The sequence below is a fragment of the Paenibacillus curdlanolyticus YK9 genome (genome assembly GCF_000179615.1).
GTDB classification, from domain to species: domain Bacteria; phylum Bacillota; class Bacilli; order Paenibacillales; family Paenibacillaceae; genus Paenibacillus_T; species Paenibacillus_T curdlanolyticus.
Genome location: NZ_AEDD01000006.1, coordinates 1 through 57,671, shown reverse-complemented (window position 1 = coordinate 57,671; position 57,671 = coordinate 1). Strand labels below are relative to the sequence as shown.

General features: G+C 53.5%; 48 protein-coding genes, 2 pseudogenes and 1 riboswitch (1 of these 51 running past the window's edge). Of the genes and pseudogenes, 35 read left to right on the top strand and 15 right to left on the bottom strand.

Annotated elements, in window-relative coordinates; genetic code table 11:
- Positions 1 to 6,077: the 3' portion of an S-layer homology domain-containing protein gene (locus tag PAECUDRAFT_RS24675; protein ID WP_006038463.1), read on the top strand. It extends 589 nt beyond the left edge of the window; only the last 6,077 of its 6,666 coding nucleotides appear in the window; its start codon lies off the left edge, out of view; the stop codon is at positions 6,075 to 6,077.
- Between the two features lie 729 nt (positions 6,078 to 6,806).
- Positions 6,807 to 7,598 (top strand): DUF4163 domain-containing protein, encoded by a 792-nt coding sequence (locus PAECUDRAFT_RS12460; protein WP_006038462.1) that lies wholly within the window; start codon positions 6,807 to 6,809, stop codon positions 7,596 to 7,598.
- 21 nt (positions 7,599 to 7,619) lie between these two features.
- On the opposite strand, the gene PAECUDRAFT_RS12455 is transcribed toward PAECUDRAFT_RS12460, so the two are convergent.
- Entirely contained in the window at positions 7,620 to 8,231 is a 612-nt protein-coding gene (locus tag PAECUDRAFT_RS12455; protein WP_006038461.1) for a YqaA family protein, read from the bottom strand.
- 279 nt (positions 8,232 to 8,510) lie between these two features.
- On the opposite strand from PAECUDRAFT_RS12455, the gene PAECUDRAFT_RS12450 reads away from it, so the two are divergent.
- The 7 genes and pseudogenes from PAECUDRAFT_RS12450 to trhA all read left to right on the top strand — a co-directional run bounded on the left by PAECUDRAFT_RS12450 (position 8,511) and on the right by trhA (position 13,005).
- Positions 8,511 to 8,765 (top strand): hypothetical protein, encoded by a 255-nt coding sequence (locus PAECUDRAFT_RS12450; RefSeq protein WP_040712408.1) that lies wholly within the window; start codon positions 8,511 to 8,513, stop codon positions 8,763 to 8,765.
- Positions 8,749 to 9,308 (top strand): annotated as a pseudogene (locus PAECUDRAFT_RS26720) (MEKHLA domain-containing protein). The gene PAECUDRAFT_RS12450 and the pseudogene PAECUDRAFT_RS26720 overlap by 17 nt, the downstream one beginning before the upstream one ends.
- A 5-nt stretch (positions 9,309 to 9,313) precedes the next feature.
- Complete coding sequence (locus PAECUDRAFT_RS12440) at positions 9,314 to 10,300, top strand: TRM11 family SAM-dependent methyltransferase (RefSeq protein ID WP_006038457.1); 987 nt, start codon at positions 9,314 to 9,316, stop codon at positions 10,298 to 10,300.
- 185 nt (positions 10,301 to 10,485) lie between these two features.
- Complete coding sequence (locus PAECUDRAFT_RS12435) at positions 10,486 to 11,190, top strand: hypothetical protein (protein ID WP_006038456.1); 705 nt, start codon at positions 10,486 to 10,488, stop codon at positions 11,188 to 11,190.
- A 45-nt stretch (positions 11,191 to 11,235) separates the two neighbouring features.
- Entirely contained in the window at positions 11,236 to 11,961 is a 726-nt protein-coding gene (locus PAECUDRAFT_RS12430; protein WP_006038455.1) for a pirin family protein, read from the top strand.
- A complete protein-coding gene (locus PAECUDRAFT_RS12425; protein ID WP_006038454.1) occupies positions 11,958 to 12,362 on the top strand; it encodes a hypothetical protein in 405 nt (134 codons plus the stop codon). The genes PAECUDRAFT_RS12430 and PAECUDRAFT_RS12425 overlap by 4 nt, the downstream gene beginning before the upstream one ends.
- A gap of 4 nt (positions 12,363 to 12,366) precedes the next feature.
- Positions 12,367 to 13,005: a PAQR family membrane homeostasis protein TrhA gene (trhA, locus tag PAECUDRAFT_RS12420; protein WP_006038453.1), complete on the top strand. Its 639-nt coding sequence runs from the start codon at positions 12,367 to 12,369 to the stop codon at positions 13,003 to 13,005.
- A 586-nt stretch (positions 13,006 to 13,591) separates the two neighbouring features.
- Here trhA and PAECUDRAFT_RS12415 read toward each other — a convergent pair.
- The 3 genes from PAECUDRAFT_RS12415 to PAECUDRAFT_RS12405 form a co-directional block, all read right to left on the bottom strand.
- A complete protein-coding gene (locus tag PAECUDRAFT_RS12415; RefSeq protein WP_006038452.1) occupies positions 13,592 to 15,295 on the bottom strand; it encodes a glycerol-3-phosphate dehydrogenase/oxidase in 1,704 nt (567 codons plus the stop codon).
- Positions 15,296 to 15,532: 237 nt separating this feature from the next.
- Positions 15,533 to 17,029, bottom strand: a complete 1,497-nt coding sequence (gene glpK, locus PAECUDRAFT_RS12410; protein WP_006038451.1) for a glycerol kinase GlpK — start codon at positions 17,027 to 17,029, stop codon at positions 15,533 to 15,535.
- A 2-nt stretch (positions 17,030 to 17,031) separates the two neighbouring features.
- Complete coding sequence (locus PAECUDRAFT_RS12405) at positions 17,032 to 17,604, bottom strand: glycerol-3-phosphate responsive antiterminator (protein ID WP_006038450.1); 573 nt, start codon at positions 17,602 to 17,604, stop codon at positions 17,032 to 17,034.
- A 349-nt stretch (positions 17,605 to 17,953) separates the two neighbouring features.
- Between PAECUDRAFT_RS12405 and PAECUDRAFT_RS12400 the strand changes: the two genes are divergently transcribed.
- A complete protein-coding gene (locus PAECUDRAFT_RS12400; RefSeq protein WP_006038449.1) occupies positions 17,954 to 18,718 on the top strand; it encodes a GTP cyclohydrolase II in 765 nt (254 codons plus the stop codon).
- Between the two features lie 64 nt (positions 18,719 to 18,782).
- Here the strand turns inward: PAECUDRAFT_RS12400 and PAECUDRAFT_RS12395 are convergent, their stop codons facing one another.
- Positions 18,783 to 19,616 carry a lipase family protein gene (locus PAECUDRAFT_RS12395; protein WP_006038448.1) on the bottom strand — a complete coding sequence of 278 codons (834 nt, stop codon included), beginning with the start codon at positions 19,614 to 19,616 and terminating at the stop codon, positions 18,783 to 18,785.
- A 158-nt stretch (positions 19,617 to 19,774) separates the two neighbouring features.
- On the bottom strand, positions 19,775 to 20,818 hold the full coding sequence (locus PAECUDRAFT_RS12390) for a hypothetical protein (RefSeq protein WP_006038447.1): 1,044 nt from the start codon (positions 20,816 to 20,818) through the stop codon (positions 19,775 to 19,777).
- A 336-nt stretch (positions 20,819 to 21,154) separates the two neighbouring features.
- Here PAECUDRAFT_RS12390 and PAECUDRAFT_RS12385 point away from each other — a divergent pair, with 336 nt between their 5' ends.
- The 11 genes from PAECUDRAFT_RS12385 (at position 21,155) to PAECUDRAFT_RS12335 (ending at position 34,867) form a co-directional block, all read left to right on the top strand.
- A complete protein-coding gene (locus tag PAECUDRAFT_RS12385) occupies positions 21,155 to 23,341 on the top strand; it encodes an NAD-dependent epimerase/dehydratase family protein (RefSeq protein WP_006038446.1) in 2,187 nt (728 codons plus the stop codon).
- Complete coding sequence (locus PAECUDRAFT_RS12380; RefSeq protein WP_006038445.1) at positions 23,331 to 24,233, top strand: hypothetical protein; 903 nt, start codon at positions 23,331 to 23,333, stop codon at positions 24,231 to 24,233. Before PAECUDRAFT_RS12385 ends, PAECUDRAFT_RS12380 begins: the two co-directional genes overlap by 11 nt.
- Complete coding sequence (locus PAECUDRAFT_RS12375; RefSeq protein ID WP_006038444.1) at positions 24,230 to 26,059, top strand: DUF2194 domain-containing protein; 1,830 nt, start codon at positions 24,230 to 24,232, stop codon at positions 26,057 to 26,059. Before PAECUDRAFT_RS12380 ends, PAECUDRAFT_RS12375 begins: the two co-directional genes overlap by 4 nt.
- 2 nt (positions 26,060 to 26,061) lie before the next feature.
- Complete coding sequence (gene pelF, locus PAECUDRAFT_RS12370) at positions 26,062 to 27,477, top strand: GT4 family glycosyltransferase PelF (protein WP_006038443.1); 1,416 nt, start codon at positions 26,062 to 26,064, stop codon at positions 27,475 to 27,477.
- Positions 27,478 to 27,480: 3 nt separating this feature from the next.
- The gene (gene pelG / locus PAECUDRAFT_RS12365; RefSeq protein WP_006038442.1) at positions 27,481 to 28,929 is read left to right on the top strand and encodes an exopolysaccharide Pel transporter PelG; all 1,449 of its coding nucleotides are present in this window, start codon (positions 27,481 to 27,483) and stop codon (positions 28,927 to 28,929) included.
- A gap of 25 nt (positions 28,930 to 28,954) precedes the next feature.
- Positions 28,955 to 30,688 carry a CotH kinase family protein gene (locus PAECUDRAFT_RS12360; protein WP_006038441.1) on the top strand — a complete coding sequence of 578 codons (1,734 nt, stop codon included), beginning with the start codon at positions 28,955 to 28,957 and terminating at the stop codon, positions 30,686 to 30,688.
- Positions 30,689 to 30,710: 22 nt separating this feature from the next.
- Positions 30,711 to 31,418, top strand: coding sequence for a polyphosphate polymerase domain-containing protein (locus tag PAECUDRAFT_RS12355; protein WP_006038440.1), 708 nt, complete (start codon positions 30,711 to 30,713; stop codon positions 31,416 to 31,418).
- Positions 31,419 to 31,447: 29 nt separating this feature from the next.
- Positions 31,448 to 32,131, top strand: a complete 684-nt coding sequence (locus PAECUDRAFT_RS12350) for a DUF4956 domain-containing protein (RefSeq protein ID WP_006038439.1) — start codon at positions 31,448 to 31,450, stop codon at positions 32,129 to 32,131.
- A 171-nt stretch (positions 32,132 to 32,302) separates the two neighbouring features.
- On the top strand, positions 32,303 to 33,037 hold the full coding sequence (locus tag PAECUDRAFT_RS12345) for a DsbA family protein (RefSeq protein WP_006038438.1): 735 nt from the start codon (positions 32,303 to 32,305) through the stop codon (positions 33,035 to 33,037).
- Positions 33,038 to 33,040: 3 nt separating this feature from the next.
- Positions 33,041 to 33,499 (top strand): disulfide oxidoreductase, encoded by a 459-nt coding sequence (locus PAECUDRAFT_RS12340; protein WP_006038437.1) that lies wholly within the window; start codon positions 33,041 to 33,043, stop codon positions 33,497 to 33,499.
- A gap of 198 nt (positions 33,500 to 33,697) precedes the next feature.
- Positions 33,698 to 34,867 (top strand): PP2C family protein-serine/threonine phosphatase, encoded by a 1,170-nt coding sequence (locus PAECUDRAFT_RS12335; protein WP_040712468.1) that lies wholly within the window; start codon positions 33,698 to 33,700, stop codon positions 34,865 to 34,867.
- Positions 34,868 to 34,923: 56 nt separating this feature from the next.
- Here the strand turns inward: PAECUDRAFT_RS12335 and PAECUDRAFT_RS24670 are convergent, their stop codons facing one another.
- The 4 genes from PAECUDRAFT_RS24670 to PAECUDRAFT_RS12315 form a co-directional block, all read right to left on the bottom strand.
- Positions 34,924 to 36,195, bottom strand: coding sequence for a magnesium transporter CorA family protein (locus tag PAECUDRAFT_RS24670; protein ID WP_006038435.1), 1,272 nt, complete (start codon positions 36,193 to 36,195; stop codon positions 34,924 to 34,926).
- Between the two features lie 157 nt (positions 36,196 to 36,352).
- The gene (locus PAECUDRAFT_RS12325; protein WP_006038434.1) at positions 36,353 to 37,126 is read right to left on the bottom strand and encodes a sigma-70 family RNA polymerase sigma factor; all 774 of its coding nucleotides are present in this window, start codon (positions 37,124 to 37,126) and stop codon (positions 36,353 to 36,355) included.
- Complete coding sequence (gene rsbW, locus PAECUDRAFT_RS12320; protein WP_006038433.1) at positions 37,123 to 37,602, bottom strand: anti-sigma B factor RsbW; 480 nt, start codon at positions 37,600 to 37,602, stop codon at positions 37,123 to 37,125. The genes PAECUDRAFT_RS12325 and rsbW overlap by 4 nt, the downstream gene beginning before the upstream one ends.
- 21 nt (positions 37,603 to 37,623) lie before the next feature.
- Positions 37,624 to 37,959, bottom strand: a complete 336-nt coding sequence (locus PAECUDRAFT_RS12315; RefSeq protein ID WP_006038432.1) for an STAS domain-containing protein — start codon at positions 37,957 to 37,959, stop codon at positions 37,624 to 37,626.
- Positions 37,960 to 38,177: 218 nt separating this feature from the next.
- Between PAECUDRAFT_RS12315 and PAECUDRAFT_RS12310 the strand changes: the two genes are divergently transcribed.
- Positions 38,178 to 38,744: a general stress protein gene (locus PAECUDRAFT_RS12310; RefSeq protein ID WP_006038431.1), complete on the top strand. Its 567-nt coding sequence runs from the start codon at positions 38,178 to 38,180 to the stop codon at positions 38,742 to 38,744.
- Between the two features lie 64 nt (positions 38,745 to 38,808).
- Here PAECUDRAFT_RS12310 and PAECUDRAFT_RS12305 read toward each other — a convergent pair whose 3' ends face one another.
- On the bottom strand, positions 38,809 to 40,044 hold the full coding sequence (locus PAECUDRAFT_RS12305) for an NAD(P)/FAD-dependent oxidoreductase (RefSeq protein ID WP_006038430.1): 1,236 nt from the start codon (positions 40,042 to 40,044) through the stop codon (positions 38,809 to 38,811).
- A gap of 156 nt (positions 40,045 to 40,200) precedes the next feature.
- On the opposite strand from PAECUDRAFT_RS12305, the gene PAECUDRAFT_RS12300 reads away from it, so the two are divergent.
- Complete coding sequence (locus PAECUDRAFT_RS12300) at positions 40,201 to 41,271, top strand: asparaginase (RefSeq protein WP_006038429.1); 1,071 nt, start codon at positions 40,201 to 40,203, stop codon at positions 41,269 to 41,271.
- Here the strand turns inward: PAECUDRAFT_RS12300 and PAECUDRAFT_RS12295 are convergent.
- Positions 41,262 to 42,131: an AraC family transcriptional regulator gene (locus tag PAECUDRAFT_RS12295; protein WP_006038428.1), complete on the bottom strand. Its 870-nt coding sequence runs from the start codon at positions 42,129 to 42,131 to the stop codon at positions 41,262 to 41,264. The two genes, PAECUDRAFT_RS12300 and PAECUDRAFT_RS12295, sit on opposite strands and share 10 nt — an antisense overlap.
- A 203-nt stretch (positions 42,132 to 42,334) precedes the next feature.
- Between PAECUDRAFT_RS12295 and PAECUDRAFT_RS12290 the strand changes: the two genes are divergently transcribed.
- The 4 genes from PAECUDRAFT_RS12290 to PAECUDRAFT_RS12275 all read left to right on the top strand — a co-directional run bounded on the left by PAECUDRAFT_RS12290 (position 42,335) and on the right by PAECUDRAFT_RS12275 (position 46,855).
- Entirely contained in the window at positions 42,335 to 43,507 is a 1,173-nt protein-coding gene (locus PAECUDRAFT_RS12290) for a galactokinase (protein WP_006038427.1), read from the top strand.
- 36 nt (positions 43,508 to 43,543) lie between these two features.
- Entirely contained in the window at positions 43,544 to 44,533 is a 990-nt protein-coding gene (galE, locus tag PAECUDRAFT_RS12285) for a UDP-glucose 4-epimerase GalE (RefSeq protein ID WP_006038426.1), read from the top strand.
- 30 nt (positions 44,534 to 44,563) lie between these two features.
- Positions 44,564 to 46,147, top strand: a complete 1,584-nt coding sequence (locus PAECUDRAFT_RS12280; protein ID WP_006038425.1) for a UDP-glucose--hexose-1-phosphate uridylyltransferase — start codon at positions 44,564 to 44,566, stop codon at positions 46,145 to 46,147.
- Positions 46,148 to 46,387: 240 nt separating this feature from the next.
- Complete coding sequence (locus tag PAECUDRAFT_RS12275; RefSeq protein ID WP_006038424.1) at positions 46,388 to 46,855, top strand: hypothetical protein; 468 nt, start codon at positions 46,388 to 46,390, stop codon at positions 46,853 to 46,855.
- A 94-nt stretch (positions 46,856 to 46,949) separates the two neighbouring features.
- On the opposite strand, the gene PAECUDRAFT_RS12270 is transcribed toward PAECUDRAFT_RS12275, so the two are convergent.
- A complete protein-coding gene (locus PAECUDRAFT_RS12270; protein WP_006038423.1) occupies positions 46,950 to 47,174 on the bottom strand; it encodes a DUF1128 domain-containing protein in 225 nt (74 codons plus the stop codon).
- Positions 47,175 to 47,337: 163 nt separating this feature from the next.
- Between PAECUDRAFT_RS12270 and yyaC the strand changes: the two genes are divergently transcribed.
- The 7 genes from yyaC to PAECUDRAFT_RS24660 all read left to right on the top strand — a co-directional run bounded on the left by yyaC (position 47,338) and on the right by PAECUDRAFT_RS24660 (position 54,670).
- Positions 47,338 to 47,928 (top strand): spore protease YyaC, encoded by a 591-nt coding sequence (gene yyaC, locus PAECUDRAFT_RS12265; protein WP_006038422.1) that lies wholly within the window; start codon positions 47,338 to 47,340, stop codon positions 47,926 to 47,928.
- Complete coding sequence (locus PAECUDRAFT_RS12260) at positions 47,925 to 48,755, top strand: alpha/beta fold hydrolase (protein ID WP_006038421.1); 831 nt, start codon at positions 47,925 to 47,927, stop codon at positions 48,753 to 48,755. The genes yyaC and PAECUDRAFT_RS12260 overlap by 4 nt, the downstream gene beginning before the upstream one ends.
- A 40-nt stretch (positions 48,756 to 48,795) precedes the next feature.
- The gene (locus tag PAECUDRAFT_RS24665) at positions 48,796 to 49,509 is read left to right on the top strand and encodes a DUF6483 family protein (protein ID WP_006038420.1); all 714 of its coding nucleotides are present in this window, start codon (positions 48,796 to 48,798) and stop codon (positions 49,507 to 49,509) included.
- Between the two features lie 37 nt (positions 49,510 to 49,546).
- Positions 49,547 to 50,716, top strand: a complete 1,170-nt coding sequence (locus PAECUDRAFT_RS12250) for a class I SAM-dependent methyltransferase (RefSeq protein WP_006038419.1) — start codon at positions 49,547 to 49,549, stop codon at positions 50,714 to 50,716.
- Complete coding sequence (locus PAECUDRAFT_RS12245) at positions 50,713 to 52,473, top strand: histidine kinase N-terminal 7TM domain-containing diguanylate cyclase (RefSeq protein ID WP_006038418.1); 1,761 nt, start codon at positions 50,713 to 50,715, stop codon at positions 52,471 to 52,473. The genes PAECUDRAFT_RS12250 and PAECUDRAFT_RS12245 overlap by 4 nt, the downstream gene beginning before the upstream one ends.
- A gap of 107 nt (positions 52,474 to 52,580) precedes the next feature.
- On the top strand, positions 52,581 to 53,663 hold the full coding sequence (locus tag PAECUDRAFT_RS12240) for an HD-GYP domain-containing protein (RefSeq protein WP_006038417.1): 1,083 nt from the start codon (positions 52,581 to 52,583) through the stop codon (positions 53,661 to 53,663).
- A 24-nt stretch (positions 53,664 to 53,687) separates the two neighbouring features.
- Positions 53,688 to 53,782: riboswitch (cyclic di-GMP riboswitch) on the top strand.
- 93 nt (positions 53,783 to 53,875) lie between these two features.
- Positions 53,876 to 54,670: a PilZ domain-containing protein gene (locus PAECUDRAFT_RS24660; protein ID WP_006038416.1), complete on the top strand. Its 795-nt coding sequence runs from the start codon at positions 53,876 to 53,878 to the stop codon at positions 54,668 to 54,670.
- Positions 54,671 to 54,685: 15 nt separating this feature from the next.
- Here the strand turns inward: PAECUDRAFT_RS24660 and PAECUDRAFT_RS12230 are convergent, their stop codons facing one another.
- Positions 54,686 to 55,930 (bottom strand): ABC transporter permease, encoded by a 1,245-nt coding sequence (locus PAECUDRAFT_RS12230; RefSeq protein ID WP_006038415.1) that lies wholly within the window; start codon positions 55,928 to 55,930, stop codon positions 54,686 to 54,688.
- Positions 55,930 to 56,664 carry an ABC transporter ATP-binding protein gene (locus PAECUDRAFT_RS12225; RefSeq protein ID WP_006038414.1) on the bottom strand — a complete coding sequence of 245 codons (735 nt, stop codon included), beginning with the start codon at positions 56,662 to 56,664 and terminating at the stop codon, positions 55,930 to 55,932. Before PAECUDRAFT_RS12225 ends, PAECUDRAFT_RS12230 begins: the two co-directional genes overlap by 1 nt.
- Before the next feature lie 170 nt (positions 56,665 to 56,834).
- Here PAECUDRAFT_RS12225 and PAECUDRAFT_RS25515 point away from each other — a divergent pair.
- Positions 56,835 to 57,671, top strand: a pseudogene (locus PAECUDRAFT_RS25515) (hypothetical protein); the annotation flags it as partial.

The window sequence follows — 57,671 nt, the reverse complement described above, 5'->3', positions numbered from 1 at the left end:
CAAATCCTGAGGCGCCTACTCGTCCAGACGATATCGTTGCATTCGGCAAGGTCGATGCTGCGGACGTGAGCTCGCAATGGTATCTGGAGCCGGGCAGCAACGGCAATTACCGGCTGCTGAACGTTGCGACGGGCCATTATGTGACGCAGTTCGATGGGGGCGATTACTGGCGCGCCATAGAGATGGGCACGACAAGCGACCCGCTCAAGCAAGAATGGAGCATGCAGCCTGCCCTTAATTTGCAGGATCAGCCCGTACCGGGATACGTGACGTTTGCGAGCGCGTTTAACGGAAGCTATGTGCTGAACTCGCAATTCCCTGGGGACACGTTCGCGCGTTCCAATGACTGGTCCAATGCCAAGCTGGCGAATGCTCACTGGAGAGTCGTTCCGGTATATGATGTCAGACCGGTACGTATCGTGAACTTCACGACGGGCAACGTCGGCACTGACTATTTGTATGAAGAAAACGGCGTTGTGAAGCATGGCGCGCTTGGCGCAGCGAATGCGGAGAACGCACGCTACCAATGGATCGTAGAGGATTATGATGGCGGGAAACGCATTCGCAATGCGGAAACCGGCAATTACATGCAAGCGGGCAATCCGCTGACCATTGCGCCTGATGCGGGGAATGGCGCAGCGGGCGACCAATGGATCATTCAAGCATCGACGCAGTATGATGATTATGTGACGATTAAGAGCAAGGCTAGCGCTGACGCGTATTTGAACGTGACAGCAGGCGTGGACACGGCGCAATCCGAAACGGTAGACCCGCTGTCCAATGGAGCGCAATGGCTGTTGGAGGATCCGTCGGTTCCAACGGATGGCTCGCCGCAGTATGTGCGCATCCAGAATGAATGGCAGCCGTTCGTGTTCTATGAGGACGACAATGGCGATTTGAAATACGGGAATGCGCGCACGGACCAACGGGACCAGTGGGCGATCGAGAAATTCAGCGGACGCAAGCGAATTAAAAACCGTGCGACGGGCCACTACATTAACCTGCAATCGATGCAGGACGGCCACATTCGCGTGACGGACGTACAGGATAGCTGGACAAGCGCGGTATGGATCATCGAGACTGTCAGCGGCGGCTCCAGACTCATTCACAGCGTGAACGATCCAAGCTCCGGCGGGGAAACAGACCGTCTGATCAACCTGCAAAATTTGACCAAATACGCGGAGTATTCGGTGATGAACCGCAACTGGGGCAGCCCAAAATGGCGCTTCATTAACGTCGTGGACGATCGCCCGACGAACGTAAAGCTGATCAACAAAAAAACAGGCGAAGCGTTGTATGAGGAAGTATCGTCCTCCGATCCAACGGAAGGCACGGTCAAGTATGGGGATGCAGCAATAGCTGAGCCAACCTCCGTATGGTTCGTTGAGGATGCGGGCGATGGCTCGATCCGCCTCAAAAACGTAACGACAGGTCATTACATCGCCATGCAAAACGTTGGCGACACGGATGTCCTGCTGGATAGCCCGCCGCAGCCGCTTCAAGCGCTCGGTACGATTTATCCATCGTGGGGCAGTGCAAAATGGCTGCTGGACACGACACAGGATGCAGGCTACGTTGCGCTTCGCAGCGGCTGGGCCGCGCACTATGTGAAAGCAGAGGATACCGATGGCGCAGTGAAGGTGAGCAAGACGGTCAATCAGAACGGCACCTTCGACAGCAGCGGCCAATTCAAGCTTGAGCCGGTTGCAGCTGCGGGACCTCAAGTGCCTGCGGGCTATGTACGGATTCGCAATGTGTACAATCAGCAATATTTGTATGAAAACAAAGGCGGCGTCGTGCTGTATGGCAACGCGGAAGCATCCAACGGGTACTCCCATTGGAAAGTGGTCACGAACAACGGCGTAAGCCAGCTGGAAAACCGCGTTACGGGCCATGTGATGGCAATTAGCGGCGACTATCGTTATATCCAAAGCGTGCCGTCCACGGGAGCGGGCAGCAATCCTGCAGCATCGCAATGGGCGATCGAAGCATCCCCGGATGGTGCGAGCGCAATGATTCGCAGCTTGGATGGCGGTTATAACGACGAGTACATCAATGTGCAAAATGGAGCTGGCTATGCAGAACGCGGCTTATACCCAGTAGCGTTCGGCTCGCTGCAATGGCAGTTCTCGGCAGCGCCAGATGCGTTCGAAACGCCGGAAGGCGAAGCGCCGCGCAACGAGATAACTGCGACGCCGGCACAGCCGGAGCGCAACGAGGTGCGGATTGCGGTGCAATCCGACAGCGCGCAAGCGCCGAAGTATTTGGCGGAAACGAACGGAGCCGTTTCCTTAACGGACAATGGCTCGTTGAACAATGCGATCTGGCTCGCTTACGACTTTAATGGACGCAAGCTGTTGAAGAACAAAGCAACGGGGCATCTGCTGGCGCAAGGCAGCGGCAATGCGCTCACAGGCGCAGCCGTCTCACAGGCGTCTGATGTTGCGGCGCAGTGGACAATTGACGACACGGTCGGCTATCGCACGATTCGCAGCGGAACAGCAGCGCAATCGCTGCTGGCGCATAGCAATGGCGGCGTTCAGCTGGCTGCATCGGATGCTTCGGACGACATTTTGTGGTCGTTCCAGCCGGTTGTTTCGGATGTTGCTTATGAAGCGGAAAATGCATTCGTTGGCAGCGAAGCGAAGGTGTCTCATACGCAAGAAGGCTTCACTGGCGAAGGGTATGTGGACGGCTTCACCGCGGCGGGAGCGAAGGTTGCGTTTGCAGTTAACGCGCAAGCGGCTGGCAGCTATGAAGGCGTTGTCCGTTACTACAACCAAGGTTCGGCAACACGCACGCTGCAAGTGTACGTGAATGGCGAACGTACGCAAGCGCTGCAGTTGGCTGCTTCCAGCGGCTGGGCGAATATTAGCATTAACGTAGCCCTTCGCGCAGGCATCAACTCGGTGACGCTGCAGCAAGACAACGGGGATAGTGCTAATGTGCTGCTGCTGGACACGTTGACGATTAAGGGCAGCATCGCGCCAGACTATCGAGGCGCAACGGTTCCGTACATCACGTATGAAGCGGAGCAAGGGACGACGAATGGGACCGTGCTGGAGCCTTCCCGCGCCTACCATCAGGTAGCATCGGAAGCTTCGGGCCGCCAAGCGGTTCGTCTGGACCAAACGGGTGAGTACGTATCGTTTAAGGCAGCGAAAGCTGCGAACTCCATCGTTGTCCGGTTTGCTATCCCGGATAGCGCGGACGGCTCCGGTCAGTCTGCAACGCTGGGGCTTTATGTGAACGGGCAGTTCCGCCAAAAGCTGGAGCTGAATTCCAAGCACGCTTGGGAGTATGGCAGCTACCCATGGTCGAATGATCCGAACCAAGGCAGCGCGCATCGCTTCTTCGATGAGATGCATGCGATTGTCGGCGACATTCCGGCAGGAGCGACGATTACGTTGAAAAAGGATGCGGACAGCGCGGCAGACTACTATGTCGTCGACCTTGCTGAGCTGGAGCAGGTGGCTGCGCCGCTTGCGAAGCCTTCCGCTTTCTTGAGCGTGACGGATTACGGCGCTGTTGCCAATGATGGCAATGACGATACGACGGCATTCCAAGCTGCGTTGGAAGCAGCGAAGCAGCAGCACCAAGGCGTTTGGGTACCGCAAGGGGAATTCGAGCTTCGCGGCGACCAAATCGTGCTGAACGATGTGACGATCCGCGGCGCTGGCATGTGGTATACGCAGCTGACGGGTGCGCGCTTCCTGGGCAAAGGCAGCAACATTCAGGTCTATGACCTGCTCGTTGACGGCGATATCAACATTCGTGACGACGAAGCGCATACACATGCGTTCGAAGGGGGCTTCGGTCCAGGCTCGGTTATTCAAAACGTATGGATCGAGCATTCCAAAACCGGCCTGTGGCTGACGAAGGTGAAAGTGGGCGACGAATACACGGACGGCCTCTACATGCTTGGCCTTCGCATCCGCAACCTGATGGCGGACGGCATCAACTTCTGCGTCGGCACAAGCAACAGCATGATGGAGCAAAGCGATATTCGTTATCCGGGCGATGACGGCATCGCGATGTGGTCGGCGGAAGGACGCGCGAGCATCAATAACACGGCGCGGTTCAATACGGTGGCATTGCCATGGCTCGCAGACAACATTGTTGTATTCGGCGGCCAAGACAATAAGATCCAGGACAACATTGCGAAGGATACGATTACGAACGGCGCGGGCATCGCCGTATCGACGCGCTTTAATCCGGTTCCATTCTCCGGTACGACGATCGTCGAGCGCAATACGCTTATTCGTACAGGCAGCTACGACACGGGTTACGTGACGGATCTGGGCGCAATTTGGGTATTCGCAGGCGAGAAGGATTTGGACGGCAATGTCATTATCCGCAATAACGTGGCGCTCGACAGCACGTATCAAGGCCTCAGCATTCAAGGCGCGTTCAACATGAACAACGTCTTGATTCAAGATCTCGTGATTGACGGTACGGGAACGAAAGGCGTGGACGTATCCAGCGCGGTAAAAGGCGGACTGACGGCGGACAACATTATCGTTCGCAACGCTCGAATCGCAGATGTAACGAACAATTCCGGCAGCTTCGTGCTGCGTGAGCAGAACGAAGGCTTTGCGAATGCGGCAAAATCATTCGCGGTCAAAGCAAGCGACGGCACGGTAGGCCGCTTCACGGTGCAAGCTGGCAGCGCGCTTACCTTGCATGTATCGAATGCAGGCGGAACGGATGTAACGTCAGACGCAACATTTAGTGTCGCGAATACGAGCGTGGCATCGATCCAGTCCAATGGCGTATTGTCCGGAACGGCTGCGGGCAATACGACAGTTGACGTAACGGTCCAAGGAAAGAAACGGACCTATACGCTTCAAGTGCTGCCATCGGCAGCACAGCCTGGCGGTGGCGGCAACGGCGGAGGAGGCGGCATTGGCGGGGGAACTGGCGGGACCGACAGCGGTACGGCGGTGAACGATAGCAAGCTGCTTGCTTCCACAGATTCGCAAATCGTCTTTACGATTGACGATGCGAATGCGGACGGCACGGTAGCCTTCTCTGTAGACGCCATTTTGAAGGCGGCAGCTGCGCATCCGAATACGACAATCGTCATTCAGAGCGGTACGGCAACGTATCAGCTTCCGCTGTCGATGACGAAGCCATTGTTGGCTGGTCAATCGCTCGCAAACAAAGACGGCGCAACTATCACGTTCTCGATCGACTCGCTGGCTAGCGAGTCGGCAAGCAAGTTGGAGAAGGATGCGAAGCGCCAAGGTTTGCATGTAGTAGGAGCGCCAATCGTGTTCGGCGTTACGCTGCAAGCAGGAAATCAGACACAATCGATTAACAGCTTCGGGCGCCAATTCGTGACGCGTACGATTGAAGTTGACGGCGAACTTGACGCCAAAACAGCTACTGTGCTTGTTTATGACGAAGCGAAGGGAACGTTCAAGTATGTGCCAGCGGTCTTCAAGACGGCAGGCGGCAAGACGACGATTACGATTCACGGCGCAAGCAACGGCGTTTATGTTGTTGCTACGAATACGGTATCGTTCGATGATTTGGCGAACCATTGGGCAAAAGCGCTAATTGAGAAGCTCGCGTCCAAATGGATTGTCAAAGGCTTATCCGATTCGTCGTTTGCGCCGAATCGTTCCGTTACGCGCGCAGAATTCGCTGCGCTGCTCGTTCGAGCGCTGGGCCTGCAAGCAACGGCTGGCGACAGCAGCTTTAGCGATGTCGCAGGCGGGGCATGGTATGCTGATGATGTCAGCGCCGCTTCCCAGCTTGGACTGGTTCAAGGGTTCGCGGATGGATCCTTCCATCCGGGAGACTCGATCACGCGTGAGCAAATGGCCGTCATGATCGCTCGCGCTTACGAGTTGGTAGCTGGCAAAGCAGCGGACGCTGCTAGCGGCGCGCCAACATTCGCGGATAGCGGAAGCATTCATGGCTGGGCATCCGGTGCGGTGGCGCTTGCCATCGAGGCAGGCATCATGCAAGGGAAGTCGACAGATCAATTCGCGCCAAGTCATTTGGCTACGCGCGCGGAAGCAGCCGTGGTCATTGGACGGATGCTGCAAGTGCTGCATTTGATGGACTAAGGAGTAGGATAGGGGATCCCAATGGCCGCTGAGGCTGTTGGGGTCCCATTTTACATTGCGCGGGCTGCTCGCCGACGAGCGAATAGGGAATAGAAATCTTCCCTATCCGCCCGCAGGCGAGCAACCCGAGCGAATAGGGAATAGAAATCTTCCCTATCCGCCCGCAGGCGAGCAACCCAAGCGAATAGGGAATAGAAGTCTTCCCTATCCGCCCATAGGCGAGCAACCCAAGCGGATAGGGAATAGAAATCTTCCCTATCCGCCCGCAGGCGAGCAACCCAAGCGGATAGGGAATAGAAATCTTCCCTATCCGCCCGCAGGCGAACAACCCAAGCGAATAGGGAATAGAAACCTTCCCTATCCGCCCGCAGGCGAGCAACCCGGGCGAATAGGGAATAGAAATCTTCCCTATCCGCCCGCAGGCGAGCAACCCGGGCGAATAGGGAATAGAAATCTTCCCTATCCGCCCGCAGGCGAGCAACCCGAGCGAATAGGGAATAGAAATCTTCCCTATCCGCCCGCAGGCGAGCAACCCGGGCGAATAGGGAATAGAAATCTTCCCTATCCGCCCGCAGGCGAGCAACCCGGGCGAATAGGGAAAAGAAGTCTTCCCTATCCGCCCGCAGGCGAGCAACCCGAGCGAATAGGGAATAAAATTTGCCCGATCTCCCCCTTTCATAAACAATGGTAAAATAGAGAAGGATATAGCATGAAAGAGAGGGAATCATCATGAGCACGAACGGAAGATTAGGTTTGAGCGTAAGCCTGCTGCTAGTCATCGCCACGCTGCTCGCGGCCTGTACATCGAGCAGCGAGCCAACTGCCCGGGGAGAGCAGAAGCAAGCCGCGGATCAGGCAACAACACAATCAAAAGAACCAGCTATGCCTCAGCTAACGTCGAAGACATACGCGGATGGCACGATTACAATCAAGTATCCGCAGCTAGCAGGCATGGAGAGTGACGCCAGGCAGCAAGCAATAAATAAGCTGTTGCAAGACCAAGCGCTAGCCATCCTTCAAGCTTATGACGTGGTGCAGGATAAGCCGACGATCGACGTGTCTTATACGATCGCCTGGCAAAGTCCGCAGCTGTTGAGCATCGAATATACGGGCTATGGCAATGTGGAAGGGGCGGCGCATCCGAGCAATTTGTTTTATACGACTAACGTCGATCTGGATGACGCCGCGCTCGTGCGTTTGAAAGAGGCTTATGAGATCAACGAGGCATTCGTTCAACATTTGAAAAGCGGCGCATTCGAAGTGCTTAGCCCAGCCCTGTTGACGAAGGCAGAGGTGGTAGAGCAGTTAGCGCAGTATACGAATGAGGAATGGATAGAGCAGTTGAAGCGAGCGGATTCGCTAGAATCGATAGGCACCGAGCAGCAGTCGGATATCTACAGCTTCTTCATGAAAGAAAAGCTCGGCCTTAGCCTGCCTGTGGCGCATGCAGCCGGTGACCATGTGGAGCTCGCCCTCCCCTATACAGACCTTTCACAATGGAAGAAGAGGGACTTTCAATAGTCACACAAAAACGGAGACGCCCTAGAGCGTCTCCGTTTTTTGTCCTTGTTCCTGTTCTTCTTGCTTCAACTGGCGCTTCCTACGGATTCTTCTGCGAACCCACAGAAACACGAGCACAAGCGGTACGGCGATGGCGAAAATATAAAGCGAAACGTTCTTCATCATGCCTTCAGCCGATCGGCCGTACAGGTAGAAGAGCAGGCCTACGACATAGAACTTGACCGCTCTGCCGATGGCCGCGTAAGCAATGAGGCGCCACAATGGAAACTTCAGCGTGCCGGACAATATTGTAAATACTTTGAATGGGATCGGGGTGAAGGAGCCAAGCAGTATGGCGGTTTCGCCGTTTCGTTCGAACAGCTTGGTCGCGGATTCGACCCAGCTTTTTTTTAATATTTTGTACAATACAGCGTTCCCAAGCGAGCGGCCGATCCAGTAACCGACCGGCGTTCCGAGCAGGCATCCGATAAAGCCAACCGTGGCAAGCCATAAAGCGTTGGAGGGATTCACGAGACTTAACGGGATTTGCAGGAATAATGCCGGGATTGGGAAAATGACTGCATCGATGAATGCGTGAATAAACAAACCGAGTGCGCCGAATTCCATCAGAAAATCCAAAAAGTGTTGTATCATTTGCGAGGCCCCTCTTCTGCGCTCTGTCTATGCTAAGCGAATGGCGAGCTGGTGTGAGTGTATGATTTCGAGCATTCTATTTTATACGGTCGGCGCGTCAGTCGGTTGCAAAAAAATTGCATGTCTTCATATTGCATACTATGCGACGAAGCGTTCTTCCTTGTGTGTCATTCCTGTAAAATAGGAAAGCTTAACGGATTACGACAGGGACGATTCGCAGCAATAGGTATGTTACAATACAGAATAATAGATAGGCTTGAAAGGATTGGGGTGTTTGAGATGGAGCAACAAAAACATGAGCTAGACCAGAAGCAAATCGATTGGCGTCAGGAAGCTGAACGATTGGCTGCTGGACAAACGAGGCTGGAGCAAGAACGCGACGCGCTGCAGCAGGAGCTGGCCAAATGCAAGGAAGAGCTGGCGCAAGCTCGGCGAGAACTGGCAAGGCTCCGCGGGCGCAGCGGCGCTGCGGGTCGAACGCCGGAGGCGATGTCCACGATGGCTTCGCGGCTGCGGGATGCGCTTCGCGAGTAGCAGCATGGATCATACGGAGGGAGCAGCTAGCATGAGCGAATATGGGAAAACGGGCGGTCGAACAGGGATTGGCGCAACGGAGGCGCATGCCCGGCTTATTATTGAAAGCTATCGTCGGCTGCTGGGGCAGGATTTGATCGACACGACGCTTGCCGATGCACAATCAGAGGCTGCGGGATACGAGGAAGCATTGTTCAACGCGCCGATCGTCGTATTGTCGCATGGCACGGAAGAGGACCCCATCCTGAATTATGGGAATGCAGCTGCATTGGCATTATGGAACGGGACTGGGCTGCGTTCACCTCGACGCCGTCCCGGCTGACGGCAGAGCCGATGATTCGCGAGGATCGCGATCGTTTTCTGCAACTGGTAGCACAGCAGGGCTACGTTGATCAATATACAGGCATAAGGGTTTCCGCGACCGGAAGACGGTTTTATATTCGCAACACCACGGTCTGGAATTTGATCGATGCGGAAGGTATCTATAGAGGACAAGCCGCGGCTTTCGCTGCATACGACGATGTCGTAGAGAAAGGATCCTAGCGGCCGTGGCGAACAAACAGCAATTTGAAAGTCAACAACAGTTAGGTTATGTGTATACGTTCGCATGCCATGAGGATGAGGAGGCGCTATGCGGACTGGAGCTGCGCACGCTGTTGGGCGCGGCCCCGCATGGTCGAGTCGTCGAGAGTCGGATGAGCGTGGAGCCGTCGCGGAGCCCTTTCATCAAGCTGCGAATAGCGATTGAAGCGGAGAGCGCCAAGCTGGAAGGGTTGATCGAACAGGCAGCCGATTATGTCCTCCAGGGGCGTACGTTCAAAATCATCTACGCGGACGCCGGGCAGCCGGATGCCCCGCAGCCGGCCTTCGAGGAGCGGCAAGCGATAGCGAGACGAATCGGAGCGTCCATACGGGGAACCGCCAATTTGAAAGCGCCTGACCAGCTCATCGGGGTGGCATACGCGAACGGCCGTTGGATATTGGGTCAGGCGGTTGAGGGCGAAGCCGTGTGGCTGAAGCACAATCGAAAGCCGCAGCCCTATTCAACAGCGTTAAGCACGCGAGTGGCGCGGGCTGTTGCTAACATTGCGGTGCCCGAGCCAGACGGCGTAACGGCTGTTGATCCTTGCTGCGGTATCGGGACCGTCGTGATTGAAGCGTTGTCGATGGGCATCGCTATGCGCGGCTTTGATCGCAACCCGCTCGCGTCACGCGGCGCGCGAGCCAACCTTGCGCATTTTGGCTACTCAGCGGAGCTTGCCTCCAAGGCGGATATGCTCACGCTCGAAGGACGGTACGATGCAGCCGTATTGGATTTGCCTTACAATTTATGCTCCAAGCTGCCTGAAGAAGAGGAGAGGGCGATGCTCACTCGCCTGAAGCAGCTCGCGCCGCGGGCCGTTATCATCGGGACGTCCCCGCTAGATAGCAAGCTGGAGCAGATAGGCTGGAGGATTATGGGCAGCTGCGAGGTTCGAAAAAGCGCATTCGTCCGGTACGTCTATCTGACCGTAGCAGATAAACCGAAGGGTTAGCATGAATAAAGGCCCGAAACGTTCCGCGGCGAAAGCGTGACGGTTTGGGCCTTTGCCGCCAGCACCGGCATCTCATCAGCGGATTAATTTCGTCGATGCCCGCATGAAAGCGGTCGCGTTCTTCACATAATGAAGATAAGCAATCATTTCGGCGACGAGCTGATTTCAGCATGGAGGAATGGAATATGGCAATAGCAGCAGATCGTCATCCATTGACGGTATATCTGATGGCAGGCGTAGCGACGGCAAACCAGATGTTCGGCGAATGCTGCCGCAAGCTGGAGGAGATGCTTAGCGTAGCGGAGCTGGACAAGCCGGAAATTCATGTGCTGTACCCGTATGGCGACAATAGCCGCAGCCGATTCGCGCAGGTGCTGGAGGTTGGCAGCGATCTGTCGAACCGCATTCACCTGAGCCGGGTCGGCGGCCGCAAAGCCGTGGAAGGGATTCAGCGTACGTATAAAGGCAAAGGTCCTGTGCTCATGATCGGGCATAGCGGCGGCGGAATCGCGGCTTATCAGGCGGCGGTACAACTGCATCGCGAAGGGGCTTTGCCCGATTTTCGTTTAGTCCAGATCGGTTCGCCTCGCATTCGCGTAATGCCGGAGCTGAAACAGCGCATTAGTTACTTTCATTCCGTGGATGCAGCAGGAAAGCTGACCGACCCCATTAGCCGAATTGGAACATGGGGCGGCTGGTCGGGCGGGAAGATGCGGATTCCGCATTGGAATGCATGGAAGTATGCGCCCGGCTATGTGGAGGGGATTGAGGTTGTCGGCGGGCATGCGGACTATTTTAAGCACCAAAATCCGTTTATCGACGGACAAGCCGTATGCAATCTGGACAAAACGATGGAACGTGTCCGGCAATGGTTGAAAGGATGGATTTGATCCGATACACTTGTGGGTAAATGGAACGTATCGGAGGGATGCGCAATGATCGATATTCGAAGAGCAGCATCGATTTATAGTCAAGACGCAGGGTGGCTGGAGAGTCGGCATCATTTCTCATTTGGCAGTTATTATGAGGAAGAGAACCGATTTTTCGGCCCTCTGTGCGTATTTAACCATGATATTATTGCAGGAAAAAGGGGCTTCGGCGCCCATCCGCATCGGGAGATGGAGATCGTCTCGGTCGTGCTGCGCGGCGAGCTTCAGCATGAGGACAGCTCCGGCCACAAGGCGGTAACGACGTTCGGCGGCATTCAGCGGATGAGCGCAGGAACGGGCATTATCCATTCCGAGGTCAATCCGAGCGAAGAGCCGGTCGAGCTGATGCAAATTTGGTTCGTTCCTGCTGACAGCCGTTTGGCGCCATCCTATGAGACTTCGCATTATGATCCAGAGGCGATGTATGGCGGCTGGCTGCCGGTTGTAACGCCAGCGGGAGGTGCTCATGAGGCGGCCATCCATCAGGACGTCACCCTTTACTTGACCAAGCTGCATGCGGGAACAGCATCCGTCTTCGAGGCGGAAGCAGGCAGATTGCAATATCTATATCTAATGGACGGGACAGCTAAGCTGAACGGTGAGCATGAGCTGCAGCAGGGCGATACGGTTCGTTTTACGTCGGAGACAGCGGTTCGACTGGAAGCGGGAGAGCCAGTGTTTGCACTCTTGATCGATATGACGCCTGAGGCAAAAGGAGGCGATCGCGCATGACGCAGCCGCAGCAGCCATCGCAGCACACGTCGCCAACAGCGGAGCATCGCCCCGGGCGCTTGTCTCCGCCGCCAGCAGGCTCCAAAGCGCTGATCAAGCTGGCCATCGGCCGACTGCTGATAGACACGTCGGTCGCCGGACTGCCCTTCGATGTACGGGAAGCAGGAGGGCGCTGGACGATTGCCGTCACAGGCGTTGAATCTGAGCTTGCTGCCTATATCGAAGCCAATGCTGCGCATTTGAATTTATTTTATTTTGAGGCTTTGTCCGAGCGTGAGGGCGATGTGCAAAAGTTTTGGATGTACGATGAGCATCAGCCAGCGGTTCATTATGAGCAAGAGGCGCGCGTACTATCGTTAACGGTCGGGTCTTACATGGCATATTCGAACGAGAAGGTGTAGGCCCATGGCAAATACCCATACGTATACCCGCCGTGAAGAGATCGCCAACGCCGTAACGCACGGCTTCGGCGCCGCCTTAAGCGTCGCTGCGCTCGTTCTTCTGATCGTATTCGCTTCCTTGAAGGGAACGACCGTTCACGTCGTAAGCTTCACCATTTACGGCTCGTCGATGCTGCTCTTGTACGCGGCATCGACGCTTGTGCACAGCTTTCCCGAAGGAAAAGCGAAAAACGTGTTCGAGGTGCTCGACCACTCTTTTATTTATGTCTTTATCGCGGGCACCTATACGCCGATTTTGTTCCACATTGTACAAGGCACGCTCGGCTGGGCGCTGTTCGGCATTGTATGGGGCGTTGCTGTTGCAGGCGTCGTGTTCAAATCATTCTTCGCCTCCCGATTCTTATTCACTTCGACGCTGCTCTATATTGCGATGGGCTGGATTATCGTCTTCGCATGGGGACCTCTCGTTGAAGGCCTCGCTCCGGGCGGCCTGAAGCTGCTCATAACGGGAGGTATTCTGTACACGGTCGGCACCGTCTTTTATATGTGGCGGAGCTTCCCGTACCATCATGCCGTCTGGCATCTGTTCGTGCTGGGCGGCTCGATCGTCCATTTCTTCGCGATTCTGCTGTACATTCTGTAGAATGTCCCAAAGGGCTGTCCGAACAGTCATGATCATGACTGTTCGGACAGCTTTTTAGCTGTGCCGAGTAGACGAATTCAGAGACAACCGATCTTCCTCCTGCGGCGTATATTGTGATACGTCGCAGGAGGAAGATCGGTTTGGCGCGGACTCCTCCTCTTCTTATTATCTCCACATCGTTGCACTTGGTGCAATGAGAAAGGGAAGGATGGGCTTGCTTCCAAGGCTCCCAATGCAGTTTGTGCAATCAGATACGCTCCAAAAGGTCATACGATGCGTTCAGAACGTAGAAGATGCCTTTCCCGTTGCACGATATGCAATGACGCCTCCTTACTTCTGTGCTTGAGTGGAGTTTATTGCACGAACTGCAATGAGCAGCAGGCTGCTGCTTGGGTCAGGCTGCATTAACACGCGCGATTAAAGCTGCGACCCGCGCTGAAGAGGCAGACGTGCTGAGGCGCCGAGTTACGCGCGATTGAAGCAGTAGTTCGTGCTGAGACGCTGAGTTACGTGCGACTGAAGCGGCCTCCGCACTGAGAGTCACCTGACTCGGGATTGAAGCCGCAGCCCTCAAATGCCGCACCAATCACTCGGCTTCTACAGGCGTGACCGCATAGTGCAGCTCGGAAGCAAGCTCTTCGGCATAGGCCTGCTTCGTTTGCTCGCTCCAGCCGAACTGCTCGCTCATGTAAGCGAGGACGGCATCCTTCCATTTCAACACAGTCGCACGGTCGAAGAGCAAGGCGCCTGTGCGGCGAATCCAGAAATCGGCGGGCTTCACCGCCATCTCGTAATGGATGGCGTAAACAAGCTCGATCATGAGCGCAAGCGGTATGCCTCTGGCTGCCGCTTCTTCGTTGTAATCGGGCGCGAGCAGGAACAGCTTCGGCGCATTGGAGCCGTATCGGCGGGCGATTCGCTCGGCTTCTGGCGCGGACAGACCTGCTTTAACGCCGGCTTCCCGCATCGCGGCAATAAAGCTCGGAAACTGGGCCGATCCGCCTACGTCGCCGCCGGATAACGGCATATGCTTCGTCAAGCTCGGTCCATAGACGCCGACGCCTGCGGCTTGCAGCTGGGAAGCGGCGCGGTCAACGACCGTTTCGGCCATTTTGCGATAGCCCGTCAGCTTGCCTCCTGCCATCGAGAGTAAGCCAGAAGCCGATTGGAAAATTTCGTCCCGGCGCGAAATTTCCGAAGGGTCTTTGCCCTCTTGGTGAATGAGCGGGCGCAAGCCTGCCCAACTGGACTCGACGTCCTGCTCGGTCAGCTTAAGCGTGGGGAACATGCTGTTGGCTGCATCCAGAATGTATGCTATGTCCTTGGTAGTCATGCGGGGATGCGCTTTGTCCGCTTTATAGTTCGTATCCGTCGTCCCGATGTATGTCTTGCCGTCGCGCGTGATCGCGAACACCATGCGCTTGTCGGGCGTATCGAAGTAAATCGCTTGGCGAAGCGGGAAGCGCGCTTGATCGAACACGAGATGAACGCCTTTGGTAAGATGGAGCGTCTTGCCGTGCTTGGAGCCGTCCGCTTCGCGCAGCGTGTCGACCCATGGTCCGGCAGCGTTAATGACCTTGGCCGCTCGAACTTCCGCCGTTGCGCCTGTCAGCAGATCGGTGACACGAACGCCGTTAATTTGGCCAGACGCATCGTATGCGAACGAGTCGGCTTTGACGTAAGGCAGAGGCAGCGCCCCGGCTTCAACCGCCTTCTTCATGACCTCGATCGTTAAGCGGGCGTCATCGGTCCGATATTCCACATAGTAGCCGCCGCCCTTCAGGCTTGTGCGATTGAGCAGCGGCTCACGCTGGGCAGCAGCGTCAGCGCTGAGCATCCGGCGTCGCTCCGCTTTCTTCACGCCAGCCAGAAAATCGTAGACGCGAAGGCCAAGCGACGTCGAGAAACGGCCGAATGTGCCCCCCTTGTAGAAGGGCAGCAGCATCCATTCAGGGGTTGTAATATGCGGGCCGTTCTCATAAACGATGGCGCGCTCTTTGCCAACCTCGGCCACGACGCCGATCTCCAGCTGCTTCAAGTAGCGAAGCCCGCCATGGACAAGCTTGGTGGAGCGGCTGGACGTGCCTGCGGCAAAGTCCTGCATGTCGATCAAGGCGGTCCGAATGCCCCGCGTTTGCGCATCGAGCGCAATGCCTGCCCCTGTAATGCCGCCTCCGATGACGAGCAGTTCGAACGATTGGCTGGCCAGCCGCTCGAATTGGCTGCTCCGTTGAAGCGCGCTCCATGTGCCTGGCTTTGGAAACGTATGTTGAAAGGTGGGTGATGTCATTGTTAATTCGCTCCTTTGCTTATAGCTTGCACCGGTTTGACCCTGCTCTCTCTGATCCTCTCCAGCAGACGAAAAAAACCGCGAACACCCGCGGCTCTGCTACGAAAGCAGAACAGCGGGCATACGCGGTTTCTCCAGATCTCCAACCGATTCATTAACTTGTAACGCCAGTATAGCACAGATCCTGCGTGCGGTGAACGGCATTTATATCCAAAGTAGCGAATTGGGCGAACCGTCTTATTTGAACGCTTGAGCCGCTTTCACCGCCTTGCGCCAGCCGGAATAGAGCGAAGCTCTGGTCGATTCATCCATTGCAGGCTCGAAGAGGCGCTCCGTGTTGCCCAGGGAAGCGATCTGCTCCTTGCTGGCCCAATAGCCGACGGCCAGTCCGGCGAGATATGCGGCGCCAAGCGCGGTCGTCTCGTTCACGGCAGGCCGCTCGACCTCTACGCCGAGCAGGTCGCTTTGGAACTGCATCAGCCAATCGTTGCGGATCGCTCCGCCATCGACGCGAAGCGTATGCAGCGCAATGCCGGATGAATGCGACATTGCGGAGAGCACATCCTTCGTCTGGTAGGCGATGGATTCCAGCGTCGCGCGGACAAAATGGGCGCGCGTCGTGCCGCGCGTCATGCCGAATGCCGCTCCGCGAACCTCGCTGTCCCAGTATGGCGTGCCGAGCCCTACGAAAGCAGGCACGACATAGACGCCGCCTGACGTATCGACGCTGCGCGCAAGCGCCTCGGACTCCTCGGCTGTCGTGAGGAGCTCCATTCCGTCGCGGAGCCACTGTACGGCTGAGCCGGCGACGAATACGCTGCCCTCCAGCGCATATTCCAGCTCGCCTCCAACGCCCCAAGCGATCGTCGTCAGCAGCCCTTCGTCCGAGAACATCGCCTCGCTGCCCGTGTTCATGAGCATGAAGCAGCCTGTTCCATAGGTGCTCTTGGCAGTGCCCTTGGCGAAGCAAGCGTGCCCGAACAAAGCAGCCTGCTGGTCGCCTGCGGCTCCGGCGATGGGAATGGCTTGCCCGAACAAAGCGGCATCCGTACGGCCATAAAGCTCCGATGAGGAGCGCACTTCTGGCAGCAGGGCGGCGGGAATCTGGAGCAGCCTAAGCAGGTCGTCATCCCAGCGCTTCTCCACGATGTTGTAAAGCAGCGTTCGCGATGCATTGGAATAGTCGGTGATGTGAACGGCTCCGCCGGTCAGGTTCCAGATGAGCCAGCTGTCGACCGTGCCGAACAGCAGCTCGCCGCGCTCCGCGCGTTGGCGCGCGCCTGGAACGTTGTCGAGCAGCCATTTGATTTTGGTGCCGGAGAAATAAGGATCGAGCAGCAAGCCGGTTTTGCTGCGGAAGAGCGGCTCATGGCCTTCGGCTTTCAGCTGCTCGCAGATCGCGGCAGACTGGCGGGACTGCCACACAATGGCAGGAGCTATGGGCTGCCCCGTCATGCGATCCCACAGGATCGTCGTTTCCCGCTGATTCGTCATGCCGATAGCGTCGATCTGATCATAGCCGATTGCGGCTTTCGCTGCGGCTTGCGAGATGACCGAGCGGGCTGTTTGCCACAGCTGAAGGGCATCCTGCTCTACCCATCCGGGGTGAGGAAAATGGCAGTCGACCGGCATCTGGGCAGATGCGATTGGCGTTCCTTGCTGGTCGAACAAGATAGCGCGCGTACTGGTCGTGCCTTGATCGAGTGCGAGTATATAAGTGCGGCTGCGTTCCATGGCTACTCCTCCTGCTTGCGATTGATGTAAGGCTTCCAAAGCTTCCGATCGGATGTCGTTACTGCGGCTGCACCGGCTTCGAGCGCAGCAGCTACGTCCTGCTCCGTCCGGATGAGCCCGCCGGCAAGGGCAGGAATGCCCGTACGTTCCGCAACCTCGCGGATAATGGACGGGATGACGCCGGGCAGCACCTCGATGTAATCGGGCCGGTTCTGCATAGCTAGCGCAATGCCGCGCTCAAGCGCTCCCGTATCGAGCAGAAACAGCCGCTGAATGGCGATCAGGCCGTTTTGCTTCGTTTTCTGAACAACGGTCGTGCGCGTCGAAATAATGCCAGCCGGCCGAATGGCCTGGCATAGAAACTCGGCTGCATGCTCATCATGATTGAGTCCATCGATCAGGTCCGCGTGAAGCAGCAGCTTCTTGCCGTGGCGTCCGGCTTCGCTCACGATGCTCTTGAGCTGTCCGAGCTTGCAATCCAGCATGACGATGTATGCGTATGGCGAAGCGAGAAGCGCATCGAATTCTTTCCAGCCGCGAACGGCCGGCAGGATCGATTGTCCTTGAAATGGCATAAGGAGACCTCCTGCAGCTGAGATGAGTGGTGGCGGCGAAGCAAATATCCGTTTGTATGCAGTGAATGGTACGTGTGATTTTTGTAAAAGTAAAGGGTTACATCGAAATCAGGACGAATGACCGTCTGGTACAGATAGCCATAGGTGGCGTACAATAAGGAGGAACGCTGCGGCCCAAATGCAGAACAGGCGCGGTGTTGGCGGGATGCCGCATTTGACAAACGGGCACCAAATTTATATACTTACAAAAAGTAACCACAGTATGCAAAGTAACGGATTCGATGCTTACCAAATGGCAACACTACAGACAAAAAGCAGGACGCCGGTGGTATGGGGAGGAGCAATACTCATGCATTCAATTCAGACGGATATCATTTCCATTCTTAAACGAAAAATCACAACGGTGCCAAGTGGCGACAAAAGCATCTACTTGGTCGGTCCCGTAAGGCTGCCTGTCAACCTTGACGGGGAAACCCATATTTTCCAATGGTACTGCTGGCTGCGCTGCGACAGTATTGCAGGGGATGGCTGCGGCGATGAAATCTCGACAACCGAGCAAATCATTGCAAGGCTTTCCGCATCCAATCTGGCAGAAATGCAGCAATCCAGCGTACTCGTATACGGCGATTTCGCCGATGTGCCGGATACATTGATTCGTATGCATAGCATTTGCCATACAGGCGATATTTTTGGAAGCAAACGCTGTGATTGCGGCTATCAGCTGAAGCAATCGATGAAGATGATCGTGGCGAATGGCTCGGGCGCATTGTTCTATCTGGCGAACCATGAAGGCCGCGGCATTGGCTTGTTCAGCAAAGCGATGGCGTACGTGCTGCAGGAAGAAGGCTATGATACGGTCGATGCGAACCTGCAGCTTGGCTTCCAAGACGATATTCGCAGCTATGACGATGCGATTCAGGTGCTTAAGCAGCTGCGATCGAAGCCGGTTACGCTTATTACGAATAACCCGCGGAAGATGGATGCGCTGGTCGCATCCGGAGCGGATGTATCGGGGCGGATTCCGCTCTGGGGCGATGTTTCCGAGTTTAATAAAAAGTATTTGGAGACCAAAGTCATGCGGTCTGGGCATTACGAAGGACGTGCAACCGATTAAGGACAGCACAAAGGACGAGCGGAGACGCTCGTCCTTTGTGCTGTTCGGAAAATTGAAAACGGACTTAGGACAATCCGTCCGGTTCGGTCGGTCGAGGCGGCGGGGACGGGCACCAGCCCAATGGGCCTTCACATAATGCGGCTGCGAATGCGGGGTCATCTTTGGACAGATTGGCAAAATAGCTGCTCAGCACGTGATTGCCGGAGACGGAGCCCATGCGGAACGATCGTTTTATTTCTGTTTTGACATGCATGTAGTAGAATAATTTTCGGGTTTTGGGTTGCCGATATACAAGGGGCGGCAGCAGCGGAACGATGTCGAATTCGTTTTGCACGCGCCAATGATGTTTGATCGTGCGATTATAGATACGGGAAAATTTCGGGTCGCCGACACGCGGCGCACCGAAAGTGTATACGGTCGGCTCACGCTTGTCATTGAATGCGGTATCAAGCGCAGCAAGTGTAGCTAGTGCGCCGCCAAGGCTATGCCCGGTAATATATAGCTTCTTGTCAGGCGAAACATTGCGCACCAAGGCCAGCACCGTATCCCGACAGCTCATATAAATGTCCGTAAATCCTTTATGGGTAAGGCTCGGCGGCTTTACCGGCTTACACTTGATTTGCTGCGAAATGAAGTCAGACACCCAGTCCATCGTAGAGCGAGTGCCGCGAAACGCCAGTATGGCGGAATGTTCCGATTCAATGAGAAATCCAAAGTATTCGGGCTTGCTTTCATAGGCCTGCGCTTTGATCGTTCCGACCGCCCTGTAGCCGGCGGGTATGAAGAACATGCCGTCCCGGCTATTGAACTGCACATAGGTTTGTTCGCATACTGCCGCCAAAAAAAGTGCCGTCCGGATATCGAATACGGCTTCTTCGTCCTTGCTCCTCACCTTCATTGCCGTCAGCGCCTCCGTCCTGTCCCAACGATTTTGTCTGGCCCGCATGCTTCATACAGTGTATGTGGGCCAATGGCGATTCGGAACCGCCGGTTCGGTCATTGGCAGCAAAACAAACAGCCTGATGCGATGGCATCAGGCTGCGTTCATTCAGCTGTTTATTCATAGACCACGGTGACCGGGTAATCGTAGAAGTGCTCGCCAGGCAGCGAATGCAGCCGGAAGTCTCTCGAAGCGAAGTCGCAGTCGTTATATTTGGCTACATAGGCGACGTTCGTCGTGTAATAGTCCATGTAATTTAAGATATAGGGCATCTCTCTTAATGCGTTGTGAGAGTTGGCGGCAGTACTATATTCCTTGGGCGCAATGCCGTATCCGTCCAAAGAGAAGATAGCGGCGGCGGCTTCGTTTGCCCGGAAAAACTTGCGGACGGCATCGCTCGAATACTTGCCATAGTCGATCGGGCTGATGCTCATCAGCTTAACGCCGAGCAGGTTGCGATACATGAGCGCTTTATCCATTTTGGAACGGAACCCGGTGCCGAACACGCTTTTTTGCTCCTGATTCGGAATATCAACGGGCTGCAGCATGCTTTCCAGCAGGTAGAGATCGCCGCCGCCGATGGCTGTTTTCTCGCCTTTCGGATTGTACTTGGCATTAACAGCGCTGCTCATAATATCATCGGGCTTCCAAGCGTTTATAAACGCTTTCAGCGATTGGGAATGGACGTATTGAACGGCCTGATTCAGTCGCTTGCGCGTAACGCCGTAATCAAAGCCAGCGTCATCGAAGAAGATGCCGTCAGCGCCGGTCGTTTTCCAACGGACGGTTTTCTTCTGAATCGTGCTGATCGATAGATTGTCCGTTGTGACGCCTAGATCGATATAGCCGTAAATATGCACGCTTGGCTTGAGCTTTCGAACTTGTGCGATAATGCTGGCAGTTGAGTTGTGCGCTTCGTGTGTCGTTTCTTCTAGGCCGGCGCCAAGTACGATGTAGTCATATTTGGCGAATTGAAGCGCAGCATCCTCGATCGTGCCAGTTTCATTAATTTCGATCGGAATGCCGTAATAGATCATGAGGCGATATCCATTGTTGTTGCTGGCGGATACGGGTGTTGTGCTTGTAAGGGCGACCAGCAGGACGCAGAGCAGAAGCACGCTCTTCCATACAGTCTGTAAAGGTTTGTGCAGGGCTTTCATGGCAGACCTCCTTATGTCGGGCGCCGGCGTTGATCTTAAGTGTAACAATAATCTGTGTTTTTAATGATAGGTCTGTCGCCCCATAAATTGCAAGCCCATCTTCCGCCTATCTGTGTATGCAATAGCTTTAATTGTAACAATCTAGCGGCTGTTCGACGCTAAGTTGTAACTTTCTTCGCCATAATTGTCTATTAGTCTTGTAGGAATAGGGACTATTGTATTAGAATCTAGGTATGAATTATTTGTAAATCCATCAAAAGAACGGGAAAATCTGGACTCGCTTCTCGATTTGATCAATTTGCGAATAAATTAGGATATCGGGAGGGATCGGTCGTTTTGAAAATCCTCATTACAGGCGGTTGCGGCTTTATCGGCTCAACAGCAGCGGAGCGTTTTCACAAGGAAGGGCATCAAATCTATATTATCGACAATCTATCAGGCGGAGATGTGAACAACGTAACGGTTCCTCATAAGCTATATCCGCTTAATGTGGAGGACCGTGCATGCGATGTCGTATTTGAGAGCGTACGGCCAGATGTAGTCGTACACTTGGCGGCGCAGGTCGATGTGACGACTTCGATGAAGATTCCGCAAGCTGACGCGCAGACGAATATTATGGGCCTCGTCAACATGTTGGAATGCTCGCGGCGTCACGGCGTGAAAAAGTTTCTCTTCGCTTCTTCAGCGGCTGTATACGGCAATGACGAAGCGGTGCCGCTGGCGGAGGCGGTACAAGGCGAGCCGGTGTCGCCTTACGGCATCAATAAGAAGCTTGGCGAATACTATTGCGCCAAATGGCAGGAATTGTACGGGCTTCAGACGCTAGCCTTCCGATTCGCCAACGTGTATGGGCCTAAGCAAGGCGGAACGGGCGAAGGCGGGGTCGTTTCTATTTACATGAAACGAATGGTAGAGCAGCAGGAGCTGGTCGTTTATGGCGACGGCAATCAAACGCGCGATTTTATTTATGTGGAAGATATCGTGGACGGCTTATACCGGGGGGCGGAGAGTGACCTGACCGGCGTGTATAACTTGTCCTGCAATCACGAGATTAGACTGAATGAGCTGATTGATGCGCTGCAAGAGCTTGGCGACAGCATTAACGTGCGTTATGAAGCATCGCGAGAAGGCGATATTTATCGTTCATCGCTTGATAATACGAGAGTGAAGCGCGATCTGGACTGGGTGCCGCTGTTCTCGCTTAAGGAAGGGCTGGCGAAGACATACAGCTGGTTCCTTGCGAATGCGCCGACGCGCGTGGAGAAGGCTGCCGTGAAGAAGAAGCAGGCCAATTCGGTAAGGCTTCTGAAGAAGCTGCGCCCATATGGGGAAAACCTGCTTGCGTGTATTGCTTTGTATTTGCTGATCAATCACGGCCCGAGCTGGCTAACCGATATGAACGTTGATTTTAAACTGGTATATATCTTTATTATCGGCGTGCTCTATGGCAGCAAGCAGTCGGTTATTTCCGCTGTGCTTGCTTCCGGCTTATATTTTGCAGACAATCTGCAGAACGGTCGCGAGTGGGTATCCCTGCTGTATGACCCGGAAGTATTATTTATTTTGGCCTTATACTTATTTTTCGGTCTTGTCGTTGGGTTCGTCTCGGACAAGCATAAGCGCGAAACGGTTGAAATCGGCCAGAAGCTGCAGGTCGAGCAGGAGCGCTACGACTTCCTGAACACGGTGTACAAGGATACGCGTTATGTGAAGGACGAGCTGCAGCGCCAGCTGATTGGCAGCAAAGACAGCATCGGCCGCATTTATAACATTGTCAAAGAGCTGGAGAGCCACGAGCCGGAGGATGTCGTATCCTCATCGATTCATGTGCTGGAAAACTTGTTGGAGACGAAACAGATCTCGATTTACGCGGTGAATCAGACGGATTACTTGCGATTGATGATCAAATCAGGCAATGAGGAGCTGCTGCTTCCGAAGACGATTCGGATGTCGGAGCACGGCTGGGTGAAGAAGGTTGTCGAGTCGCAGACGATTTTCGTCAATCGGACGATGTCGTCGGAAGCGCCAATGATGGCGGCCCCAGTTATCAACAACGGGGTTGTCGTTTCGATTATTTCGATTCATGACGTCAACTTTGCCCGATTGAACTTAAACTACCAGAACGTATTCAAAATGACGGTGGAGATGATTTCGAACTCGTTGGCGCGCGCTTTCCAATTCGTCGGGGCGACGAGCGCAAACCGTTACGTTGGCGAAACGCCAGTGCTTCAGGAAAATTGGTTCCGACAGGTTGTAGAGAGCAAGCTTGCAGCCAAAAAACAGCATAACGCCGAGTTCGTTCTGCTTACGATTCAGTCGGATGAAAAGCAGTCTGTGCGCCATGTGGTCGAGCGCGTTGCCGATACGCTTCGCGAATCGGATTATATCGGGATGATTCGCAACGAAATCGTGCTTTTGCTTAACAACTCGAATGAGGCCGAAGCTGCGATTGTTATTCGCAGACTGGAGAAGAACGGCATTACGGCACGTGTCCTAAATGGAGAAGAAGCTTATGCTGGATAACGCTTTACTCGTTTACTACATCGTTGCCGTCGTATACAGCGCCTATCGTCTTATACGGAGAAATGGCGAATTTGCGATCGGAATCTGTCTTACGCTGCTGCTTCCGTTCGGCGGGATTCTGCTGTCCTGGCTGACGGAGACGCTGCGCAGAAGGTTTGAGCCAGACACGAATCTGGAACGGTTCAAAGCGCTGACCGAGCTCGAAGAGGATATTCGGGAACGCATCTATCAGCAGGTCGACGTCCAGAAGGAAACGAACATCGTGCCGATGGAGGAAGCGCTTGTCGTCAATGATCATATGACGAGGCGCCGGCTGCTGCTCGATATGCTGAAGGGCGATATCGATGAGTATGGCTCGCTTCTTGAGCAAGCGGTCAATAACGAGGATACCGAAACGTCCCACTATGCGGTGTCTGCCGTGTTGGAGATGAAGCGCAAGCTGCAGGTCAAGCTGCAGCAGGCGGCCGTGGAATATGATCGCCAGCCGGACAACCTGGAAAGTGCAGCCAAGTATGCGGGCGCGCTGGGTCGGCTCATCGCTGGCGGGTTTATGGACATACGCACGAAGCGCGGATATTTGTCCTCGTATACAACAGTATTGGATAAAATCATGAGCGCTGGCATTTACGATGAAACGATGTTCGCTAACAAAATAGACTGTGAAATGGAGCTTGGCCAATATGAGCGGGCGATTGAGGATTGCGATAAATTCCGTGAGGTGTATCCGAACAGCGAGCAAGCTTACTTATCCTCCTTGCGGGTTTATTACGAGCTGAAGAGGCGCGAACGCTTCTTCGGTTTGCTGGAGGAGCTCAAGGCGCTGCCGATTCGCCTATCTCATGATACGCAGAGCGTACTACAATATTGGACGGGCAGTGGTGTAGCAGGATGAAGAAAGAAAATTTTAAACTGGGCAAACAAATTTATATCATTTTGCTGTTTATGCTTGTGCTGGGCTTAGTGCTGCAATTAACGCGTTCACAGGCGCTGCTCCGCGTAGGCGGCAAGAATGCTCCGCTTGTGGATGCAAGTCAGACATCCGAGCAGCAAGCGCTGGCAGCCAGCGACATAGAAGCTTTGCATGAGCCGACGTATGTCATCGTTACAGATGAGTCGAATACGTATAGCGTACGGATTAAGGACAATGTAGAGCAAACGCTCAAGTATATGAAAAAGCCGTTTCGAACGGTCGATTACAAGCAGTTTAACGGACCGGGCAGCAAGCAGGAGCATGTCATTATAACAGTGTCGGCATTGGATCATCTGACGAACAACGATTGGCTGGAGACGTTCGTTCATGATGGCGGGCATGTCATGTTTGCAACTGTGCTGGAGCCTGACAATACGTTTTACCGCATTTATCGCAAGCTGGGCATTCGCGAAGCGGGCTTCCAAGCGAATGTGAAAGGACTTAACATTAACAGCGAAGTGTTCGGCAGCAGTAAGGACACCTCGTTTAATAGCGGCCTGATCGAGAATACTGCGATGCAGGTCAGGCTGGACAAAGGGACCAAGCTGCTGGCTGACTCGACCGAGCATGTGCCGATTTTATGGCAGCAGCCGTATGGCGAAGGGGAATTCGTCATGCTGAACGGGACGATGCTTCAGGAGAAGTCGAGCCGCGGATTTACGGCAGCGAGCATTAGCTTGATGGATGAGGACTTTATTTATCCGATCTTGAACGCCAAGCTAATGTATATCGATGATTTCCCAGCGCCGTTCAATAGTGAGATGGTAGCGGATTACAATCGCCCGTATTACAGATTTATTAAAGAGATTTGGTGGCCTGACATGATCCGCGCGGCCGCGAAGTTTAATTATAAATTTACTGGCGTTGTGATCGAGACCTACAAGGATGATGTCCAAGCGCCGTTCGAACAGTCGGACGATTCCATGAAAGACCTGATCATGTATGGTCGTGATGTGCTTAAAGGCGGGGGCGAGATCGGCATCCACGGCTACAATCACGAGTCGCTGGTGACCGATTCGAAGGTTAGCAGCAAATTTGGTTATAATGCTTGGCCGTCCTTGCAAGATATGGCGGAGTCCGTGAAGGCCGTCTCTGCTTTCGTTAAAGATGTTTTCCCTAATTACGAGCTTCACACGTATGTCCCGCCATCTAACGTTTTGGGTGCGGATGGCCGAGAGGCGCTTAAGCTTGGCTGGCCCGGGCTGCGTACCATTTCGTCCATGTACAGCGAAGATTTGGATCAGCTTTCCTATGTACAAGAGTTTGAAATCGCGAAGGACGGGATAGCAGAGCTGCCTCGGGTGACGTCTGGCTTTATATACGACGAGTTTGAGAAGTGGGCATCGATGAATGCCGTAGGAACCTTCGGCGTCTTCTCGCATTTCGTTCACCCGGATGACGTAACGGATAAAGAACGGAACAAAGATAAAACCTGGGATCAGCTTTATAGCGATTACACCAAATATTTGCAGCAAACGAATGATCAATTCGGCTGGCTGCGCCCGATGACGGCGACGGAAGCAACCAATGAGCTGGTGCGGTATACCGACAGCGATCCTCATTTCCAGCGGACGGAAAAGGGGATTACAGGCTACATTAACGGGTACACCAAGGGCGATTTCTATTATCTGCTGCGCAGCGATAAGGAAGTAACGAAGCTGGAGCATGCCGAAGTGACGCGTCTGAACGCAGGTATGTATCTTGTCAAAGCGACGGCGAAACAATTTACGATCGGATTGGATGGATAACGATGAAAATTTGTATCGTGGCGGAAGGTTCTTATCCTTACGTTACCGGCGGTGTGTCCAGCTGGATACACGCGCTGCTGCGGAGCATGCCCGAGCACTCGTTCGTTATCTATGCGATTGCAGCAGAAGAAGAGCAGAAGGGGAAATTCAAATACGAGCTTCCTCCGAATGTAACGGAAGTACGCGAGTTTTTCATGGACTCCTATTTGAAGGAAGAAGGCCGCTGGGGAGCGCGCGCCAAGCTGACGTCCGAGGAAGCGCATGCGATTAAGTCGCTTATCGGCGGAGACGAGCAGGCGGATTGGCAGCCTATCTTCCAAGCGCTCCTCAGCAAGAAGCTAAGCGATGCCGCAACCTTCCTGATGAGCCGGGATTATTACGATATTTTGAGTGAGCTTTGTGAAGAAAAATATAGTCAGGTGCCGTTCACGGAAATGTTTTGGACGGTTCGTTCGATGATTATGCCGTTGTTCATGACCGTTCGGAATTCGTTGCCGGAGGCGGATCTCTATCATTCCGTGTCGACGGGCTATGCGGGCGTTATCGCTTCCTTGGGCAAGCACATCTACAACAAGCCGATGGTGCTTACCGAGCACGGCATTTATTCCCGGGAGCGCGAGGAAGAGATCATTAAGTCGGATTGGGTTAAGGGCACGTTCAAAGACTTGTGGATTCAATACTTCTACACGCTTTCGAAATGCGCTTATCAGTATGCGGATGAAGTCGTGACATTGTTTAATCGGAATAAGGAAATCGAGATCGAGCTTGGCTGTCCGGAAGACAAAATCAGCATCGTCCCTAACGGCGTGAATGCTGCGGACTTTGACAACCTGCCGGGCAAGGCGGAGGGGGCACCGATTCGCGTAGGCGCACTCGTTCGCGTCGTTCCGATTAAGGATATTAAGACGATGATCCAAAGCTTCCAGCTCGTCAAACGCGAGGTGCCAAGCGCGACCTTCCACATCATGGGCCCTTACGAAGAGGACCCTGAGTATTACGAGGAGTGCTTGGCGCTAATTGACGCGTTCGGTCTTCAAGACGTGGAGTTTACGGGTAACGTTGATATTAAACAGTACGTCGGCACGATGGACTTGCTCGTATTGACAAGCGTAAGCGAAGGCCAGCCGCTGGCTGTGTTGGAGGGACTGGCGGCAAGCAAGCCATTCGTAACGACGGATGTTGGCAGCTGTAAGGAGCTGCTGTTCGGGGTGGACGATCCTTATGGACAAGCGGGATTCGTCGTGCCTGTCATGAACGCAGAGCAAATTAGCCGTTCGATCGTCACGTTATGCAAAAACGAACGGATGCGCAATGAAATGGGCGGCAACGGCCGCCGCCGAGTCGAAGCGCTATATACGCGCGACCGGTTTATTGACAGCTATAAAGCATTGTATAACCAGCTTGAGAGGAGGAGTTAAGAGATGGCAGGTATTGGTTTTGAGCTAAAACGGATGTATGCCAAGGATGGCTTGGTTAATAAGATCAAGGCATTCACTTATTCCTCGCTCGTCACGATTGGTCCGATGCTTACGTGCATGCTTCTTGTTGTAGCCGTGCAATGGCTGCAGCTGAGATATGATGTATCCTTCAACGATCGGGAGCTGTTTCAAGCGTCCATCGTTTATGCTTTCATTTTCTCGTACATCATCAGCAACGTGCTGACGCTTTATTTGACCCGATCGGTCTCCGACTTTATTTATCAGAACAAATATGAAGCGATTCTCCCTTCGTTCTATGGCAGCTTGAAGATCGGGCTGCTGCTCGGCGCAGTGCCCGCCCTGTTGTTCCTGGGCTTGTCGCCGCTTAGCTTGAGCTACAAGGCATCGCTGCTGCTCTTGTTTATGACGCTGATCGTCATCTGGTTTGAGGTCGTGTACTTATCTGCGATGAAAAATTACCGTCGGATCGGGCTCTCTTTCCTGGGCGGCGCGTTGCTGTCGATCGGCTTGTCATGGGTGCTTCTGAAGTACTCGGATTACAAGGATGCGGGAACGGTGCTGTTGGCGGTAGATGCAGGCTTTATGCTCACGGCCTCTGCGCTGCTCGTTCAGATCGAACGGTTTTTCCGGCTGCCAGCTCGCCAATCCGACTATACGTTCTTGGCTTACTTGACCCGATACCCGTCGCTGATTCTTATCGGCGCGTTAACGGCATTGGGGTTGTATTCCCACCAATTTGTCCAGTGGCTGGGCGACGCAGGCGTTATTGTAGCGGATGCTTTTCTCATGTCGCCTTCGTATGATTTAGCTGTCTATTATGCATTTATGTCTGCGATCCCTTCGCTCATTATGTTCGTTGTCTCGCTCGAAACGAATTTGTATCCCAAATACCGCCATTATTACGATCTCGTGCTGCATGGCGGCTCGCTTGGCGATATTAACCGCGCACGGGGGCAAATGTTCCAAGTGCTGACGCAGCAAATCTCGCTCCTCATGGGCGTGCAATTGTTCTTCTCGATCATTTCGATCGCGCTTGGCATTCGGTTTTTGCCGCTTGTCGGATTCAGCGCTTCGCAGATCGAGCTTTACAACATTCTCGTGATCGGATTTTTTGCTTATATCATCTACACGGTCATCACATTGGTTTTGCTTTACTTTGATGACCGCAAGGGCGTACTGTGGCTGGCGGTGCTGTTTTTGGCTAGCAATACCGGATTTGCCGTGCTGTCTGTCTTGTATGACAGCCAAGGCTTCTCGTTCTTCGCAGCCGCATTTATCTCATTGCTTGTCGCGTTTGGCCGGTTAATGCATGTGCTGAATCATATTAACTATTACACCTTCAGCGCACAGCCAGTCATTCACCGGGAGAAAACGAATCGGTTCTCGAAGCTGCTGCATGCAGCGCCTAAGCAGATGAGTCGACTGGATTAAGAAGGAAGGCAAGGAGGCAATAGAGTTGATTAGACCTAAATATTGGATAACGTTCGCCATTCTGGGCTCCTTGTTGGCAGGCTGCAGCGCAAGCGAAGGAGACGACCAGAAGGACGGCAAGCCGTCTGAGGTCGTTTCGAAGGGTGACTTGACGTTATCTAGCGGTGCAACCAAGATAGCGGAAAATCGGCACATCTATGACAATGACAAGGTTGATGAGGTAACGACCTTCTACGTAACGATCACGGATGACAACCTGACGAGCGAGCAGCCACTAACCTGGAGCAAGCTTAACAGCATTCAATATCCTGCGGACAATACGGACGATAAGAAAGTGAATGTCCTTGTCCAAGAGGGCGATGAGTCTGGCATCATTAGCGGCGTCGGCAAGCTCGGATACGGTGAGGACCACGCCAATGCGGAGATGTCCCTTCGCGGTAAATCATCATTGAACTCGAACCAGAAGTCTTACAAAATCAAGCTGTTCGACGATGCTGGCGTGTGGCGCAATCAGACATCCATCAACTTGCTGAAGCATGAGTTCGACTTCACGCGGGTGAGAAACCGTTTAAGCTTCGATTATTTCAAAATGATTCCTAATATGACCAGCTATCATATGCAGTTCGTTCATCTGTACGTGAAAGACGAGACGAGCGGAGCAAGCAAACCGGCGTTCGCGGATTATGGGTTGTACGAGCAGGTGGAGCAGCCGAATAAGCGTTTCCTTCGCTCTCATGGATTGGACCCGAACGGTCAATTGTATAAAGCGGAGAATTTCGAGTTTTACCGTTATCCCGACAAGTTGAAGAAAGCCGATGACCCCGCTTATAACAAGAGCTTGTTCGAAACGGTTATTAGCGTTGAGGGGAACAACGATCATGAGAAGCTGCTTCAGATGCTCGATGAGATGAATAACTTGTCGCTCGATTTTGACGAAGTGTTCGATCGGTATTTCGACCGCGACAATTATTTGACGTGGATGGCTTCTAATATTCTCATGGATAACATCGATACGATTACGCAAAACTTCTTGCTGTATTCGCCTCAAAACGGCACAAAGTTTTATTTCATCCCGTGGGACTACGACGGCGGGTGGGGCTTTAATGAATTCGATCATAAAGGCAAGCCAGGCGAAGCGAGGGCGCCATGGATGAGAGGGATCTCTAACTACTGGGAGACGACGCTGGCGAGCCGCTTCTTCAAAAATCCGGATAATGTGAAACAGCTGGAAGAGAAGGTCGATGAGCTGCGCCAAATCATTACGCCTGCGCAGACGAAGGCGCTTCTGAGCAGTTATCGCGGCACGGTTCTTCCGTTTATTTCCAGATTGCCGGACTTGACGTATCTGCCCGGCAAGTTAAGCCAGTATGATCAGGAGCTGGACCGCATCGCGGGCTTATCGGAAGTAAACGCAGAGCTGTTCAAGAAGCAGCTGCAGCTGCCGATGCCGTTCTTCATGGGTGAAGTTGCCCATCAGGGAACCCAATCGATTTTCCACTGGGATGCATCTTACGATCTGCAAGGCGACGATATCACCTATCAATTCATGGTAGCCAAAAATCCGTCCTTCACGAATCCGATTATAGAGCGGAAGAACGAGAAGAGCTCTACCATTACGCTCGATAATCTGGCCAAAGGACGCTACTTCTGGAAGGTCGTCGCGCAAGATAGTAAAGGAAACGTCATGCCGTCCTTTGATATCTATCAAGATACCGACAATGTAAATTATTACGGCGTTCGAGAATTTTATATCGATTAACGGTTAAGGGAGGCGTTCGGCGATGGAGTTTGCAGGAAAGAGATTGCGGCACGAGCTCAAATTTTTTATTCATCATCATGAATACATCGGACTGCGGAACCGGATCGGCACGCTGCTGTCGCTGGATCGCAATTCGATAGACGCGGAGGGCTACCATATCCGCAGCTTGTATTTTGACAACATGCATGAGTCGTCGCTTCACGATAAGATGAACGGTATTTTTGCACGAAAAAAATACCGGGTGCGCATCTACAACAAAAGCGACGCTACCATCAAGCTGGAGCGCAAAAGCAAGTATAACGACATGGTGGCCAAAGAATCGGCTGCCCTGACGCGAGAGCAGTTCGACATGCTTCGAGAAGGCAATTATGCGTTTTTGAAAGCAAGCGACCATCCGCTCATGAACGATTTCTATAACGATCTCGTGACGGGCGCGATGAAGCCATCGGTCATCGTCGATTACGTGAGGGAAGCGTATATTTACCCGACCAGCGATGTTCGGATCACGTTCGACAAGCAGCTGGAGGCAAGCCTGCAGTCGTTCGATATATTCGATGAGGACCTTGTAACGGCGGGCACGATCGAAGGCCCTCGCACGATTTTGGAAGTGAAGTATGATGCGTTCTTGCCTGCGATGATTAGCGATCTGCTTCAGCTGTCCTCGCATAATCGGTCCAGCATTTCGAAATACGGGATCTGCAAAGAGAAACGCAAGACGTTCGCACAATGATTATTAGGCTTGGAAGGAGATTCGCTTGAATGGAAGATACGCTGAATTTTAAAGATATTTTCAAGAAAAGCATGCTGGAGCTCGATGCCTTCAAGAACGTATCGTGGGTCGAGATTTTCTGGGGGCTGCTGATTTCGTTCCTGCTCGGCATGTTTATCTATTTCGTTTATCAACGCTGCTTCCGCGGGGTTGTGTACAGCCATAACTACAATGTATCATTCGTTCTTATGACGCTTATTACGACGTTGATCATTATGACAATCAGCACGAATATCGTATTGTCGCTCGGGATGGTCGGCGCGCTCAGTATCGTCCGTTTCCGGACGGCTGTGAAGGATCCGCTCGATATCGTTTATATGTTCTGGGCAATCTCCGTCGGTATCGCAACGGGCGCGAAGCTGTACCCGATTGCAATTTTCGGCTCGCTCTTTATTGCATTGGTCGTGTTCCTGCTATCTCGCCGCAAGGTGAAAACTGCGCCATTCCTGCTTATTCTCCATTATGAGGAGGCGCTGGCGGACGAAGGAATCAAGACTGCGCTGCGCAAAATGAAGTACACGCTGAAGTCGAAGACGATTCGCAAGCAAATGACGGAGCTCACCGTAGAGCTTCGCATCAATGCGGATAACACGGCATTCGTGCAGTCCATCTCCGAAATTCCAGGCGTTGCGGATGTTGCGTTAGTGAGCTATAACGGCGATTATGCGCCTTAAGCTGAAAACAATTACGCTTATCTGAAGCAAGGCGTTACCCATCGGGTGGCGCTTTTTTTATTTCAAGGCGATTTAACGACTCGTTCATAAGGTTCTTAATGTTGTTTTAAGAAAAGAACGTTATAATTAAAAGTAACTGTACCAATTTAGAGACTTGGGGGGATTGTTCAGATGGGACAAGCAGCAAACCGCGTTGACCGCAAGGAAGTGCGTTCGCGCAGCAAGCAGCGCCAGAAAAATATGCAAAAGCTAATGTGGGTGACAGGCGGTGTGTTGATCATAGCGCTTATTGTGGCGGTTGCATTCCTAAAGCCAGCCGATAAACAAGCGGATCCGAATTCGTTTGATTTTAATGCGATGGCTACGCTTGGAAGCAAGGATGCGAAGGTTAAGATCGTCGAGTTCGGCGATTTCAAATGCCCTGCATGCCAAGTGTTCAGCCAAGACGTAGAGCCGCAGCTTAAAGCGGAATACATTGACAAAGGCCTTGTATCGTTATCATTCATGAACTATCCGTTTATTGGTCCGGATTCGCGGACAGCCGCGCTTGCAGGCCTTTCGGTTTACCATCAGAATAATGATGCTTTCTGGAAATATTATGACGCGCTTTACAAGAATCAGCCGAATGAGAGCGAGATTTGGGCGACGCCTGATTATCTCGTTCAATTGGCGCAAAGCGAGAAGCTAGACATCGACTTCGACAAGCTCCGCAGCGACATCGAGAACGAGACGTATGCTGACCAGCTGTCGGATCAGATGTCGCGCGTTAAACCGCTGGGCGTAACCGGCACGCCGACGCTCTTCGTGAACGGCACGAAGGTCGGGGGCGCGGATGCGATGAAGTATGATGCGGTAAAAGCCGCAGTCGATAAAGCACTCGCAGCGGTGGAGGAGGCTGGCAAGTAACCGATGGAAAATAATCAGCCGTCCTTCTTTTATACGTACGGGTTGTATATGGCTTGGATCGTAGCCGTAGTTGCAACTGGCAGCAGCCTGTACCTGAGTGATGTATTGGACTACACGCCATGCAAGCTATGCTGGTTCCAGCGTATCTTTATGTACCCGCAGGTCATTCTGTTAGGAATCGCAGCCTATCGGGGCGACCGGCGGATCACCGGCTATGTGCTTCCGCTCAGCATCATCGGCGGACTGATTTCGATTTATCATTACTTGGAGCAGAAGGTACCGGGGATGGCTGACATTATGCCGTGCACGGATGGCGTTCCTTGCAGCGAAGACTACTTGGATTACTTCGGCGTCATTACGATCCCATTGATGGCGCTCGTCGCCTTCATCCTGATCACAGGCAGCCTATGGCTGACCAGACGCGCATCGCGTCACGAGGATATGCAAGCAGATGCTGAATAAGAACGATCCCAGCTGTCATCTCGGATGACGCTGGGATTTTTTGTTGGAAGCAAGGGCTGATATGGCATATCCTAACGCTGATTCGATGCGCGGGGGGCGGGGTATAAGAAGTAGGACGCGGTGAATCGGGAACAATGGAATGAACGGATAGGAGACGAGGGTGCGATGAAGGGACAGGAACGCAACGGGAGACGGCATATGCGAATAACAATCGTTGACGATAATGCGATGAACGTGACAGTCGTACAGGAAATGCTGAAGCGGGCGGGCTACCAGAACATTACGACGGCAGCTTCGGCGATGGAGCTGTACGAGCAGCTTGGGCTGGATGAGGAAGGCAATGATCCGCAGCATCACGCGGAGGACCCCGGCGTGGATTTGATCCTGCTGGACATGATGATGCCGCGCATTGACGGCATTACGGCATGCCGAACGATTCATGGTCTAGAGCGGTTAAAAGATATTCCGATCATTATGGTGACGGCGATCGGCGATTCCAAGAAGCTGGCGGAGGCGCTTGATGCAGGGGCCACAGACTATGTGACGAAGCCGATTAATCGAGTCGAGCTGATGGCGAGAATCCGTTCTGCGCTTCGCTTGAAGCAAGAGAAGGATTGGCATAAGGAGCGGGACCGCCGCCTGCATGACGAGCTGCAGCTGGCACGCGAGGTCCAATATGCGGTGCTGCCGAGTCGTCTTGAAAATGAGCAGGTCGTCATCGATGCGATCTACCGCCCGTCGGAGGAACTGTCCGGTGATCTCTACGCGTGGCATCGCATCGATGAACATCGATATGCGGTCGTCGTCATCGACGCGATGGGGCACGGGATTTCATCCTCGCTCGTCTGCATGTTTATTGCTTCGATTCTGAAGGAAGCGATGAGCTCGTTGACCGATCCGGACAAGGTGGTTTATGAGCTGAACCGGCGTGCGATGCAGCTGAATTTCTCGGATCAGCTAATTCACTATTATTTTACGGGCATCTATATGGTCGTTGACCTGGCGAACGGCGTGGCGGAGTATGTGAACGCAGGACATCCACCGGGCTTGTTGCTGCGCAGCGGAAGCGCGGAGGCCGAATATTTGACTGGCGGAAGCCCGGCAATCGGGATATTCGACGGGATAACCGTAACCAAGCAGACGGTATCCATCGGTGCAGGAGATCGTATCGTATTGTTTACCGACGGCCTGCTTGATCCGGTCGATGATATTCAAGAAGAGCAGCCGGGCGAGAAGCTTGGCAGGCTGCTCGCCAGCTGCACAGGCGAAGCCTTCGCAGAGCAATGGGAGGCGAAGCTTTTCGGAGAAAGCGAGTCAGAACAGAAGTGTGCGGATGACCGGTGCCTGCTATGGGTTTCGGTCCAATAATGAATCAAGAGCCTCGAGAAGACTGCTGCCAGTCATCCCGAGGCTCTATTTATCAATCAGCTGCGTCCGCGCGGTTTATCGATCACGGAGTGCTCGGAAGCCGAGCCGGACAGCAGGACCTTCGTAGAAGGGGAGCGTTCATCTATCTTTTTTGCTTTCGATGACCGTCTCTGTTGTCGTTTGCTTCGTTTTTTCCGCGGTTGCTTGGCTGCATGCTCTTGGCTTGGAAGCTTCGTATTCAATAGGTCGCCCGTCCAGCCTTTGCGCCAAAACCATAAGTAGATGCCGGCCGTGCACAGAATGACGACAAGGCACATGCCGATAAAGCCCCAAGGCTCGTCCGACCAAGGCAATTTGCGAAAATTCATGCCCCAGAGCGTGCCTGCAATCGTCGCTGGCATGAACAGGACCGTGAATATGGTGAGCGTCTTCATAATATCGTTGCCGCGGAAGCTGGAGATGGCATCATCCATTGAGATTAACGTATCAATCTCAGCCGCGTACGCGGCCAGCAGAGAACCGATCCGTTCGAGCTTATGCTGAAGGCGAATATGCGCATCCGTCTCCGCTAACGCGCCTACGAACGTCTCCTGCATGGCATCAAAAAGCTCTTTGATCGGCATATAGAGATGGCTCCAATGAAGCAGATCATATCTCCGGTCAAAAATCGCTGTCATCAAGTTCATCCGATTGCGTTTTCGCATGGCATGCTCCAAGTGGCTCAGCCTCGCCTCAAAGCCGTCAAGCCCATGATGAAGCGGCTCAAGCAGCGCGCTGAGCGCTGTCAGGAAAGCCTCGCCGCCAGTGGCGCATTGATTAAGCTGCGTATCCCACGGCGCTTGCTGCGTACGAATCGATAGCCGCCAATCCTCATGAATGGTTACGAGCTTCTGCTGGGTGACCCAGAAGCGCAGAGGCTGAATGTCCGCCTTGTCAGATGTTTGCTGGATAAGAAGCGACCCATATAAGACAGACTGCCCATCGTCAAGGCGATGAACAACGATATGATTAGAGCTCCGCTCAAAACAGTCATCCAGCCAAGCTGCACATTCGGGCATCCGCTGCTTTAACGCCAGCAAGCGCGCATTAGCCTCCACACGATTAAGCTGCGATTGCGAAGCCTCAGCTTGAACTGTGCCGCCAGCTGCGGCTGCCTTGTTTGCTCCTTGCCGTTTAGAACGCGGCGGCAGCTGTGAGGAGGCGGGCAAGTTCTCCTCACGGTCAATCCATGCTATGTCAGGCGAAGGCAGCGCCTGCTCCGGCTCGAACGGCTGACGGAGCTGCAGCCATTCCCAGCCGGACGGAAACCGAAACATTCGTTCATTCATACTAAGCCTCCCGCCGATCCCTTTTCCCATAACCGTCAAATTTCTACTCCTACCATCATACCTTGAACCGAACATGGGGGCAACCTGAAGCAGAACGAATGCAACAGCACAACGCACCGATATCGCCAATAAGGCAATAATCGGTGCGCTTTAGGAACTATTCATCCTGCCCGCCGTTCTCGGACAAGCTTCGTTTGAGCTTCTCGATCGCTCGGCGTTGAATCCGCGAAATGCTCATCTGCGAGACGCCAAGCTGTTCTGCGATGACACGCTGCGGCTCGCCATCCTCGAATACCAGCTTCAATACTTGCCGTTCCTCAGGCTTGAGAGCAGCCATTGCCGCTTCGATATCGAGCTTCTTGTCAATAAGGCCGAAATCATCCAACGGGGAGCCGATCAGCTCGCCAAGCGTTGTCGTGCTTTCTTCCTCGGAGATAGGCGTATCGAGTGAGACGTAATGATACAGGTCGCGTCCTCCGAGAATTTCGACGGTTTCTTCGACGGTAAGCTCCATCCGCTCAGCAATCTCCTCGACTCGAGGGGAGCGCTCCAGCTTGACAGTAAGCTCGTCGATCGCTTGCTGGACGGCGATCCCTTTTTCCTTGATTCGCCGCGGAACTTGAATGTACCAGGATTTGTCGCGCAAATAGTTTTTCATATGGCCGATGATGCTCTTCATCGCATACGGTTCGAATTGCACGCCTACCGACGGGTCATATTGGTGAAACAGCTTGAGCAGAGACATCTGGCCGACCTGCACCAGATCCTCGAAGAGATCGGGGCGATTGCGGGCGATTTTGCCTGCAGCCATCCTGACCATGGGCGCGTGTCTTTCAATCAGAATGGTTGCTTTGTCGTTATCCGGGCTTTGTTGATAATCCGCAATCAGTGCCGTGCTATCTTGCAGCGACTTTGATGGCTGAAGGGTCATGCAAGCTCGCCGCTTTTAGTAAGTCGTTTGGTCATCATGACTTGCGTTCCCGCGCCGCTGAGCACCTCGACCTGATCCATAAGCGCTTGCATCAAATATAAGCCAAGTCCGCCGGCTTCAAGCTCGCCGATCGATTTTCCGTGCAAGGATTCCGCCTTGCGTGCAGCTGCGGCAGCATCGAAGCTGTTGCCGTCATCCTTCACGACGATGGACAATGCATCTGCTTGTTTAATAAAACGAATTTCAACCCGCGGCTCCGGCGTCTGCACATGCAGCAGCTCGCCGCTTGCCAAGTCGCCGTAAGCATGCAACACGGCGTTGTTGCATGCTTCTGACAATGCAACCTTCATATCTTCGATTTCCTCGAAGTTAAAGCCCATTTTGCTGGCAATGCCATATAGGGACAGGCGAACCAAATCCACATATTCGGCTGCTGCGGGCACGAACATCGTTACGACTTCTTCTTTCACATTCATCGTATTAGGTGCTCCTCTCAGCTAGGATGAAGTGCCAGCATTCAACAAGAATGGCGTAATGCCGGTCATATCGAATAGCTTGCGAATATTCGTTGGTATCGCTTCAACGACGAACGGCGCATTTTTGGCATGGCGGGCCTTGAGTACGGATACGAGTATGCCGATGCCTGTGCTGTCAATGTAGCGCAGCTCACGCAGATTAAGCGCTAATTCGCGGTCGGTCAGCTCGACCAGAGGAGCCATTGCAGCCCGCATTTGCGAAGCGGACTCCAGATCAAGCTCGCCATTCACATAAACGGTGCATTTGCCCTCCTGATTTTCCGTTCGCAGATAGAATTTCTCAGGTGCTGTCATCATCAAACCCCACTTCCCTATAGTTTCCCTCTACCTATTATCTATGAAATAACCATAACCGCAAATAAGGCATTATGAAACAGGCAGCGGTTAGGTGGCTATTGGCAATTCAGCGCTGCTGGCACCCATGGTCGGATAGAAGCATGAGTCAGGGGCATAATGTAATCAATTATTATTCGCTTCTTGGCTGGTTGTCCGGCCGAGGATGAGGAGGTCTTCATATGGCAAGCAAAATCGGGATATTCGAGACAGAAGCGCAGGCGACAGCAGCAATCCAGCAACTTCTGCAAGCCGGCTTTACGGAAGGCGATATCCGTGTGATCACGAAGGATAAGTTCCACTCCCGCATGCTGGAATCGGATAGCGGCGTCCATGTAGACGAGCTGCGCGATTTGATCGAAACGCTTCATCATGATGCAGACGGCGGTTTGGACAATGGCGCGATGCGGCAGAGCGCGCTTGCTGGCGCCTCTGTAATAGCCGTTGGGACGCCTTACGGCGGCCTCTCATCTGCGGGTGCGATTCCGTTCGCAACAGCAGCTTATCTGACCGCCTCCACGTTGTCCGTGGAGGATAGCAGCGCGAATCGGGCGCTGAGCGCGCTTGATGTCGAGCCGAATCATCTGGATCGCTGCAGAGAAGCGGTAAAAGCGGGCAGGGCCCTTGTTGTTGTTTCGACCTCCGATAACAAGTCGCTGCTTGAGAAGGACGGCGGGCCCGATTTATCAAGACTCGGCAATGCAGAGGCCGTATTCCGCTTTAATGGGGCTGCTGACATTTTATTATGAGTTGCAACAGGCCGTCCTGATCATTCGGGATGGCCTGTCATTTTGTCGCCTGGAGCTGATTGATTCATGTTAAAGCCTGCAAAGATGGCCGGTCCAATCGAACGATGTCTGCAAGCGGAGGCTGCTCTCCCTTGATCAGATCGCGAAGCAAATGAGCTGCGATAAGGCTATACACAATGCCATTGCCGCCGTAGCCGAGGCAGTAATAGACATTTTCTCTTGTCGGATCTTTGCCTATGAAGGGCAGGTTGTCGCGAGACTCGCCGAACGTTGCGCACCAAGCATAGTCAATTGGCGCATCCAGTGTAGGGAATAGCGCGAGCAGCTGTTTGTAGAGTCGGTCAGTCAGCTTTTGGCGCTCCGCATCGTTTTGTAGAAGGGAGAACCCTCTCTGATCTAATCCGCCCGCAATAACGCGATTATTACTTTCCGTGCGGAGGTAAAGGTAAGGCCGGGCTGTTTCCCAAATCATTAATCGTTCATGCCATACATCAAGTGAAGTCGGTTGAGGGGCGGTGACGATTGCAAAGCTGTGACTTAGTGTTGCTTTGACTAGCTGTCCTCGCAATTCCTCCGGTTCATACCCGACTGCAAAAATAACATGCTTGGCCCGAAGTTCGCCTCCCTCGGCCGTAGACAGATAGTGGATCCCATCTTTGACAAGATGCTGTTCGATATTGGTTTGTTCGTAAATCGTCAGCCCTTCCTGCGCAGCAGCGTCTGCCAGAGCGTGCACAAGCTGGTAGGGGTTGATTTCCGCATCGCCTCTGGTGACAATGGCCCCGTCTTTGGCAAATGGAAAATGGGACCGTATCATCGCGGACGTCCACCAGTCTACATCGAACCCATGCTTGCGCAGCAGCTCGAATTCCCGTCTGAGCTTAGGCAAATCCAGCTCGGTGCTTGCCAGGTACAAACTAGGTCGCCACTTGAACTCGAATTTGATGCGACTCGCCAGATGAGCTAATTGCTCTACGGCAAGCTTGCAGGCTGTATAAAAGGCAACGGCATGCTGCTCACCAATTTGCTCCGCTAGCTCGCACAGCATAATATCGTTCGAAAACTGGATGAGCCCCGTGCTCGCGCACGAGCTGCCTGACGCGATTTCCTCTCGCTCGACGACTGCTGTTCGAATGCCGCTGTTTGCAAGCTCATAGCCGCATATAGAGCCGGACATGCCCCCTCCAACAATGACGACATCAAATTCTGCGCTTTGTTGGCCTAGCGGCGGATAGGTTCGAGCGGAGCGAAGCGTTGTTGGCCAGTATAGAGAGCCTGCATATAACGTTTTTTTGGTCATCGGCTGATCACTCCTGCTTGGTAGGATATCCAATTTGAAGCATCCAATGCGATCTGGGATGCAGATTCGCATTGTCCTTTGAAGGCGCTGGCGGAATATAATAAAGATGATGATGGAAACGTACGTGTAGGCAGGTAATTGCAGAGGAGGCGGCATATGCAAGGGGAACGGTCAGCACAATTTACGGCGAATGAAATAGGGGGAATCCCGCTTGCCATAATGCTTCGAGGCGGACAGGTAGAAAATGTGCATAACGGGCATATTGCAGTTGTTGACTCAGATGGGCGGCTTGTCGCAGGCGTCGGCTCGCCTGATGTCCTGACCTTTATGCGGTCGACGGCGAAGCCTTTGCAGGCGATACCGATCCTTCGGGCTGGCGTAATCGACGCTTATGGGCTGACGAATGAAGCGATCGCGATGCTGACCGCTTCTCATCGGGGAGAGCCGGCGCATCTAGCAGCGCTGCTGACGATGCTTAGGCAGACGGGAGTAAAGGAAGAACAGCTCGTGTTTCACGCCGGACTGCCGCTCGATGGGGACGCGAGAGACGAATGGATCAAGCAGGGCGGGCCGCCGCGCAAGCTGTTCCACAATTGCGCCGGGAAGCATATCGGATTGCTGGCTGCCTGCCAGCTTAACGATTGGCCGATGACAGGGTATGCAGAGCCGGATCATCCAATCCAGCAAGAAATCAAGCAGTGGATTAGTTTTGCTGCGGACGTGCCGGTTAGCTCGTTGTCGGGTGGGTTCGATGGCTGCGGACTTCCCGTCTACGCTATTCCGCTGCGCAAGCTAGCGCTTGTCTATGCGCGCCTGGCAGCGCCTCCGACAGGCTGGGAGGATACGACGCGAGCAATAATAGAACGGATTACAAGCAGCATGAACGAGCGCCCGGAGCTGGTGGAGGGTACGGGACGGCTCGCCAGCTTGCTGCTATCGGGTCCCCAGGCGATTGCCAAGAGCGGAGCGCAAGGCGTTTTTGCAGTGGGACTAAGGCAAGAGCGGCTAGGCTTGATTGTAAAAGTGTCAGATGGGACCGAGCCCGCTTGGCCAATTATTGTATCGGAGGCGCTGAAACAGCTTGCCGCAATGGGCATCATCGATCAGAAAGCATCGCAAACGCTCAGCGGGCGAATCGATGCTGCGTTTGCACAGGAGCTTCGCAATGATGCAGGGCGAATCATCGGCAAACGGGAAGCGGTGTTCCAGCTTGATTCTTACGTATGATGATCGCCGAACAGCATATCATGGCGATAGGCGGAGGGCGCTTGCGCATAGAACCGCTTGAATTGCTTGGAGAAGTAGAGAGCGTCCGGTATCCCTACGGAGTTGGCAATTTGCTCGACGGTCAGATCAGGGCGTTCCCGCAGCAGCTGGCGCGCTTTATCAATTCGCAGCCTCAACAAGAATGCAACCGGCGTCATGCCGGTTTTTTGTTTGAATACACGGGACAAGTAAGCGCGATTATAGCCGAGCGACTCAGCCATTTGCTCGATAGAAACAGGGACTGCATATTGGGTTGATAGGTAATGCGTCACTTGGCGGACAAGCGTGTCGCCATCGCCGCCTGTACGGATCGGCCGTGCTTCGATTCCGGAGAGCGCGCTGCTGAACGCGGCAAAGAGAAGATGCAAATAGCCTGTAGCAAGCATGGCTGCTTGCGGCCCTCCTTCCTGCAGCGATAGGAATACGCGGCGGAAAAGCACGCCGATGCGCGGGTTAGCTTCAATATGCGAAACGTGATGCGAGGGGTCAAATCCGCAGCCCGCAAGCAGCTTGGCTGCTTCTTCGCCCTCGAAAGCGATCCATCGATAGCGCCAAGGGTCCGCCTCGTTCGAAGCGTAGCTAATTAACCGTTCCGGTTCAATGAGGAAGACGCTCCCTGCTCGCAGCGGGTAATGCGTCTCCCCATCGGTGAAGGTGCCAGTGCCGGATAGCACATAATGCATCAAATAATAGTCATATACCTTCGGACCAAGGCGATGCCCCGGCTTCGTCTGGCTCTCGCCCGCGAACAGCACATGTAGGGAGCGGCTTCGCTGCGCAGCGAGATTAGAGGCCACCGCATAGGAAAAGGGATGTTTCATGCTAGCGTTCACCTGGCTTTCTGGCAGTTTGGTCGAATCAAGGTCTTTCAATATTGTAGCATGGGTTAATCATTCGATTTTATAAAAAGTCACATAAATCCATATGAAGGGCACATCTCGCCATTTTCGAAGGACGAGATAATCATTATACTGAAGGCAAGATAAAGCTTCTTCAAACATGAGCAAAGGATTGTGATCATCACATGGCTGATATTCAATCGTTGAAACAACAATTCGTTCAACGCTATGGAGGATCCGAGGAAGGCATTCGCGTCTTCCATGCTCCAGGGCGGGTTAATCTAATTGGCGAGCATACCGACTATAACGGCGGTTACGTATTTCCGGCCGCGCTGACGTTCGGCACGACGGTGCTTCTGCGTCCTCGCCAAGACGGGAAGCTGGCGCTTGCATCGACAAATTTTGAACTGCGCGGCGAGCTGTCGTTGGACGCGATTGCGTTTAAGCAAGAGGATGATTGGATGAATTATCCCAAAGGGATCGTACGCGAGCTGCAGAATCGCGGCGTAAGCCTTGGGGACGGATTTGAACTTCTGTATCACGGTGAGATTCCGAACGGGGCAGGCCTATCTTCTTCCGCTTCCATTGAAGTCGCTACTGCTTATGCTTTGCTGAAAGCGGTTGGCGGGCCGACAGATACCGTTGAAATCGCGAAGCTTTCGCAAAAATCGGAAAATGAATTCAACGGCGTGCAATGCGGCATTATGGACCAATTTGCCGTTGCTAACGGACGCAAGGATCATGCGATTCTCCTCATGTGCGATACGCTTGAATATGACCTAGTGCCTTTCCAATCCGGATCATATAAACTAGTAATTGGCAACACGAACAAGCGCCGAGGCTTGGTAGACTCCGCTTATAACGAACGCCGCAGCCAATGCGAGCAAGCGGTAGCCGACCTTCGTGCGGCATTTCCATCCTTGCAGCTGCTCGGACAGATCAATTTGGAGCAGTTTAATGCGAATGCGCATCTCATCAAAGACGAGACGGTATGCCGCCGTGCGCGCCACGTCATCGAAGAGATCGATCGCGTGCTTCGCTCGATCGAGGTGCTGAAGGCGGATGATCTTGTATCCTTCGGAAAGCTGATGAACGGCTCTCATGCTTCGCTGCGCGATTTGTATGAGGTAACAGGCGCTGAGCTGGATGCTATGGTGGCGGCAGCACAAGGGGTAGAGGGCGTGCTTGGTTCGCGAATGACAGGCGCAGGCTTCGGCGGCTGCACGGTTTCTCTCGTCCATGAGGATGCGATCGAGCGCTTCAAGGACGAAGTCGGACGGCAATATACCGAAGCGACGGGCTTGATTGCAGACTTCTATGTATGCAGCATCGGCAACGGGGTGGAGGAGCTAGCTTAATAGTGAAATAGATTTGTCCAAAGGGAGAGGAAAACAATGGCAGTATTAGTGACTGGCGGAGCTGGCTATATCGGCTCGCATACCGTTGCAGCGCTCCATGAGCGCGGGGAAGAGATCGTCATCGTCGATAATTTACAGCAAGGGCATCGCGACGCGATTCTAGGCGGCAAGCTGTATGTCGGCGATCTTCGCGACGAAGCGTTTCTGGATCATGTATTCAGCGAAAATGAGATCGATTCGGTCATTCACTTTGCTGCAAACTCGCTTGTGGGCGAGAGCATGACGAATCCGGGCAAATATTATCATAACAACGTGTACGGCACGCTATGCTTGCTGGAAGCAATGAATAAACATGGCGTAAAGCGCATCGTGTTCTCGTCGACGGCTGCAACCTATGGCGAGCCGGAACGAGTGCCTATTGCCGAGAGCGACCGTACGATGCCGACGAATACTTACGGCGAGACGAAGCTTGCTATGGAAAAAATGATGAAATGGTTCGATACCGCTCATGGCATCCGCTATGTTTCCCTTCGTTACTTCAATGCGGCTGGCGCGCATGAAAGCGGCAAAATCGGCGAGGATCACAGCCCTGAGACGCACTTGGTTCCGATCGTGCTGCAAGCTGCGCTGGGACAACGCTCGCATATTTCCGTTTTTGGCGAAGATTACTCGACAGAGGACGGCACGTGCGTGCGCGACTATGTCCACGTCAGCGATCTTGCGGATGCCCATATTCTCGCTGTGGACCGTTTGCGCCGTGAAGAAGCAAGCGCGATTTACAATCTGGGCAGCGGCCAAGGCTTCTCGGTCAAACAAGTGATCGACATTGCGCGTGCCGTTACGGAGCGGGATATCCCGGTCGTCTATGAAGCGCGCCGTTCCGGCGATCCTGCGGTACTCATCGCATCGTCGGAACGCGCACGCCAAGAACTGGGCTGGGAGCCCAAACGCGACAAGCTTGAAGACATCATTCGCAGCGCATGGCAATGGCACTTGGCGAACCCGCAGGGCTACGCCAAAGCCTAATCGGATAAAGCAGGAAAGGAAGCGACACCTATGACTGAACAACATCAGATCGACGCCGAGCAAGCGGCGCTGCTCATCGAGAGGCTTGTCCAATTCTCGCGCCAGCGCGGCATGGTGGAGCCAATGGATGAATCTTACGTACGGAATCTACTGCTGGACCTGTTCCGCTTCAATGCGCCGCATGAAGGAGCGATACCGGTCGAGCAGTTGGACAGCCCGATTTCGGTGCTGGAGCCGCTGCTAGATTACGCGGTGCAGCAAGGGCTGATTCCGGATGAAACGACGACGCAGCGCGATCTGTTCGATGCTCGTCTGATGGGCCTTCTCGTGGCGCGTCCTTCGGCAATAATCGCGCAATTCGACCAGACGGAGAAGAATGAAGGAATCGAAGCTGCGACGAAGCAATTTTACCAGCTTAACATGGATTCGAATTACATTCAGATGGGTCGCATTCGCAAAAATCAATATTGGCTGCATCAAACGTCATACGGCAATCTGGAAATTACGATTAATCTCTCTAAGCCGGAGAAGGACCCGAAAGAGATCGCACTGCTTAAGACAATGCAACCGAGCCATTATCCGAAATGCCTGCTATGCGAATCGAATGTCGGATATGCGGGGCGCGCAGATCATCCCGGCCGTCAAAACCTACGCGTATTGCCGCTCACGCTGCAAGGCGAGCAATGGCACTTCCAATACTCGCCATATGTGTATTACAACGAGCACAGCATCGTTTTTAAGGGCGAGCATTCGCCAATGCGCATCTCGCATGCTACGTTCGTGCGCTTGCTCGATTTCATTGACCGGATGCCGCATTATTTCATCGGCTCCAATGCAGACCTGCCGATCGTAGGCGGCTCGATTTTGAACCATGACCACTTCCAGGCAGGGCGGCATACGTTCCCGATGGAGGAGGCGCCGGTAGAAGCGGCATTCACGGATGTAAAATCGCCTGGCGTACGATTTGGAATCGTGCGCTGGCCATTATCGGTTATTCGTGTCATTGGCAAGGATCGCGATGCGGTATTGGCTTCTGCTAATCGTATCCTTGACGCATGGCGGGAATACTCCGATGCGGCTGCAGACATTTATGCATACAGCGACGCAGCCGATGGCGGGCGCATTCCGCATAATACGATCACGCCGATCGCGCGATTGCGTGGCGGCGAGTACGAGCTCGATCTCGTGCTTCGCAACAATCGGACAAGCGAAGCGCATCCCGACGGCATTTTCCATCCGCATCAAGAGCTTCATCACATCAAGAAGGAAAACATCGGCTTGATCGAGGTCATGGGATTGGCGGTATTGCCTGGGCGCCTTAAAGCCGAGCTTGATGCAATCGCGGCTTATTTGACTGGCCAGCGAGTATGGACGGGAGCAGAGGCGAAGGATGAACAATTCGCGCTTCGCCAGCACGCAAGCTGGATAGAAGATTTGCTAACGCGGTATGGCAATCATTTGAGCAGCGAGGAAGCGGCCGATGCGCTCCGGAAGGAGACTGGTGATAAGTTTCATGCCGTCCTCCAGGATGCTGGGGTGTACAAAACAACGGATGCCGGTCGTAAATCATTCCGCCAATTCTTTGAATCGCTCGGAATGCAGATGCAAACCTAATTTTTAAAAAAAAGCAGCTTTTATTTCTCAAAAAGAGAATAAAAGCTGCTTTTTTTGTTTAAATGGATATGAAAAGCACAGATCGGCACGAATTTTGTCTGAAAGTTTTCAAACACGAGAGTTGGCATTGTGCAAAAAATTATGGTATTATTTTATAGAAATCATAAATAATTAATGGATAATATCTAATGATTATTTAGTACAAACATGATAGCTTAATCGAAGGATGGAGGGTGTATTATGTCAAACGCAATCATTCCACTAGATGATTTCTTGCAATTGGAAACCGAGGAACAGGTGGAAAAGCTCAAACGATGGAAAATGGATTACACACTGAAGGATATTCGCGACGCATGGGGTTTCAAGCATTCCGCGCAATATTACATGCTGCTCAAGAAATTGCGGATTTACGAGCGCGTTGTTAATAAATCGGATAAGTTCTTCCCAGGCGAAGCCGTTTCCCAGCACACATACGGCGGCGAACGGTTCGCGGCTCCTGCTTATGCGGCAGCTAAGCAGCCGGGGGACCATTTCTCCTATCATCTGAATGTGACGCTTAGCGGCAATGAGCTGGCAGAGAAGCTTGAGCGCGCTGCCCAATTCCTTAAAGGGGAAAATAAGCAGGTGACGGTGAAGCTTGCCATCGAGACGATTGCAGTGGTGGAAACGCCGGAGCAGTCGGAAGAGAAGGTAGCTGAGCAAGCCTAAAAACAAACAAAACCGAGGACATTCGACATGCCTCGGTTTTGTTTGTTTTATATACTGTCGAATTATACATATTAATGTTATTTAATGTAAATTTCTAAGAATTCCTCAATTTTCCTAGCTCGGAAACGAGCGCTTCGACCTCCGAGATGCTGAACGATGGCTTCGAAACGACAACGTCGTAGAGGTCTTTAATATCCTCATAGCGAGCGAGATCAAAGTGTGTCGATTGCATAGCTGCGGCGGTCGCCATTTTCAACTTCGATTTGATTGTGTCAATCATATACTCGACGTTTTCCAAGGTTGCTTCATTTAAATTCATAAGAATCCCCCTTCTTTCAAATTGCTTAGCGATGTGATGTATTGTATCATGCTTGCGCCCGCATCGCCATGATCGCTGTAGGATGAGCCCTCTGTTCATTGCTGATCGTATTGAAATCAAGTATCATGGACTAGACAGATGAGAAGGAACGGGAAGCGGTACGATGGGATTGCGCAGAAGGCGGCAACAGGTAAAGCCAGTTGAGAAGAAAGTGTCTGTGACGGTTGATGCACAAGGGATTCAAACGTTTTTGTCGGGGGTTGCAGCGAAGCGGCAACAGGGCGCGTCCATACGGTTTGTATGTATTGGTACGGACCAATCGACTGGGGATGCCTTCGGGCCTCTGGTCGGCTCGATGCTGAAGGAGTATGGTTGGGCGGATGTTATTGGCACGTTGGATCGACCGCTCGATGCTAAGCAAATTGCAGTACAGCAAATCTCCCCGCGAGAGGGAACGATTACGATCACAATCGACGCTTGCCTGGGAAAGGCAGATTCAGTCGGCAAGTATGCAGTAAGCGAAGGGCCGCTTCGTCCGGGAGAGGGTGTCGGGCTCAAGCTGGACCCGATTGGCGATTATGCGATCGCAGGAGTCGTAAACGAGCTTGGCCCGAAGCCGTATCGAACGTTGCAGGCGACCTCTCTCTATTTGGTCATGGAGATGGCGAGAGAGGCTGCGGGTGCAATCGATCGAGCGCTTCGCTGCCAAGCGGATGGGGACTCATTGGCGAATCATAAGGAGGAGCTAAGATGAACATGGTTTCTATTGCGGATAAATCGATTGTGCTGCGGAATGGATCGGTAACGCTGGCTTATAAGGATACGATGCCTCAGGGCAATGCGGATACCGTCGTTGTATTGCTGCATGGATTTTGCGGAAGCTCGGCTTATTGGGAAACGCTGCTGCCGCTGCTGGAACGGCCGGGCCGCCGCATTATCGCCCCTGATCATCGCGGTCATGGACGCTCGTCGGCGCCGTCGGACGCCATCTATACAATGGAGCAATTCGCTGAGGATGCTGCTGCGTTGGTCGAAGAGCTTGGATTAGGGCCAATCATTCTGCTGGGCCATTCCTTAGGCGGCTATGCGACGCTTGCATTCGCTGAACGGCATCCAGACAAGCTTCGCTCGTTTGGCATTATCCATTCAACGGCATTTCCTGATAGCGAAGCGGCCCGCGATAACCGCGATCGAGCTGTAGCTGCCATTCGCGAGCAAGGGATTGGCCCGTTCGTGGAAGGGCTTGTTCCGAAGCTGTTCGCTTCTCGCGAGGATGGCTCCAATGAAGTGCTCATTCAAGAAGCGATCGCAATTGGCCGCGGGACAACAGCGGCAGGCGCTATCGCGGCATCGTTAGGCATGAAGGAGCGGCCAGACCGGACTGCGATTCTTGAATCTTCGACCAAGCCTGTCTTATTGGTAGCGGGACAGCAGGATGGCGTTATTCCGCCAGAACGGACGTTTACGACGAGCCGAGCAGGCGTGAAGCAAGTATTGTTGGAGCAGGCAGGGCATATGGGGATGATAGAGACGCCGGAGGAGCTTGCTGCCGCGTTGAATGATTTTATAGAAGGAAAATAAGGCCGAACGAGCTTGACACCACTTCATGGGGAGAGATTCTATGCTGCAGCGTGACTACATGATGCGTATGATTGCCGGAATGACGGAAGCGTTGGGTCAGATGATGGGGCTAAGGCGCCAACAAAAGCATGAAGAAGCGTTGTCTTTGTCAGGCGATTTGCTTGAGAAGCTGCTTCGAATCAGGCCAGAGCTTGCACGGAGGCTGTCGGCTGAAGATTTGATCGACATGCTGGGGCAGCGCGGGACAGCAGATCCTGACGATATCCGAGCGTTAGGCCTGCTAATGGGCGCAGAAGCGGACACGCTGGATGAGCTTGGCCGCGGGGCGGAAGCGAACGTGCTGCGAGGCAAAGCGCTGCACATGCATCTGGCAGCGGAGATTGAGGAGCAGGCTCATGAGCATGCGCTCGCTGAGGAGCTTCACGCATCCGGCGGCGCCGACCGTATTATCGGCGAGCATACGAAGCAGGAACGTGCGGACGAAGCAGCGCCGCTGTTAGCCAAGCTGGCAGGCGTCAGGCTGCCTGCACGGACAGGGAAGCTGGCAGCGGAAGCGTATGAACGGCGTGGCAGATACGACAAAGCAGAGGATTTGTGGTATGCCATGCTGGAGGACGGAGATGCGCGCGTGGAAGAGGCGGCGGCTTTTTACGAACGGCTTGCACAGCGGAGCGATGAACAGCTAATCGCAGGCGGGCTGCCGCGCGATGAGGTTGAGCTAGGTGCTGCAGGGCTTGAACGAATGAAGGAGTGAAATTGACGTACTTATGGAACAATGGCGGTTGGATTTCATGCAATGGGTAGAAGAAGGCGCCGTATTGCAAGCGACATTTAGTCAGCTTCGCCGCAAGGATGGCGACGCTCCCTCGCGAACGACGGTCCGGCCTATTCGGCTGAAGGATCAATTGTATTATCAATTTGAATATCATTATGCCAATAAGGCGATGCATGAGAATGTGCCGCAGGATGAGGCAGGGGCGCGGATGGCGGATTGGCTTGAAGGCCAGTATCGCCAAGCGCTTGTTAAGACGAGGGATGCTGACTATCAGCTCCTATTCAGCAAGAAGGGGAAGGCGGCTGTCCTCCGCAAGCCGGCGACGGGCGCGGTCGTGGAAGCAAGCGAGCATAATCGCCGCAAAAATCGCGTAATTGCAGAGGGCGCGCCGGCGCCGTTCCTTGTCGAGCTCGGCATTATGACAGCCGAAGGCAAAGTGAAGGATAGCCGGATGGACAAGTATCGCCAAATCAATCGGTTTCTAGAGATGGTTAGCGACGTACTGCCGCATTTGCCGCAGAATCGCCCGATTACCGTTATCGATTTCGGTTGCGGTAAATCGTATTTGACCTTCGCGCTTTACCATTTGCTTGCAGTGGAGAAAGGCTATGATCTGAATGTGATCGGTTTGGACCTGAAAGCGGATGTCATCGCATTCTGCCAGTCGCTTGCAGATAAGCTGGGCTATGACCGCTTGCGGTTTATGGTCGGCGATATTGCCCAATATGACGAATCGGCATCGGCCGATATGGTTGTCACGCTGCATGCTTGCGATACGGCGACGGATGCAGCTTTGGCGAAAGCCGTTGGATGGGGAGCGAAAGTTATTCTGTCGGTGCCTTGCTGCCAGCACGAGCTCTTCCGCCAAATCGAGAATGAGGCGCTTAAGCCGCTGCTCGGGCACGGTTTGTTGAAGGAACGGTTCGCGGCGCTGGCGACGGATGCGGCTCGAGGCTCACTATTGGAATCGGTAGGCTATAAGGTTCAGATGCTGGAGTTTATTGATCCTGAGCATACGCCAAAAAATCTGTTGATAAGGGCTGTCGCAGCCAATTTGTCGGAAGCTGCTAGGCTTCGCAAATGGGAGGAGTATGTTCGCTACCGCGATATGCTGTCGGTCGAGCCTTATTTGGAAAAGGCGCTTGCGGAGCGGCTACCACTACCGGAGCGCGCGGGTGAACGATGATGTACGGCATCTGGATTGAATTCATTGACTATTTAATCCTGTTGGCGTTGTTCATTCTCGTATTCATTCGCGGCTCGTTTACTGCGCTGCATCGTATTTATTTGCTGTTCCACCTGTTCATGCTGAATTGGCCTTTGGGGCAGACCGTTCTCTATATGGCGGAGACGCCGGAATACCGGCTGTATATTTTGAAAATCATGTATATTTGCCTGTCCATGCTTGGGTTTGGCTGGTATGTGTTTTCTGTTTTTTTAACGGGACGTTCGTATATTTTGACAAAAAAGCATTTGCCTCTGGCGGTGCTTCCATCCTTATTGACGGCTGCGATCATTGTGTGGAATCCGAATGGCATGTTTGTAGAGGGAACTGGGGCAAGACTGATGGAGTCGCGTTACGGGCCGCTCTTCTGGCTGCTCGTTGTCGTGCTGCTTGGTTACATGGCACGGGCAATCCAGCTGATGCTGCGTACCCTTCGCGATCCGGAATGCACGCCTCACTTGCGCAAACAGGTGCAGATGGCGCAGCGCGGATTAATTTTATTTGTCATGTTCGGCGTTGCCGATATTACAATTAACGTTATTTTTCGATCGAATGGAATGGTTGTCCCAGGACTGCTTTCGATGGGGATGACGCTTAGCGGGCTTTATTTTGTTATAGCGATTCGACGCAATCGCTTGTTCGATCTGATCGAAATTGCCCAGCAGGATGTTATTAATTCGATGACGACCGGCATTGTCGTGATGAACGATGAAGGCATTGTGGCGGATATTAACCGTGCAATGCGGCCAATCGTGCCGTTTCGTGTCGGAGATCGGTTCGACATGCGCGCGATGCTGCGCTCCATGCGTGCTGTAGCCGAACAGACTGAACTGTTTATTGAATGGCATGAGGCCAAGGCGCAGGAACGTCTCGAAATCGAAGTTCTTGTCCCCGCCTCTGGACAGGCCAGACGCCATGTCGTCATCGTGTCGGCGCCGATTGAAGCGAAGAAGCATCAATCAACCGGACGTGTTATTACGGTTCAAGATGTAACCGATTACCGTATGCTGCTGGAGGCGACGAGAAGGCAGAATGAGACGCTGCAAATTCAGAATAAAGAGCTCCTAATGATGCAGGAGGAGTTGTCGACCGCGAACCGGAAGCTGGAACAAATGGCGGTGACGGATGGATTGACCGGCTGCTTTAACCGCAGATATTTGATGGGCAAGATTGAGAGCGAGCTGCCGAAGCTTGCTGAGCATCACGCCTCCTTTGCGATCATGCTGTTCGATATTGATTTGTTCAAAAAGGTGAATGACACGTTCGGGCATTTGGCTGGCGATGCGGTTCTTGTTCGAACGGCTCAGAAAATTCAAGAGCTCATCGGTCCGCACGACATACTCGCCCGATATGGAGGGGAGGAGTTTACAGTCTTCATGCCCAACGTCACCAGCGAGCATGCAGCTAATATGGCAGAGAAGATACGCGATGAAATCGCCCGTAACGAAGTGGTCATAAGCGAGCAGCATCTGGTCGGAAGTCATCATAAAAGCGAGCCGATGTCAACCCTTGCGCTATTGAACGGGAAGAAGCTAGCGGTTACGGTGAGCATGGGTGTTGTTGTCGAACATAAGCTCAAGCCTTCGAAAATGATGGATCCTGCGAACTATCTGCGCCAGCTGTTGGCGGTCGCGGATGAAGCGCTTTATGAAGCGAAGAATGCCGGCCGCAACCAAGTCATATGCCGTGAAGCGAAGTGGGAGGCCGACGAGGCGTAAAGCTCGAAATCCGCATAAGAGATAGCGTAGTCAGCTACTAGCTAGTCATGGTACAATTATTAATGCGATCAATTATTTTGCGGCAGCTAAAGGCGGGAATTACGTAAATGAGAAAGGTAAGCATCCAGCAGATTAAGCCTGGCAACAAGCTGGCCAAGCCCATCCTACAAGAGAATGGGAACGTCCTCCTCGGTGCAGGTGTCGAGTTGAACGAACGGTTTATTGAACGGCTGCGATCGCTTGGCATAGATATGCTGTTTGTGGAGGATGAATTCACCGAAGATCTCGAACCGCCAGAGGCGATTCAGGAAGCTACAAGACAGAAAGCGGTCAATGCGATCTACCAGACGACAGCGAATCTGAAGGACCAATCATTCATGAGGGGACGGACGGTCGCTCCAGAGATGGGACGGACGCTGAAGCAAGTTTTCGGCGAAATCATGAATGATGTGATTGTGCGTGACGATGTCATGGTTAACCTGACGAACATCCATGTAACGGATGCTTACTTGTACCAGCATGCGGTGAATGTAGCGATTTTGTCGGGCATTATTGGTATAGCCAAAGGGTTTAACCGCCAGCAGCTAGAGGAGCTTGGCATTGGTGCTTTGCTGTTCGATATTGGTATGACCAAAGTGCCTGCTGAGCTGATTAATAAGGATGGCCCGTTAACGCCGGCTGAGAAAGCTTTGGTTGAACGGCATACGACCGAAGGCTTCGATATTTTGCGCAAGCAGCATGACATCTCCTTGCTTTCGGCTCACTGCGCGCTTCAGCATCATGAACGCTTCGATGGCTCAGGCTATCCGCGGGGATTGAAGCAAGACGAAATTCATCTTTATGCGCAGATCGTCGGCATTGCAGACGTATATGATGCGTTGACATCGCCAAGACCGCATCGGAAGCGGCATACGCCTTCGGAAGCGATTGAGTTTTTGTTCGCATCCGGCAGCACGTATTTTGATTATGAGCTCGTTAAGCTGTTCTGCAAGCATATTTCCGTCTATCCGGTTGCGACAACGGTGCTGCTGAACACCGGACAGATCGGCGTTGTTTCTGCGAACAATTCGCTGGCTGTACATCGACCGACCGTTCGGATCGTTGAAGAAGCGGATGGCAGCAGGCCGTCGAGCGTATATGAGATTGACCTGAAGAATGAGGTAAGCATACTCATTGTGAAGGAGTTATAAACGAACTTCATAGCACGTTTGATCGAACGATAATGGCAAACTTGCTGAAAAGCAAGGACGCAAAGCCATAGGGCCTAATCGCCGCCGTAGACGGGGCATTTGGCAGCCTGGTTACCGAATTCGCTCTCTTGCACATGCTCGGAGCGGCTTCTTTAATGATGCGGCTTTTTTCTTTTTTACTGGACCAGCTATCAAGGGAGGAGCGTGTTGTATTGTCAACGAAAGAGATGATCTCGCCGAAAGCGCTTGTTCATAGCCGGACCGTTGTGGAGAAGCATGATTACGTGACGACGGGAATTTCGATTTTTGTAGAGGGGGATCTGCTGGGAATCGAATTGAATGAGTATAAACGGTTTGAACTGGGCGATGCGGTTCAGATGACGTTTTATTCGCCAGTTGGGATTCATCGGCTGCAGTCTACCGTTATCGGCAAGGACGAAGGCTCGATTGCCGTTATTTTCCCGCCTCGCGCCTTTCAGTTCGTCGAGAAGCGTGAAAGCCCGCGCGTCGAGGTGACGGCGACAGGCAATCTCCGATTGCAGCAGGAGGAGGAGGAAGAGTTCCTCTTGCTGCAAGCCCAGCAGCAGGCTCATCCGGAGTGGAATCATATCAAATCACCAGATGAGCTTGATGATGAGGAGCTGCTCGCGCATTTGCATGAACTGAATGAGCAGCATGATGAGCGAACGGATAAGCTGCAAATTTCACTCCGTAATATTAGTTTATCTGGCGTAGGCTTTGTGTTGGAGCAATCCTCAATGCGCTTGTCTGTCGGCGATACGGTTGAAGCCGAGCTGCAGGTCGGTTTAGACGGGGCGATCCGGTGTGACCTCATCATCGTAAGGCGAGAGCTTCAGCCCGACGGCTTTTACTATGGGGCGAGAATCGATGGCGTAGGCGAAAAGCAGCATCGTGCGCTTCGCGCGTTCATCTTGCGCGAGCAAGTAGGCCTTTTCTACCACAATCGAAATAAGCAGATGAAAAACAAAAGCCGCTCAAGTGATTGAGCGGCTTTTCTATGCTTATAAATCGCGGCGAAGCGCGCGAAGCACGTCAATTCCAGTGGCGCGTGCTGCAGGACGCAGACCAGAGAGTATAGCTACGCCAGCGCTAATGAGGATGCTGAGCGCGGTCAATGTCCACGGAATGTAGCTGAAGACGAACCCGTCTGGCACGTTGGCGTCCAGCGATGCTTTTACGATCGGTGGCACGATGACATTGACGAGCGTACTAAGGACATAAGCGACAACTGTACCGATGATAGCGCCGAATACGCCGATTCCGAAGCTCTCTAGCAGGAAGACGCTCCGAATGGTTTTTGGATGGGCCCCGATCGCTTTCATAATTCCGATATCGGGTGCGCGCTCGGTGACGGCCATCGTCATCGTGTTGTAAATACCGATCGAAGCGATGAGCACGGCAATGGTTCCGACGAAAATAAGTCCGATTTTCATAATTAAGAAAACGACATCAATCTGCTTCAGCTCATCTGCTACGGAGTAGACGAGGAACTGCTCCGCGCGAAGCGCTTTGGACACCTTCGTTATTTTATTCGCAGAGGTTGCGTAGACCGAAACCTCTGAAGGCCGCAGGTCCGAGAGGAGCGCTGGAGACTGGAGTGCTGTTCGATCAGTCATGAAGGTCGAGTCCTGCATACCTTCCCGAACAGGCTTCTCGAGCACGCCGACGATTTTCATCTCGTGTATCTCCGTTTGGTCAGCGCTCTTGCCATCAGGAGAAGGCATTGTGAACGTGGTCGAAACGACCGTGTTGACTAGCGGCCCCGTGTAGGGCTGCCCGTCTTTATCTTTCAATTGGCTGGCAAAATGATAGCCGACCACAGCCTCATCCGGCGCTTGCGGCAGTCGTCCCTCTGACAAAGGCAGTCCTGCCTTCGCTTCCTCGGCCATATCCGCGATGCGAATCCCGCCATCTCCAGCGTAACCATCCTTAAGCTCCCAATGGCCGTTCAGCCCGTAACGGACGGTAACCGCCTTTACGTGGTCCGGCTTATGCAAAACCGCCAGATCCTCGGTCGTGATCGAACGGGTCTGATCGCCTGCGCCTCTGCCGGCAACCTCGATCTGGGTCACTTTGCGGCCGTGTAGCGCTTCCTCGACGATGCTTTTTTGTAATCCGAATGCAACGGAAGCGATCATGATGAGAAAGGTACAGCCCATCGCGGTCGCCAAGACGGTCATTGCGATGCGCGATTTGTTTTTGCCCATATTTTGACGGACAAAACGAATACGGTCTTTCGTTTTCATTACACGGTCACCTCCGAATCGATTGCAGAGGAACCTTGCGACTGCCGTCCGTTGATCGTTTCCGTTAGCAGCCCGTCTTCCATCCGAACGGTGCGATGCCCGATGGAAGCGACATGCTCATCATGCGTAATGATCAGGAACGTAATTTGCTCCTCTACGTTGAGCTGCTGGAGCGTTGTAAGAAACTGCCGTTCATTCTCCGAATCCAAGCTGCCGGTAGGCTCGTCTGCGAAGACGATGCTTGGCCGAAGCGCGAGCGCGCGGGCAATGCCGACGCGCTGCTGCTGGCCGCCAGACAGCTCGCCAGGATAATGCTGCGCATAATCCGTCAGTCCGAATCGTTCGAACAGCTGCAGCGTGCGCTCACGGCGTTCCATCTCCCCGACACCATCCAATACCAACGGGAGCTCCGCATTTTCGTATGCGGTCATGCTCGGTATGAGCTGGAAGCTTTGGAATACAACGCCGATCCGCGACCGCCGAAAATTAGCCCAGTCGCCTTCGCTAAACTTCGTCGTGTCCTGCCCGTCAATGATGACCCGGCCCCCGGTTGGCCGAATAAAGCCGCAAGCTGCGTGGAGCAGCGTAGATTTGCCTGAACCGCTTCGCCCGACCAGCGTGACGATCTCGCCAGCGTTCACCTGCAAGTTTATACCTCTCAGAACGGGAACCGTCCGCTCGCCTCCCTTTTTACCCAACTGGTACACGTGGGAGATTTGCTCTAATCGAATCATGCCATAGACCTCCTAATTCCATTCACTTGTTGATAGTAACGAGCAGGGGAGGAAGAAAGTTTCAGATGCACTAGAAGCAGCAGCTGCTTGTCGTGATTAGCTGCTAGTTTGGGAGGGGAGGAGCGGGGGCATACTCGTAGCAGGGAAAACGGCGGAAAGGCGTGATTTTGATGCCAAAGCTGCATGCGGGGTCAAGCCGTTGGCAGCCTCAAGCTTTTGTGGCGATGAGCTCGCTATCGGCGATAGCGGTAGGGACGGCAACCTCCCTGATTTTGTCGGGGATGTATGCGCGCAACGAGGCGGTCGCTGCTTCTATGCTGCTTGTATGCCTGACGGGTCTCTTATCGGTTTTTATAAAAGATTATGATCATCGCGAAACGGCAGCAAGGGTGCAATGGTGTTTGTTCGGGCTTGCAGGGCTGAGCCTTGCCGCGCTGCGGCTCGGCGGCACGTTAAGCGAATCAGCTACCGCAGCTGAATGCGTGCGGTGGCTTGGAGTTGCCGCGCTTGCGCGGCTGCTGCTGCATTCGGCAAGAGCGGGGCGAGGTCAATTCTCCAGCGTCGTACTCTTCACAGCCTGCGCGCTTTTAGGGCTGGCCACCGTAATCGGCTGGAGCGGGGGAGTGCCTGTTCCGTCAGGCTTCGTTTTTCATTCGACGGATATTCGCTTATCGGCCGTTGGGACGCGGCTCGCTGGCTTTGTCCAATATCCGAATGTACAGGGCGCTTGGTCGGCTGCTCTGCTGCTTTGGCTTGCAGCTGACCAGACCGAGGAACGCAGCGACCGCCGGCTGCGCTCCTCGCTATGCGCCTGCCTCGCAGCGCCGCTCCTGCTCGCGCTTCTGCTCGCCGAGTCGCGCGGCGCAGCGCTCGCTTGCGCAGCAGGCTTCGCGCTCGGCGCGCTGCTGCTGCGCGGCCGCCGGCTCGCGCTCTGGCTCGCCAGCGCAGGCTGGCTAAGCGCCATTGCAGCGCTCGCCTACCGGCTCGCTGCTGCGCCCGGCGGCTAT

Coding starts and splice junctions, on each gene's coding strand:
- PAECUDRAFT_RS12460 (WP_006038462.1), top strand. CDS start 6,807: ATGAGCACGAACGGAAGATTAGGTTTGAGCGTAAGCCTGCTGCTAGTC.
- PAECUDRAFT_RS12455 (WP_006038461.1), bottom strand. CDS start 8,231: ATGATACAACACTTTTTGGATTTTCTGATGGAATTCGGCGCACTCGGT.
- PAECUDRAFT_RS12450 (WP_040712408.1), top strand. CDS start 8,511: ATGGAGCAACAAAAACATGAGCTAGACCAGAAGCAAATCGATTGGCGT.
- PAECUDRAFT_RS12435 (WP_006038456.1), top strand. CDS start 10,486: ATGGCAATAGCAGCAGATCGTCATCCATTGACGGTATATCTGATGGCA.
- PAECUDRAFT_RS12430 (WP_006038455.1), top strand. CDS start 11,236: ATGATCGATATTCGAAGAGCAGCATCGATTTATAGTCAAGACGCAGGG.
- PAECUDRAFT_RS12425 (WP_006038454.1), top strand. CDS start 11,958: ATGACGCAGCCGCAGCAGCCATCGCAGCACACGTCGCCAACAGCGGAG.
- trhA (WP_006038453.1), top strand. CDS start 12,367: ATGGCAAATACCCATACGTATACCCGCCGTGAAGAGATCGCCAACGCC.
- PAECUDRAFT_RS12415 (WP_006038452.1), bottom strand. CDS start 15,295: ATGACATCACCCACCTTTCAACATACGTTTCCAAAGCCAGGCACATGG.
- glpK (WP_006038451.1), bottom strand. CDS start 17,029: ATGGAACGCAGCCGCACTTATATACTCGCACTCGATCAAGGCACGACC.
- PAECUDRAFT_RS12405 (WP_006038450.1), bottom strand. CDS start 17,604: ATGCCATTTCAAGGACAATCGATCCTGCCGGCCGTTCGCGGCTGGAAA.
- PAECUDRAFT_RS12400 (WP_006038449.1), top strand. CDS start 17,954: ATGCATTCAATTCAGACGGATATCATTTCCATTCTTAAACGAAAAATC.
- PAECUDRAFT_RS12395 (WP_006038448.1), bottom strand. CDS start 19,616: ATGAAGGTGAGGAGCAAGGACGAAGAAGCCGTATTCGATATCCGGACG.
- PAECUDRAFT_RS12390 (WP_006038447.1), bottom strand. CDS start 20,818: ATGAAAGCCCTGCACAAACCTTTACAGACTGTATGGAAGAGCGTGCTT.
- PAECUDRAFT_RS12380 (WP_006038445.1), top strand. CDS start 23,331: ATGCTGGATAACGCTTTACTCGTTTACTACATCGTTGCCGTCGTATAC.
- PAECUDRAFT_RS12375 (WP_006038444.1), top strand. CDS start 24,230: ATGAAGAAAGAAAATTTTAAACTGGGCAAACAAATTTATATCATTTTG.
- pelF (WP_006038443.1), top strand. CDS start 26,062: ATGAAAATTTGTATCGTGGCGGAAGGTTCTTATCCTTACGTTACCGGC.
- pelG (WP_006038442.1), top strand. CDS start 27,481: ATGGCAGGTATTGGTTTTGAGCTAAAACGGATGTATGCCAAGGATGGC.
- PAECUDRAFT_RS12355 (WP_006038440.1), top strand. CDS start 30,711: ATGGAGTTTGCAGGAAAGAGATTGCGGCACGAGCTCAAATTTTTTATT.
- PAECUDRAFT_RS12350 (WP_006038439.1), top strand. CDS start 31,448: ATGGAAGATACGCTGAATTTTAAAGATATTTTCAAGAAAAGCATGCTG.
- PAECUDRAFT_RS12345 (WP_006038438.1), top strand. CDS start 32,303: ATGGGACAAGCAGCAAACCGCGTTGACCGCAAGGAAGTGCGTTCGCGC.
- PAECUDRAFT_RS12340 (WP_006038437.1), top strand. CDS start 33,041: ATGGAAAATAATCAGCCGTCCTTCTTTTATACGTACGGGTTGTATATG.
- PAECUDRAFT_RS12335 (WP_040712468.1), top strand. CDS start 33,698: ATGCGAATAACAATCGTTGACGATAATGCGATGAACGTGACAGTCGTA.
- PAECUDRAFT_RS24670 (WP_006038435.1), bottom strand. CDS start 36,195: ATGAATGAACGAATGTTTCGGTTTCCGTCCGGCTGGGAATGGCTGCAG.
- PAECUDRAFT_RS12325 (WP_006038434.1), bottom strand. CDS start 37,126: ATGACCCTTCAGCCATCAAAGTCGCTGCAAGATAGCACGGCACTGATT.
- rsbW (WP_006038433.1), bottom strand. CDS start 37,602: ATGAATGTGAAAGAAGAAGTCGTAACGATGTTCGTGCCCGCAGCAGCC.
- PAECUDRAFT_RS12315 (WP_006038432.1), bottom strand. CDS start 37,959: ATGATGACAGCACCTGAGAAATTCTATCTGCGAACGGAAAATCAGGAG.
- PAECUDRAFT_RS12310 (WP_006038431.1), top strand. CDS start 38,178: ATGGCAAGCAAAATCGGGATATTCGAGACAGAAGCGCAGGCGACAGCA.
- PAECUDRAFT_RS12305 (WP_006038430.1), bottom strand. CDS start 40,044: ATGACCAAAAAAACGTTATATGCAGGCTCTCTATACTGGCCAACAACG.
- PAECUDRAFT_RS12300 (WP_006038429.1), top strand. CDS start 40,201: ATGCAAGGGGAACGGTCAGCACAATTTACGGCGAATGAAATAGGGGGA.
- PAECUDRAFT_RS12295 (WP_006038428.1), bottom strand. CDS start 42,131: ATGAAACATCCCTTTTCCTATGCGGTGGCCTCTAATCTCGCTGCGCAG.
- PAECUDRAFT_RS12290 (WP_006038427.1), top strand. CDS start 42,335: ATGGCTGATATTCAATCGTTGAAACAACAATTCGTTCAACGCTATGGA.
- galE (WP_006038426.1), top strand. CDS start 43,544: ATGGCAGTATTAGTGACTGGCGGAGCTGGCTATATCGGCTCGCATACC.
- PAECUDRAFT_RS12280 (WP_006038425.1), top strand. CDS start 44,564: ATGACTGAACAACATCAGATCGACGCCGAGCAAGCGGCGCTGCTCATC.
- PAECUDRAFT_RS12275 (WP_006038424.1), top strand. CDS start 46,388: ATGTCAAACGCAATCATTCCACTAGATGATTTCTTGCAATTGGAAACC.
- PAECUDRAFT_RS12270 (WP_006038423.1), bottom strand. CDS start 47,174: ATGAATTTAAATGAAGCAACCTTGGAAAACGTCGAGTATATGATTGAC.
- yyaC (WP_006038422.1), top strand. CDS start 47,338: ATGGGATTGCGCAGAAGGCGGCAACAGGTAAAGCCAGTTGAGAAGAAA.
- PAECUDRAFT_RS12260 (WP_006038421.1), top strand. CDS start 47,925: ATGAACATGGTTTCTATTGCGGATAAATCGATTGTGCTGCGGAATGGA.
- PAECUDRAFT_RS24665 (WP_006038420.1), top strand. CDS start 48,796: ATGCTGCAGCGTGACTACATGATGCGTATGATTGCCGGAATGACGGAA.
- PAECUDRAFT_RS12250 (WP_006038419.1), top strand. CDS start 49,547: ATGCAATGGGTAGAAGAAGGCGCCGTATTGCAAGCGACATTTAGTCAG.
- PAECUDRAFT_RS12245 (WP_006038418.1), top strand. CDS start 50,713: ATGATGTACGGCATCTGGATTGAATTCATTGACTATTTAATCCTGTTG.
- PAECUDRAFT_RS12240 (WP_006038417.1), top strand. CDS start 52,581: ATGAGAAAGGTAAGCATCCAGCAGATTAAGCCTGGCAACAAGCTGGCC.
- PAECUDRAFT_RS12230 (WP_006038415.1), bottom strand. CDS start 55,930: ATGAAAACGAAAGACCGTATTCGTTTTGTCCGTCAAAATATGGGCAAA.
- PAECUDRAFT_RS12225 (WP_006038414.1), bottom strand. CDS start 56,664: ATGATTCGATTAGAGCAAATCTCCCACGTGTACCAGTTGGGTAAAAAG.